This window comes from Trichococcus flocculiformis, assembly GCF_900113645.1.
Taxonomy (GTDB): Bacteria; Bacillota; Bacilli; order Lactobacillales; family Aerococcaceae; genus Trichococcus; species Trichococcus flocculiformis.
This window is the reverse complement of sequence record NZ_FOQC01000009.1, coordinates 1-57,671: the sequence shown is the minus strand read 5'-3', so window position 1 is coordinate 57,671 and position 57,671 is coordinate 1. Positions and strand designations below refer to the sequence as shown.

Genomic DNA, 57,671 nt, shown 5'->3' with positions numbered 1-57,671 from the left:
TGGCCGATATCTTTGCGCGGGATGCCCAAACCTTCATCGGTGATACTGATGACGACACTGTTATGCGTCTCCATCAATTTGCAGGTGATTTTCCCACCGTCCGGAGAATATTTGATGGCATTGTTCATGATATTGTCGATCACCTGGATAAATTTATCCTGATCGATTTCGACCCACAGCGTGCGCTGCGTAAAGTCCCGTTCGATCGTGTATTTTTTATTGCGGTACTGTTCCGACTTCAGCACCATCTCGAAGCGATCGATGATATGTGCAACCAATTCGTTGATGCTGACGAACTCCCGATTGAGATCTTGTTTCCCTTGGTCCATCCGGGATAAGTTCAGCAGATCGGTGATCATCCGGATCATCCGATCTGTCTCCGTTGAAATGACCTTCAGGAATTCGGGAGCGATTTCTTCATCTTCCCAGGCACCGTCAATCAGTGATTCCGTGTAACTTTTCACGCTCGTCAACGGTGTCCGCAGTTCATGGGAAACATTCGAAACGAAGCTGCGGCGTTCCTGTTCGACCTTTTCCTGCTCCGTAATATCGGAAAGCACACACACCAACCCGCTGATGAATCCGGATTCCCGCTGGATGACAGAAAATTCCCCGCGCAGGATTGTGTCCTGATCATCTGTCGGGATGTTCAGGATCAATTCATCCTGTGTCTCCAACAACTGGCGGAAAGTGAATTTCTCGCCCAGTTTCAGCACCTTCATGATCGATTGTCCGATCGCTTTATCTTGTGAAATCGAGAGCAGATCCATCGCCCGGCTGTTGATGATGATGATTTTACCGCGGCGATCGGTGGCCAACACGCCATCCGTCATGTGCCGCAGGACGCTGTCCAACCTTTGACGCTCCGATTCTGTTGTTTCCTGGGCGTCCTTTACTTTATAAGACAGATCATTGATGGTTTCGGCCAATTCGCCCAATTCATCCGCTCCATAGACGGTCACTTTGCCGGAATAATCCCCATCGGCAATGTTCGCCGTCTGCCGGCGCATTTCGGATATCGGACGCGTGATCCCCCGGGAGATGATAACAGCCAACACAATCGTAATGATGATCGCCACGACCGATGCATTCAAAAAGATGCTTACCGTCTGGCTCATCTGCGAATAGACCGATTCGATGTTAGACTCCATCACCAACACGCCGATGAGGGTACCTGTATTGTCCATCGAATAGATCGGACTGATGTTCTTCAGCACACGACTATTCGTGTCTTCCTTCACATATTGATAGGAAGAGGGGGCATCCAGAAGAATGACTTGTTGGACATCCCGATCAGTCGACTTCGTTCCGATCAAGGATTGTAACGTTTGGTCATTGATTCCGAGAATATAACCCTGTTCATCCATGACCTGCGTTTCCAGGATGTTGGCGCCCGTAAAATCGCTGAGGATGGTCTGTACGGACTCTTCCAGCTTTTCCGTATCATCAGCCATCAGGATCGGTTGCAGCGTTTTCTCCAGAAAGCCTGCATTCAAGCTCATCTGGCTATCGAAGTTGCTGATCATTTTCGTTTCCAGTTCACGGATAAAATAAGCCCCGATCAGTTGCAGGGATACCAACAGGAGGAGAATGAACAGCATTGGTATCTTGAAGTGAATGGAGTGAACCAGACGTATCTTTTTGTTCATATATAATTACTCCTGATCCGGATTCTTCAAGAAGTAGCCTACTCCTCTTCGCGTGATCAACCAAGTCGGATGGCTCGGTGTATCTTCAATTTTTTCACGCAGTCTGCGGACTGTCACATCAACAGTGCGGACATCACCGAAATAATCATATCCCCATACGGTCTGCAGCAAATGTTCCCGCGTCATCACTTGGCCGATGCGTTTCGCCAAATAATGCAATAATTCGAATTCACGGTGAGTCAACTCGATCTCTACTCCACGCTTCGACACGATGTACGCATCTTCATGGATGATCAAAGCGCCGATTTTGATTTCATTCGTATCGTCTTCTTCAGGCGGTGCAACGACCGGAGAGGCTTGTCTCCTCAAGTTTGCTTTTACACGTGCGACTAATTCCCGGTTCGAAAATGGCTTCGTGACATAGTCATCCGCACCCAATTCAAGTCCGAGCACTTTGTCGATTTCAGAGTCTTTTGCCGTCAACATGATAATCGGAACATCGCTCGTCTTGCGGATTTCCCGGCAGACTTCCAAACCGTCCATCTTCGGCAGCATCAGATCCAGCAGGATGATATCAGGGCCCACTTTTGCAAACTGCGCCAAGGCTTCTTCACCATCAAATGCAGTGAAGACATCATAACCTTCTTTGGTCAGATTAAACTTGATTATATCTGAAATTGGCTTTTCATCGTCTACCACTAGTACCTTTTTCATCTTCAAACCTCCTTGTTTCTTAAAACTCTCTGTCCCGTTCGGAACGTCTACTCTTTATTATACAATTGCAGCCGGTTATGTGCAAAGCGTTCCTGAATTACTATCCGTCAGAATCCCGGCGGTTGTACCAAAAAGGACAAGCCATCAATCCTTTTGCTGACTGATGGCTTATCCCCCTATTCGACATTATGGCATGCATATATTGATTTATCAGCTGTGGATGACGACCGGAACCCCGATACCGATCATCCCAAACAGTTCAGCCATGACCCCCGGTGGCGTATTGACACAGCCATTCGATCCGGCAGTAAGCCAATATTCACCGCCGTAAGCCGGCTGCCAAGAAGAATCGTGGATACCGATGCCCGTCCAATCGACTGGCATCCAGTATTCGACAGGCGATTCGTAGTCCTTTTCCGTTCTAGGATTGTAGCCTTTCAAAACGGCATCCTCTTCTTTGTTCCAGATGTAGAAGACCCCAGTCGGAGTTGGTGACATCGGATGACCGGAAACGATATCCGTTTCGAGCACAACGGCGCCATCTTTGTAATACCACATATGTTGGCTTGAAAGATCCACTTCGACATAGGTAGTGCCGATGTCCGCGCCATCAGCATGATAGCCGGTACCGTTATAGTTTGGTGTTACCGTAACATCTTCTCCTGCCAAAACATAGTTGACCAGTTTATCCGTTTCGGCTGCGACAGCTAGTGTCCATCCGTAGGTACCGGATGGAACCTGGACCGTTTCGCCGTCGGTTGCCAAGAAATCGCGCGTACGGGAATATGTGCTGTATCTGTCGCTCAGCCCCTGAAGATAGGCTGCAACGCCTTCACGATTGACCGACACATCACCGTTCTCGTCTACGCCCAACCATTCGATGATGGCTGTTTGCGGAACAGTTTCAGTCTGCCCGGAAATGGTATATTGGATGACCGTATCGGTCAAATCATTCAGTTTCTGCAACGTTTCCGTCAAAACTGGATCGTCCGCGGTCAAGGTTGGTTGCTGATAGGCCTGCGCGAGATCGATTTCTGTTTCCCCGGCAATGATCGCTTCCAACATTTCTTGCTTCAACAATTCCAGATCGACTTTGTTCCCGGTAGCTTCAGGTGAAATTTCATAACCTTCCGTTGCTTTGACGACGGTAGCGTTCACGGGAGCTGTGCGTACTTCGTTCTCCAACGGCATAGCCGCCAAAATCTCCGCCAAAGCTGTCTCATCGACAACTACGCCGCTCAGATCGGTTTCTGCCTGCTTTTCTTGAAAAAGCAGGATTGGCCAATTCCAAACGTTTTGTTCTGCCTTCATCGTTTCCAACTTCTCGGTGTTGTCGATGGACACCCCCAAATCAGCGGGTGAGAATGCATAGATATTTTCTCCATTTTCGACAATTTGGATCTGCGATTGTGCGATTGCTGCTGTTGTCTCTGCTTTTGCTTGGGCTACGGTATCATTCGATATATCAATGCCATCCAGCATCGTATTCGGTAAGAATTTATCTTCATAATAACTACCTGCACCAAAATATCCGGCTGCGATCAATAAGACCGCTGTAGCACCAATGATGATGGGTTTCTTTTTCACTTTCAGACCACCTTTTCGTTTCATTACAATCAGATTACGTTTTTGTTACAAATAATCGAAGCTTACTTTTTATTACTTTACCATGTTTTCTTGAAAAATCAACCTATTTTACCTTAATTTTTTGATAATAGGATGGATCTCAGGCATTCATCATAATACCAATACGGAAGAAATGCAAACAGACACACTCCGTTCTCACTAGCTCCGCAATGTTCCAGGCGAGCTGAAATGGGCGGCACCTCAATGTTTTCCTCCGGTGAACGCAGGCTTCGCCGGAGTTTGACTACCTTTTGCGTGCGTTCTCCGATAAAGACCGCTTCCTCGGAGTTGCGGTCGATTGTTACATTGTCTGCTCCGGCGGGCGGCGGCTTACCGGAGTTAGGGCCGTTTTCTTTCACTGGCTCTCCTCCGGCAACCAAGCAGCACGCACATCAAAAAGAGCCTACCTCAATTCGAGGCAAGCCCTAAATTCCTATGCTTGATTCTGTTTCTCTGCTTTGATTTCGTCCAAAATATAGCCGAAATCAAAGTCTTCTTTTTTGACGATCAGCAAGAGGCCATCACCGAGAGGCACGAGAGAGGTTTCCAATGCCGGATGATCCAGTACGGTATCCATCAGCTTGTTCAGACGGCGGTGGATCTTGCGGACCCTTTTGGGAACGTCTTTTTCATCATCCAAGATGGTGCCGCCTTGGAAAACATCATCGATGACCAGCATGCCCTCTTTTTTCAGAAGCCGGATGCAGTGGGGCAAAAATTCATAATATTTGGATTTCGCGCTGTCCATAAAGATGAAATCATACGGTCCTTCCAAAGTAGGCAGGACTTCCGCCGCATCGCCTTCCAAAAGCGTCACTTTGTCAGTGATGCCCAGTTTTTCAAAATTCGCTTTGGCGTGGTTGATCATGACCTCAAAACGATCAATGGTCGTGACATGACCTTCCGCTCCGACGTGCTGCGCCATCAGACTGCCCGAGAAGCCGATTGCCGCTCCGATTTCCAGTATCTGCTTAGGTTTGATCTGTCCCAGCAGCATATTCAGGAAAACCGCTGTTTCATGCGGGATGATCGGCACGCCTCTTTCATTCGCTGTCTTTTCCAGTTCTCCTAATTTTCCAGGGAAACGTTTCAGTCTGTCACGCATAAAAGCGACCAGTTCTTTCTTTACGACCGGTCTGTCCATCATTTCGTTCAATGCCATACTCTTTTCTCCTTATCGCATACTCTATTATTAATGGCAACAAGGCTGGGACGGAATCCCAGCCTTGCGCTTATTCATCGTCTACAACCACTGTTTGGACGGGCTCTCTCGTGACACGGATGCCGCGGATCCGGCCACTTTCGACTTGTGTAGTCGTCAGCAGGTACTCTCCTGTCTGGATCGTCGCATGCTCATCATCTTTCGGAAAATAGCCGAGCTCCTCGATCATGTAGCCGGCGATCGTGTCCACTTCTTCGGAAGCGATCGCCGTCTTGAACAACTGGTTGAACTTGTCCAACGGCATGCGTCCATTGACGACATAATGATTGTCATCGATTTTTTTCGACAGGCGATAAATTTCATCATATTCATCTTCAATGTCCCCCACGATTTCCTCCAGCAGGTCCTCGAGGGTGATGATTCCCTCCACCCCGCCGTATTCATCCTTAATGATGGCCATATGCGTGTGGGTCTTGCGGAATTCGACCAGGAGATCATCGATATAGATAGTGGAAGGGACAAACAAAGGCGTGTTGACCAACTCACGGAAAGAAATCCGCTCGAAACCGACTTCCTTTGATGCCTTCAAAACATTTTTCATATGCAGAACGCCGATGACATTGTCCTTATCTTCCTCATAGACCGGAATCCGTGAGTATTGGCTGTTCAGAACCAGCGCGATATTATATTCCAGATCATCATCCAAATCCATCATCAAAGTGTCGGTACGCGGCACCATCAATTCGCGGGCAAGCTTCGTATCCAACGAAAGGACTCCCTGCATCATCGTAAACTCGGATGGATCGATGACTCCTTCGCCTCGGCTCTGCGCCAGAATGGCCTTCATTTCATCACGGGTGAGCTTTTCTTCCTCATTCGTGAATTCGATCGGCGTCAACTTCTTCAGGATACCGGTCGAGAAAGACAAAAGCCAAACGAACGGCTTAAAAAGTGTCTTGACGACAACAATGGGACCTGCAGTATGACGCGCAATACTTTCGGGCATCTGCAAGGCAATCTGTTTAGGGTACAGCTCACCAAACACGAGCGTTATATAGGAAAGGATGATGGTGATGATGATCATCGCTATCGTTTTACCACCTGCGATGTTTCCCAACAACGGTTCGATATAACCGACAAAATTGGATGAAGCCGACGCACTGCTGAAGAATCCGGCAAAAGTGATGGCAACTTGGATAGTGGCCAAGAAATCATCCGGATTCTCCAGGAGACGCAAAATCTTTTGCGATTTCTTATCGCCGTCTTTGGCCAGCTTCTCGATTTTGGAGCGGTTGATGGAAACAAATGCTAATTCGGCTGATGCAAAGTAAGCATTCAGTAAAGTCAGGGTTAGGATCAAGGCTATTTTTGATAGTAACGACTGGCCTTCGGGGTCTGGGTTCATATGATTTTTTTCTCCTTTTTGATGATGACTCACGCAGTTGGGACAGGCTTGGAATCAAAACACCGCGCAACTGCATAAAAAAATATAGATTCTGTTCAATTATATACTACTAAATATAGTGAACTCTGCTCGAAAAATCAAGAGATTTTTCATGGGCCGCCTGTTTCAGCTGTCCGGTTCTACTTTCTTGCACTTGCCTGGATCGACAAGCATTCTCATCCCAATCTAATTTCCCAGCGCGGTCGGCACAGCGCTGGAAGGGCTTTACTGCTTGATTTATCAAATGTTTAAGAATTTCCAACTATGTATTTTTAACCGTTGCTTTTTTTGATTTTAATGTTATTATCACATTAGACAACCGCGTTTTTAGGAGGATTTTAATAATATGCTTATCCGCTCACTTGCCATCCCAAAAAGGGAGTTGACCATCGTCAAAGAGTCAGCCACGCTTCAGGATGCACTGGATATCCTCGAAGAGTCCGGCTTCCGTTGTGTTCCGATTCTGGACGAAACAGAAACCATTTTTCGTGGAAACATCTACAAGATGCATATCTATCGGCACAAAGCGAACGGCGGCGAAATGAACCTGCCCGTTACGCACTTGCTGAAGAATGCCACAAAATTCATTTCGATAGACAGCTCATTCTTTAAGGTATTTTTCACCATCAAAGAATTGCCCTATATTTCCGTTTTGAATAAGGATATGACCTTTTACGGCATCCTGACCCATAATGCCTTACTGAATATGCTGGCCCAATCATGGAGCATCGATGTCGGAAGCTATGTGCTGACCGTCATCGCGCCCGGTCAAAAAGGCGATCTGTACCATATCACTAAAATCATCAACCGCTATTCCTCCATCGCCAGCTGCATTTCCCTGGACATCAACCGTGAGGACGCTTTGCGCAGGGTATTGGTCACATTACCCGCCGGCACGCCCAAACAGGTGCTGGACTCCATCGTCAAGGCGCTGGAGCGTAAGGATTTCCGCGTGACGGAAATCGAAAACCTGCAAGTGGATTTCTGAAATCCAACCCATCACATTACATTACATTGAGTGCCCGGAGTGGCGTTTTCCCGGCGAGGAGGCCCTCATCGGGAATTCCGCTCAGGCTCCAGGCTCTAGACGCCCGCTCGATCTAAAAACTAATACAAAAAGTCGGACGAAGCCTTGTGCTTGTCCGACTTTTTTGCGCATACCCGGATCAGCGCGTAGCGCCATTCAGATAAGGGTTTGAATAGATTTCTTCCCTCACTGTCGTAGGATCGCCGTGTCCCGGGAACAGGACCGTTTCCCCTGGCAAGGTTACGATATATTTCTGGATGCCCTCGATCAGTGTTTCATGGCTGCCGCCCGGCAAATCGCTGCGGCCTACGCTGCCTTTGAAGATGACATCCCCAACGATCGCGAACCCGTTCTCGCGGAAAATAAAAACAGTACTGCCTGGTGAATGTCCAGGAATATGTTGCATCTCAAAACGGAATTCGCCGATTTCGTAAGGGCCCATCTCCTCGAAGAAGACATCCGCTTCTTTTGCCAATCGGACATCGGGAACGTTCGGATTGCGCGCGGACCCGTTCAGTTGCGGATCCAACAGCCATTCCCGTTCAATCGGATTTTGGTAAACGGGAACGTCGTATTTTTCCCGGATCGTTTCGAGGGCTCCGATATGATCGTAGTGCGCATGGGTCAACACGATCGCTATCGGATGCAACGCATTCTCTTCGATGGCTGCGATGATGTCCTCAGCTTGCTCACCCGGATCAAAGATGATCGTGTCATTTTCATGGTCTCCGATCAAAAAATAACAATTTTCTTGGATAGGACCGACTGTGATTGCGTACATTTCCATATATTATTTCCTCCCTCTTTTTCGATTACCTCTCTATTATAAGAGAATGATGAGAAATATCCTAGCAAAAAAAACAGGAGGATCTGCTGACCATCCAGCAAAAGCCTCCGTTCCCCAGTTTTTCTCATACTAAATGTTAACGGATCAAGCCATTTTCTCGGCAAAACCGATGATTTTGTTCAGGTATTTCATGAGCGGCGCCGACACAACCAGCACGACCGCTTCCCCGAATGCCGCTGTCGCAAAACTGAACCAGAAAGGCAAATCAAGAACGATATAGAGTTCGATCGCGACAAGGACCATCGTCATCGTGAAGACGAACGCGGTCATCATCATGCGCTTCATTTCAGAATCGTTGGGTTTGAACAATTTTTCCAAAATAAGGAAAGAGATCAATGTCTGGCCAAATCCGAACACCAAGTCCCAAGCTCCTAACGTCGAAAAAATCAGATTGGCGATAAAAACACCCGCCAAAACACCGTATTTATAATTTTTGTGGTAGCCCACCAAATGATTCAGCATTTCTGAAACACGGAATTGGACGGCACCGAATGACATAAATACAAAAATCCCTGTCATGGCAACATATAGCGCTGCAATAATTGTATTGATAACCATTTTTCTTGTATTCAACCTAAAAACCTCCTAGTTTTTTTTCGTGGGATGGTAGACGAACCACGCACTCATCTTTGAGCTAGGACAGTTTACCATACATGTTCGCTTTTGAAAACGACTGGCGACGTATTTTCATCTGATTTTCATTACCTAAAGGCGAGAGCGCCAGAGATGCGGATTATGTATGACTCTGTATGATCCTGTATGACTGTTCTCCTCCGGTGAAGCGCTTCTGGACGGAGGTGGAATGCGATCGAGCTGCTCTTCTCCGGCGAGGCAACCCTAGCTGGAGGTGGAACACAGTCCAGCCGCTCTTCTCCGGCGGAACAACTCTTAGCCGGAGTTGGAGCGCCCTCGCCCTCTCTCCCCCACATTCGTTTCTATCACACACACAGCAAAAAAAGCTGTCTGCCCCTAACAGGCAACAGACAGCTTTCCAGATTTATCTTTCCTTCTATTTGTAGATACGCGGAACGCGGGCGTTGATTCCCGTCAAAATTTCATATCCGATCGTATCAATCGTTACGGCCATTTCGGATGGATTGTTGACTAGCCCACCGTTTTCGCCCAAGAGCGTCACCTTCGTCCCAATTGGATATTCTTTCGGCAGACTGATCATGCACTGATCCATGCAGATGACTCCCCGGATTGGGCAGCGCTGCCCATCGACGATAACCGTCTGATGGCGAAGATCCCGCCGCCATCCGTCCGCATAGCCGATTGGGAGCGTAGCGATCCATTCTCCTTCAAAAGCGCGGTAACGGGCGCCATATGCGATTGTGTCGCCTTCATGCATCTGCTTGACATAGCTGATGTGCGTATCCAGCTGTACCGATGGCTTCAATTCATACGGAAGCTCCAATACGGTGTCAGAAGGATTGTATCCGTACATTGCGATACCGACGCGGACCGCATCCGTCTGGAATGCTTCATGCCAAAGGGAAATGGCGGAATTTGCCAGATGCACAATCGGCGGTCGCTGAGCCAATGCGTTCAAGATGTCTTCAAACAAAGCGAGTTGGCGATCAACCAAGGTCGGATCTTCACCATCAGCCGTCGCAAAGTGCGTAAAGATACCTTCGAAAACAAAATCATCTAGTTCAGCAATACGCGCCTCAAAGGCTTTGACCTCCTCGACCGTCCGCAAGCCAATCCGTCCCATCCCCGTATCGATGGCCAAATGCACCCGAATCGGCAGCTCCGTTTTCCGTCTGTTCAGATACGGTAAGGCGTCATCCAACCATTCCTTTGCCGTTACGGCAACGCTGATTCCGTTATCAGCTATGAGCGCAGCGTCTTCTGACTCAGTTGGGCCCACGACCATAATGAAGTCATCGGACAGTCCGTTTTCCCGCAATTCCATTGCCTCATCCAACAGCGCGACACAAAAACCGTCCACGCCTGCTTCCTTTGCCTTTTTCGCGACCGGGACAGCGCCCAGTCCGTAGGCGTCCGCTTTGACGACCGCAAAAAATTTCTTTTCAGGAGACAGACTCTTCCTGATTTGTTGGATGTTCCACGAAATAGCTTCCAAATCGATGGTTTCCACTGTGGGACGGTGCTTTCCTACTACCATGTTGTAAGACCCCTTTACTTTTCTAGTACCACTTGCGCGGCAATGATGTTCCCCGAATGGGTGATGGAAACGAACCCTTTCCCTTCGAACGGAGATTTGGTTATTTCAGGCTTCCGGTACTCTCCGGGCAAAATTTCGATATCTTGGAAAGACAGCTTGCCGATGCCTGTTCCGTAAGCCTTCGAAAAAGCTTCTTTCGCGGCATAGCGTCCGGCCAGAAACTCCATTTGGCGTGACCCGCTCAAAACCAGAAACAATTTCAGTTCCGCTTCGGTCAAAACCCTTTCCGCAAAACCTGACCGCCGCTCATAGGCACTTGTGATGCGATCCAGCTCGGTTACGTCCAATCCTATTCCATAAATCATTCCGTTCACCGCCTCTTTTTCATGCATTGTTCTCATTTTACCAAAAACAAAAAAAAATTCCAGCATAAGAAAAACCTCTTCTCCTGGCGGAAGCCAATTGGAGAAGAGGTTTTATCACTGATTAGTCGTTGTTGTTACGGATAGTGAAGCTATGGCTGCTTTTTTTAGGTGCGCTGGCACTGCTGCCGCCACCACGTTTGTCATCATAGCGTTTGCCGCCGGAGCGTGGTTTGCTGTCGCTTGAGCGATTTTTGTTGAAACTGCGCTCACCGCCGCGTTCTCCGCCGCCACGTCTGTCTGATGAACTACGGTTACCTTTGTAGCCGCCGCCACCTTTACCTTTGTAACCACCGCCGCCTTTACCTTTTCTTGAAGGCAATGGACGTTCTGGTGTGATTTTAACAGGAACATCAGTAGCATCTTTAGAAAGACTCTTCAAGAATGCTGCCACCAAATCTTCAGCAGTGTGTTCTTCAAGCAAGCGAACAGCTGCACGTTTGTATTTGTCTGTTTCTGTTTCTTTAACCAATGTTTCCACTTCATCCATAGCTGTTTTCACTTGGCCACGGAAAGCTTCTTCATCACTCGGTGGTTGTAATGGAGTGATCGGTTTTTTAGTCAGGTTTTCGATGGTACGCAAGTAGTCCATTTCGTTTGGTGTAACGAAAGTCACTGACATACCTTCTTTACCGGCACGACCAGTACGGCCGATACGGTGAACATAGCTCTCTGGATCTTGCGGGATATCGTAGTTGTATACGTGTGTAACACCTGAAATATCCAATCCACGAGCAGCAACGTCAGTCGCTACCAAGATATCCAAATTGCCTGTTTTGAATGCGTTCAATACGCTCATACGTTTTTGTTGCGTCAAGTCGCCGTGGATGCCTTCCGCACGGTAACCGCGTAATTCCAAACCTTTTGACAATTCGTCAACACGACGTTTTGTACGGCCGAATACGATAGCCAATTCAGGATTTTGCACATCGAACAAACGAGTCATTGTATCGAATTTTTCAAAGTCTTTACATTTAACGAAATACTGATCGATTAAGTTAGCTGCAGTGTGTGACGCTTTGATTTTGACATGCTCTGGAGCGTGCATGAATTTGACACCGATTTTTTTGATTGAGTCAGGCATTGTAGCTGAGAACAACAATGTTTGACGTTCAGCCGGTGTTTCGCTCAAGATTGCTTCGATGTCTTCCAAGAAGCCCATGTTCAGCATTTCATCTGCTTCATCCAGAACTAATGTTTCGATGTGATCCAGACGGATTGTTTTGCGTTTGATGTGGTCCAAAAGACGACCTGGTGTTCCGACAATAATTTGCGGTTTGTTTTTCAAAGCACGGATTTGACGGTTGATGTCAGCTCCACCATAGACAACCTGCACGGATACTTTTTTGTCGCGGCTCAAACGGTATAATTCTTCTTGCGTTTGGATAGCCAACTCACGTGTAGGTGCAATAACGATACCTTGAATAACTTTGTTGTTGTTATCGATTTTTTGCAGCATAGGCAATCCGAAAGCAGCTGTTTTACCAGTACCTGTTTGTGCTTGCCCAATAACGTCCAACCCTTGCAATGCCAAAGGAATGGTTTGTTCTTGGATCGGTGTTGCTTCCTCAAATCCCATTTGCTCAATCGACTTCAATAACTCCGCGTTTAACCCTAATTCTGAAAATTTCATGTTTCCTCCTAATTTTGAGAAACTAAAATTTAGAGAGTCTTTTCTTTTACCCACATATCTCATGCGGTTCATAATCTTATAAATAAAAGATAAACCTTTTTTACTTAATCCCTTGAATAGAAAGCTTGATAAATCAAACATTCTGCACTTCGCAGAAAAAACCCTCTTATTTCTCTATTCTTACCAACAGCAATAATAACACGTTCCGTAGATTATTACAAATCATTTCCTCTTAAAATAATGAAGTTCCTTACAAAAAAACCTTGTTGTAAGTATATTTTCAATGAAAATGACAAGTAATTCTACAATTTACCGACATTTGACATATGCGTTCCAGATTGGCTTTAAAAGGGGTCTGTTTGCTTTCGCGACGACGTAGCCCATCCAAATCCTTTATATTTCCTATTATACACGCAACGCTGCTACAACAGCCAATAAATCAGTGCCGAAACTGGATTTAATCAGCACTTGGTCGGCTTTTTGAAGCTCTGACTTCAACTTTTCGACCAGTGGTGTTTTCTCCCCAACATAATGATAAAGCGTGCCTTCCGGGAAGACAGTCCTTAAATTTTCATAAAGGGCGCCCATTTCCGGGCCGTAAAGATAGACCTGATCAAACTCTTCAGGGGAAATTTCGGCTGCCAATCCTGCATGCAGCTCAGCTGAACGTTCGCCCAGTTCACGGATATCGCCGAGCACTGCAATTTTCTTTCCCTCCCGCGGGAGCTTCGCGAATGAGCGCAGCACAGCCGTCATCGAAGTAGGGCTAGCATTATACGCATCATTCAACAACTGCGAGCCATTTACGCCATCCAGCCACTGCGTACGGTTGGCGGTCAGCTGGAAGGTCGCCAAAGCTTCTTTCACTTCAGCAAGCGGCATGTCCAATACCTGCGCAGCGGCTAAGGCTGCCAAAGCATTCCGGACATTGTACACACCCAGTACAGGGATCTCCAGATCGACGCTCGGATCCAGATTCACGTGAAATGTTGTTCTGGTTTTGCCTGGAACGATGTCATAGGCATACACGGCCGCCGTTTCATCTGTACCGAAAGTCAGTTGACGGAAGTGGGATTCCTCAGCCAGCTCGTCGGCAATCAACGGCTCGTCGCCAGGATAGATGAATGTCCCTTCCGGTTTCAATCCTTCCAAGATTTCCATTTTGGCTTTGGCGATGCCAAGGCGGCTCCCGAGGAACTCCAGATGACTGTCCCCGATCAAGGTGATGATGGCGATATCGGGTTTTGCCAATCGGCTCAACAAACTGATTTCGCCAAAATTGCTCATGCCCATCTCAAGCACCAGCACTTGGGTGTCTTCCGGCATCTCCAGAATGGTCATCGGCATACCGATTTCATTATTGTAATTGCCTTCCGTCTTGTGGACACGAAAACGCGCGGACAGGATGGCAGCCGTCATGTCCTTAGTGGTCGTTTTCCCGTTGCTGCCGGTGATCGCGACCACTTTTGGTTGGATCATATTCAGATAGGCTTCCGCCAGTTTTTGCAAAGCTTCCAGCGTATCATCCACCAGAATGACGGCAATCTCTTCTGGCGCTTCTCCTGCTGGACGACTCCATAAAGTTGCCGTCGCCCCGTTTTTGATTGCCGATTGGACATAATCATGCCCATCCGTTTCCCCCTGCAAAGGCACAAACAAACTATCGGACGTTGCTTTTCGGGAGTCGAAGACTACGGAATTTATTTCAGCGAAGCGGTTGGCCGACGTATAGTCGATCGCTCCGACAGCTTTCACAACATCAATGATGCGTAATGGTTTCATACTTAGTTCCTCATTTCCGTTTTTTTCGGCAGTTCCTTCGGCCGCTCTCAAAAAAAGCCGTCCTTTCCCGGGTTTGCAGCAAGCAGTACATGCTTTCAGTGCTGCTGACGTTCAGGAAAATCACGGCCTTTTGTTCATCATTCTACAAATTGATAGGATAATTTTTCTTCATGGCGCTTCAAGGACAACTGGATCAGCTCTTCCACCAAGTCGCTGTATTTCAATCCCGTTTCTTCCCAAAGTAACGGATACATGCTGCGGGAAGTGAAGCCAGGCAAAGTATTGACTTCGTTTATGTAGATTTCATAGTTTTTGGTCACAAAGAAATCGCATCGGCTCAACCCGCTGCCGTCAAGCGCTCGGAAAGCGATTGTTGCATAATGCTGCAACTTGGCGGTGATTTCTTCCGGTAATTCGGCAGGGATCTGCAGCAAAACTTCTTCATTGCCGTATTTCTCTTCGTAGTCGTAGAAATCTTTGGTTTTAACGATTTCACCAGGTACGGATGTATGGACATCGTCATTTCCCAATACAGCGATTTCGATTTCACGGGCTTCGATGCCTTGTTCCACGACCACGCGACGGTCATAGCGGAAAGCCGTCTCGATTGCAGCGGTCAACTCTTCAAGATCCGTAGCTTTGGAAATTCCGACACTTGAGCCCATATTGGCTGGCTTTACATACATCGGGTAAATCAGGCTACCTTCACATTGAATGAAAATCTTCTCGCGGTCATTTTTCCAGTCATTACGGGTAACGGCAACATATGGTACTTGCGGCAACCCTACCTGTTGGAAAAGATGTTTGCTGACGATTTTATCCATCCCGCTGGCGCTGGCAAGAACACCACAACCAACATAAGGCATATTCAACACTTCAAATAGCCCTTGCACTGTACCATCTTCACCGTTCGGTCCATGCAATACCGGGAAAATGACAGCATCTTCAGACTGGATATCTGCAGGTGAAATCACTTCGCCGTATGATTGCCCCTCCTGCGAATCGGCAAAGCGCTTCTCGGAACCCGGCTCCAAATAAAGATTCTCAGAGAATGCTACTGGTTCAGAAAGGGATTGCCCCTGGATCCATGCGCCTGCCTTGGTGATATAAACGGGCACAACTTCATAATAGTTGAAATAGATCGCTTTTATGATCGAATGTGCTGTCAGGATCGAAATATCGTGCTCAGCGCTCTTTCCGCCATAAATCAAATAAATTTTCATCGAGAAATCCTCCGAATTTTTTGATAACTGCTTTAACTCAAGGAACATTGTACCACATTTATTTTTTAGCTAAAACGATTTTTGTGAAAAATGGAGTAGGCTTGCTATTACCTAGAATGAACCAACTGATTTCGGTTCAATGAAAACAGAAAAAGCCTAAGTTTCGGCTTAGGCTCATTCGAAGTCTATGTCTATTTTCCATTCACTGCGTTCCATATCATAACAGATGGTGCCTACCGAATCCTTTTCGTTGAAACGGCCGCCGATGCTGGCGTAACGGTCTTCCGCGATGAACAATGGGATGCAGTATGTGCTCCCTTCGATGCTCATCTGTCTGAAAGAGATCACGGCACCTTCTTTGAAGATCGGAATGAATTCCTTTACGCGTTCAATCGGGAATGGCGCAATTTCTTTGCTTTTCTGATAGAAACGCTTCTTTTCATTCACTTTCTCTTTTAACTTGACGGTGATTGCTTCGGCGAACAACTCATGGAATTGCTCCAGATAGCGGTAATACATCTTAATGAAGCCATTCGGCAACGTGAGATAGATATAGTTATTTTGTAATTTATAGTAGAAAGGTGAGTGCAAGTGTGTGTGCGCATGGGCGATATAAAGGATCTCGGATATTTCTATCGGTGTGAGGAGATGCAACATGTCTACATTCACAAAATCAATCCACTTCCCCATAGCGGCTTGATTGTCCGTCCCTTTTTGGAAGAAAGCTTTTACGTTTTCTTGGCCTTTGATTACCTGAAAACCGGTATGATTATCATATGTTCCAATACTTTTTCTTCCGTCCACCAACAACAAGTTTTCTGGAAGCTTCCGGGCTAACTTTGTGTAATCTTTCACCGCTATCCCTTTGCTCAAAACATAATTGCTGACTGTTTCATAATGAACATATAACATATCTTCGCTCATGAACGATCCCCCCTTCCCATAATATCCCTTATTATCATTCTACTACTTGCCGAACCGATTAAGGTATCAGTACCATGTTAATATTATTACAAATCCGTATCTTTTACAAAGATAATTTGCCTTTTTCTCCTATTTTTTTTCACAGCAACAAATTGAAAGGGTTTTCAAATCAAAACCCGAACTATATTGGTTCAATTTGATTGAAACGTCCGAAAAAAAGAAGCTATTTACATAGCTTCTAATCGTTTGATTCGGTTTGCCGTTGAGGGGTGTGTCGAAAACAGACCGTCACTTTCTGCTTCACCTTCCCTCATCCGTTTGAAGGGATTCACAATGTAGAGCGAGGCGCTGGCAGCATTCGCCGCCTCCATCGGTTCGCTTGTCGCTATTTTGATTAAAGCGGATTTCAGCCCTTCCGGATTGCGCGTGAACTCGACAGCACTCGCATCCGCCAAATATTCCCGGTTGCGGGACAGCGCCAGACGGATGATCGTGGCTACAAAAGGCGACAAGACAAGAATCAGCAAGGAAAGGATCAGCAATATGATGCCCGCTCCTCCGCTGTTATCGCTTTTGCGTCGTCGGCCGCCGCCACCCCAGAACATCATCCGGGTGCTGAATTGGGCCAAAAATGCGATCAACCCCGCAATCGCCAAAGCGACAGTGGATAGGCGGATGTCGTAGTTGCGGATATGCGCAAACTCATGCGCCAACACACCTGTCAGTTCTTCCCGGTTCAGTTTTTTCAATAAGCCGGTCGTCACAGCAACCGATGCCTTTTCCGGCGAATTTCCGGCAGCAAAAGCATTCGGACTTTCATCCTCGATGATGAAGATTCTCGGGAACGGCAACCGTGTCACAATCGTCAGTTCTTCCACAATATTCCAAAGCATCGGGAATTGCGCTTTATCGGTTATTTCCCGGGCATTGTTCAAGCTCATGACCACTTGGGTGGATTGTGCCACCATGATGGCGACGTAGGCCACTCCGATAGTCAGCGCAAGCGCAAGCCCGGACAAGGCATTATCCCAATTCAGATAGCCGATGGCCGCCCCCAGTGCCGCAAACAGGAGAAAGAATAAGAAGACAATCAGTACGGTGCGCCGTTTATTCTGCTCAATTTGTTGATGGAGCAAGGGTACTCACCAACTTTCCATCAAAATCATATTTTCTCAGAACGATACTTTCGGTACATTCTTTTCTTCTTCCGGAGTAGCCAGAACGACTTCCGGACGGAAACCATGGACATTTGCCACAATATTGCTCGGGAATGTGCCTAGTTTGATGTTGTATTGTGTGACACTGGAATTGTACAGTTGGCGCGCATACGCGATTTTATTTTCAGTAGCGGACAATTCTTCCTGTAAAGCCAAGAAATTCTGGTTCGCCTTCAGATCAGGGTATGCTTCCGCCAAAGCAAATACGGTCCGCAATTGATTCGAAAGCTGATTGGACAATTCCATCTTCTTGGCCGGATCTTCCGTTCCCATATCCGAAATCAGATTGCGCAAATTGATGACTTTCGTCAAAGTTTCTTGCTCATACTTCGCATAACCTTTGACTGTTTCAACGATGTTCGGGATCAGGTCGTTCCTGCGTTTCAGTTGGACATCGATTTGACTCCAAGCCTCTGTTACCCATAATCTATTTTTCACAAGACTGTTATACAACGAAACCCATACTGCCCCGATGATCGCTGCCACTACAATGATTCCTATTAACCATTCCATTTTGCTCACAACTCCCTTTCTCTCGCGCCGCCTCTGCAGCTGACCTAGACAACTTTCCGTCTACACCTTCCATTATAGAAGAATCTATTCGTTTTGTAAAAAAATAGACGAACGATTTCTGCGCCGAAAAGTTCCGGCATCTGTGCTATCATGAAGGAAAGAAAAATAGATGAGGTGTACTTATGTATTTTATCCCGCAACATACTTTTAAAAATCTGCCCATCCTCTTCAAAACTGATCTTTTGTACAAAGGTGTCACTGCAGTTCATCTGCCACAGGTTTATCTTGACCTGCTGGCAGAACAGAATGGCGGCTATCTGTTGTGCTCCCGCATCCCGACCAAAGAGCCGACATCGGATGGCCTCGATTATGCAGCAGTCCATGAAATTTTGGGTCTTCACGACAATCGCCCGAACAGCCTGTATGCCCAGCAAGCAGTTATCCGTTCAGCAGGACTGCCGGATTATTTCGTGCTTTTCAGTATCAACGGAAGCCAACTCTTTGCCTTCGACTATTCAAAATTATCCCTGACCGGCGAACCCAGCATCCGCTACATCGATATCGAAACGGAAAATTGGCAGACAGTCGCTGCAGATTTCGATCAATTTCTGCAGCTCTTGAATCCCGCGCCCATTGCCGTTCCTGAAGAGATCCGGCTTACGCACACGGAAGGCGCGCACGCCTTTTTGCTGGCCGACGCCGCAGGATTGCCGGAACTGTTTCTGCATTTCGAGGATGACCCGGACAAACAATGGTATCTCCAATGGATTGCTTATTTTTCTGACCATCCCGATCCGGCTTGCCGAAGCATCGCCTGCGAAGCTTTGGAAACGCAGATACTCTACTTCCGGAACGAACTGCCGGATAACGTTACGGACGTACTGGCGAATTTCCTTGCCGATTCTGATCCTGCGATCCAAAAGCTGGCTCGAACGCTGGAAAAAGAACTGGCGGGTTAGTGAACGCAGAAGTGCAGAATCAGTCACTGCTCCGGCGAGGACTCGCTCGCCGGAGCTGGGGCCGCGAAAACATCGGCACTTCCGATGAGGAAAGGCTCACCGTAGAAGAATCTGCGAAAGCTGTCGGAACTCCGGCGAAGCCTCCGTTCATCGGAGAAGCGACATTCTTAAAAAAAACTACTTCCAAAAACAGGGGACAGCCGCATGCGGCCGCCCCCTGTTTTTGTGCTTATTCTTGTTCCCTCAGCCATTGCTGATAAAGGTTCTTTGTCTTGTGGCCTTTGCCGAGGATATCCAGCATTTCCGTCTTGCGTTTTTCCTGCGTAGCGGGCTGTTTGGCGCTGTAAATGTAGCGGGCCCAATCCCGCTGATAGCCCGGTGTCAGTTCTGCATAAAACTTCGCAGTCTTCGGATGCTCCGCATCCAGATATTCCTTCACATCCGGAATAAATTTCTCATAGTCGGCCACATTGCCGCTGCTCGCTTTGGTCGCTTTACCTTTGCCTTTGACAGCATTTTTCAGCCCGACGAGCGTGAACGTATCATCTAGCTTGACCATCCGCGCAAATTTCAAGGTACTGTCGCCGACATAACCGTTGCCGTCGTCCACACCCAGACTCGGAAAGATAGCATCGCGATGTACCGATGTGTCATAGGTTTTGTTCCCGATTTTCGGATAAGCGATATAAAGGTAGCCTTCCGGATTCAGGCGATCGTGGGTGATCGTATCCCGGACGCGTGCCTTCAGTTCCTCCAGTGTCAGGACGTAGGAAAAAATCAGATCGTATTTTCCTGCATCCACATCCGTATCATAGGAATCCAACTCCGCAAAATCATCCGCCACGGCGCGCTCTTTCCCCAGGACGGCACGCTTTTGGAATTTTTCGAATCCCAACCGCTTCGCAACGGAAGCAGCAGCCGGAAGTGTTTTGTCAGCTGCCTCTCCTCCGTAAAGCTGCTTCGCATGAGCGATGTCTTCCCGGATCATCTCCTTCAGCACAGCTGTATCAATGTCGGAAAGCTTGTTGACGTACACGCAGCCCTTTCCGGTTTTGTGTTTGCCGAGCTTCGCAAGTAACTCCTTCCGCCTTTCGTCGGGCAGCATAAAATAAAGCGTCAGTGCGGTCTTGCGCGGCGAAAAGGCGGCCAGAGGCGCATCGCCTTCATGACCGGCCGCATACCGGTAGTGGTACTTCCCGAATCCGATGATGCTCGGTCCCCACATCTTGGCTTCCTCTCCGGTCACTTCCGCAAACAACGACAACAGCGCATAAGCATCCTCTTTCTTTTGAGGCTGTTGGATTTCCTCGATGAACTCCTCCACGGACACTTCCGTGGGCTTGGTTTTAGGTTCGTATGCCATCTTCGCTTCCCCTCTCGTTCCTTGTTAAAGCTATCATAGCAAACCCACCGATTCCCCGCAAAATCTAAGCCCAGCTGACGGCTGGTTGACCGGAAATACAGCGTTCCTCCGGTGAACGCAGGCTTCGCCGGAGTTCGGCCCACATTTTTAGCCTTCAGTTTCGATGGGGTCGGGCTCATCGGAACTGGGCCCATCAAATTACCGGCGTACTCCGGGGAGCGGTCCCTCCCCGGAGCTGACGCACCTACCCAGAAAAACCGGTAGAAAATCGAGTAGGAGGAGCCAACAGGCTCCGACCTCTCAGTCGAGTAGCACTTAGGAATTTCACCTAAATGCTCTCACAGAACCGTACGTGAACCTCTCGATTCATACGGCTCATATCACTCACCTTACTTATGGCATTAAATTGAGAGTCCAATGTGGAAACATGTTGGGCTCTCTCTTTGCCACCTCTATTAACCATTCTCTTGCTCTCTTTGGATGTCCTCTAAATCTTTTATATTTTCGAGTAGCCCACTTAACTAATCTTCTATTTAGTACATCTAACGAACTCTTGAGTTGGCTTCTATTGTATCTTCCGAAGTAGTTAATCCATCCTCTTACTATGGGATTTATTATTTGAGATATTATTTGAATAGTACTTCCCGTCATTTTATGTATTTGTAGATTTTTCAATTTAGTTCTGAAAGCTTTCTCCGACTGTTTGCTTACGGCTGGAAGAAAATTGAATTGCAGTCTCCCTGTTCTATCTTTGATAAACCTCTTCTTGAAAGTGTATCCCAGAAAGTCAAAAGAGGTAACAGGATACGTGCACTTTCTGTCTTTATCACTACAATATACAATTTTCGTTTTATCAGGATGAAGTTCAAGCCCACATTGTTTTAGACGTCTATCAAGTGATTCAAGAATATTCCGGCATTCTATTTCTGATTTACAGTGGATTATTGCATCATCTGCATATCTTTCAAAAGGAGATTTTGGGAAATAAATGTCCATCCACTTATCAAAAGCATAATGCATAAATAAATTTGCTAGAACGGGACTTACTACACCACCTTGTGGTGTTCCGCTTTCTCTCTTGACCTCTTCACCATTTCTATTTACAAAAGGTGTTTTCAACCACCTCTCTATATAGAGAATTAGCCAGTCTTCCTTTATGTGCTTGTGAACAGCTACCATGAGCAGATCATGAGGAATATTGTCAAATAAACCCTTGATATCAAATTCCAAAACATAATCGTATTTCCAACATCTCGTTCTGGCTTGTCCTACTGCATCTAAAGCGGACCTATTTGACCTATATCCGTAAGAGTCTTTATGAAAAATAGGCTCCAATGATGATTCCAGATAGTATTTCACTACGGTTTGCGCTATTCTGTCGGATACCGTAGGTATTCCTAGTGTCCTTGTACCGCCATTTTTCTTCGGTATTTCAACCATTTTTACTGGAGGCGGAAAATAGGTACCCGAACTCATCCGATTCCATATTTTATATAGGTTAGCCGATAGATTTTCATCGAATGCTTCAAAATCTTGCCCATCTATTCCAGCACTGCCTTTATTGGCTTTTGCTTTCTTATAGGCCTCAAATACTGTCCTTTTGGGAATAATGTAAGGTTTGCTGTTGTTCATCTGTTCCTCCTGCTTTCTAACAGTTGACTTTTTACTTTCAGCTAAATGATATAACCCCTTCACTCCACTATCATTACAATAGCTTCTTCATTACTACGGGTTATTCCGCCCCTATACAGCACATCACTACTTTCGGTCTTATCTTTCTGTGACTTGTACCTTTTCGTTTATCATTGCTGTCTAGGTTCCTGTGTTTCACATCGAAGCCTGTTATGCATTCATGCCGCCTTAATACCGGATGCCGAGTAGCCAACAGGCAGTTTGGTCGCTACTCTTGTCCTTGATGAGTGGTGAAGTTCAAGTTTTGACATCGTTTTACGCTATCGATACTTCATCAGCGGTTCACTTGCGTTCATCTCTACATAACCTACATGACCATTATTTATGGCCTTTTCCATAGTTGCTCACTACCATAGCTCTTTACTACAGCAGCACTAGGTTGTTTAATAAGTCTGCCTGCCACAGCCCTTATTGGAGGGCCTTCCTCCATCTTCGATGTGCCTTTGCACAGCACACCACCACCGTGCGTACGGTTCCGTACACGGCGGTTCAATAACTTAAGTATCTGTGCTGGTAAAGTTGATTAAGGTCTTTCAGACCCCAACTTGCCAGCCTTTTGTTGTTAATGGCCCGGTGAATGGTCTGGTTCTTAGACATTCTCCAGTAGCCTTTACGGGAATTCGCAACTTTCCAAGCTTCTTCCCTGTCGATGCCATAACGCATCAATCTGTAGAAGCGGGTAGAGACTCTTTTCCATCTCTTCCAAATGAGTTGTCTTAGTCGGTGTTTCAGCCATTGGGCTGTCTCCCTAATAAAGTTTTTCATATCCCCAATGCCATAGTAGTTTATCCAACCATGTGTATACTGATTGATTTCTTTTACTATGTCCAGAAAAGTTCCTGGTCGTTTCCGACTGGTCAGATGTCTTAATCGTTTGCGGAATTTTTGTTTAGCCGTCTTATGTGGACGGCTTCTGACTTTCCCATCGTTTTCCAAATAGTGAACCCGAGGAATTTAGCACTACCTGGGGTAGTGACTTTACTCTTATCGGTATTTACCATCAGCTTCAATTTCTTTTCCAGGAAGGTCGTGACACTAGCTAGCACTCGTTCTCCCGCACGAGGAGTCTTCACGTATATGCAGAAATCATCTGCATAACGGACGAAGCGATGGCCTCGTTTTTCCAATTCCCTGTCCAGTTGATTGAGATAGATATTGGCTAAGAGCGGGGAGAATACCCCTCCTTGCGGAGTGCCCTTGTAGGATTGGATAAATACATCCTGCTCCATGATGCCTGAACGAAGAAAACTCCAGATTAACTTCAAAACAATCTCATCTTGTATGAATTCCCTCAGGTACACCATCAGTTTTTGATGGTTCACCATATCGAAGTAATTCTTCAAGTCACAATCGACGATAGTTTTGTATCCATCTTCAATGTATTTCTCGGCTTGTTTGATTGCATCATGTGCGCTTCTTCCTTTTCGGAAGCCGAAACTGTACTTGGAAAAGTGTGGGTCAATCAGCGGTTCGATTATCTGTAGGATGGCCTGTTGTACGACTCTATCTCTCACAACAGGAATTCCTAGATTACGCATACTGCCATTTTCCTTGGGTATAGATACCCGCTTAACCGGTTGTGGCTCATAGGTTCCATCCAATAATTTCGCAATGATCGCCTTTTGGTATTTGGCCATATGTTCATCTATTTCAAAAACCGTTATGCCGTCTATACCTGCAGCGCCTTTATTTTTGTAGACTTTCTCGCAAGCAACCATTAGGTTGCTTGGTGTTGCGATTTTCTCGATTAACGTGATACCATCTTGTTTCTTCATATCCATGCTGTATCTCTCTACGCTTCTCCATATCTCTTTCGTTTCCAACTTATCCCTTCTGGAGACAGCCGTCATTTGGTCTATACCACGACGTTTTCTGTAGTACCGAGATACATTCACCTCCTTGTTTCTATCAAGATTATTATTGTTCAGCCCTTCGTAACCCTTAGGTCACTACTATGGCTTCTGCTGACTTCTTATGGCAAGCTTTACTCCATGATTCCTCATGTCCATAAGACCTCCCCGGGTAAGAATGATAACCTTCCACTCATGTCACCGCCTCATCTACTGTAGGAGATTCGTGCAGTATAGGACTTTACTTTGTTTGGCAAGCTCGTCCGTCTCCATTCAGCCTCATATGAGATTTCTGTCCGTCAGTGCGAGTGTTTGCGTCCGACTTCCTTCAGATTCCACCTCACGGTGGACACCCTTGTCATTCACTAACAGTTCCTACTGCCAAGTCTGTAGTGGACTTTCACCACCAAGTTATCACCCATGCCGGGCACACCAAAAAAAGAGCTCTCCCGAAACCGGGAAAGCTCTCTTCAAAAAGATTATGCTTGTTCTTCGTTGTTTTTGAAACCGTATTTCTTGTTGAAGCGGTCCACACGGCCATCGGCTTGCGTGAATTTTTGACGTCCAGTATAGAATGGGTGTGAATCAGAAGAAATTTCTACACGGATCATTGGGTAAGTGTTGCCATCTTCCCATTCAACCTTTTCGCTTGAACCTTTTGTTGAACCTGATAAAAATTTGAATCCTGTAGTTGTATCCATGAATACAACTGGTTGGTAATTTGGATGGATTTCTTGTTTCATGTCTCTTTCGCTCCTTTTGCCCTGGATTATTTACTAAGCCAGAGTTGTCATTTTGTAATAAAAGGCCTACCGCAGGGTAATCCTTTTTAACGTTAAAATGATACCACGCAAACAGCAAGAATGCAATGATAAATTTTAAAAACGCGCTCCCGCTCTTGTAGTCAGTGCCCTGAAAAACACATTTGCTACGGTTTAGTATTGTCTAGCTTCACGGGTCAGCTTTTCTTATCCAGAATTGCCGTAATCTCTTCTTCCGAAAGGCTGCTGTCGGCATTCAGATTCGTAAATTGGCCCGGACCATCGATCGTCACAAGCGCAGGCACCGTACGGACACCCATTCTGTCGCGCAGACTTTGGATTGCAGGGTCTGTCGGTGTGTTCAGGCTGTCCAGATAATGGATCGTCAAGTTCTTTTCTTTGCGGACTTTGTCTAATTTAGGGACAAATTTCCGGCAATAGGGGCAAACGGCTTTCCCGAGATAAACGATCGTTTTTTCGCCGGCAGCCAATTTTTCTTCAAACTCTTCAGCCGTGATCTCTATGAACTCTTTTGTGTCTTCTTCGTAATTTCCTTTATTGAAAAGCATTTGAAAACCTCCAGTTTTGCGTTTTGATAGTCCCACTATACCGGGAAGCTAAAAAAAATGCTCATAATTTGCTCGCGCGCCTTGAGGGACGCCTCGCTATTTCATCAACGCAATCCGCTTCAGCAGAGCTTCGTTGTTTTCGGTCGTGTTCATTTGTTTCAAGAAACTCTCAGTGTATTCCAAAGTATCCCCGCGCATGCTGCGGCGGACTTTGTAGATACTTTCCATCGTTTTCGCATCCAGCAGGAGGTCTTCTCTGCGGGTGCCCGATTTTTTGATATCAATGGCTGGGAAGATGCGTCGTTCCGACAATTCACGGGAAAGCACAAGTTCCATGTTCCCTGTTCCCTTGAATTCTTCGTAGATGACTTCATCCATCCGGCTGCCGGTGTCGACAAGCGCCGTTGCGATAATCGTCAGACTGCCGCCATCCTCAATATTCCGGGCTGCACCAAAGAAACGTTTTGGACGATAAAAGGCTGCCGGATCGATCCCACCACTCAACGTACGGCCGCTTGGCGGAATAACCAAGTTATAGGCACGGGCCAAACGCGTTAGGCTATCCATCAAGATGACCACATCCCGTTTGTCTTCAACAAGGCGCATGGCTCTTTCCAGGACAAGTTCCGCCACCCGGACATGATTTGCCGGTTGCTGGTCAAAGGTCGAGGAGACAACATCCCCCTTCACACTGCGCTCGATATCCGTCACTTCTTCGGGACGCTCATCGATGAGCAGCATGATCAGTTCGACATCAGGATGATTGGTGGTGATGCCATTCGCGATTTCTTTCAACAGCGTCGTTTTCCCTGCTTTAGGAGGCGCAACAATCATCCCACGTTGTCCGAAACCGATGGGCGAGAACAAATCGATCATCCGAGCAGTAACGTTTGTACGTGCGGTCTCTAACTTCATCTGCTGATTCGGATAAATCGGTGTCAGCCCCGGAAAGTGCGAGCGTTCTTTGGCTTGCTCAGGCCGTTTCCCATTGACGGTGCTGACTTGCATCAGGCCGTAATAACGTTCGGATGCTTTTGGAGGTCTGGCCTTTCCGGCTACTTTATCTCCATTGCGCAGATCGAAGCGTCTGATTTGCGAAGTCGATATGTAAATGTCTTCTTGGCTCGGCGAATAGTTGATCGGCCTTAAAAAGCCGAACCCTTCCTGAGCGACGATATCCAAAACACCCTCGGTCATGAAGAATCCTTGTTTTTCCTCTTGAGCACGGATAACGGCCAAGGACAATTCTTTTTTGTTCATTTGGCTGTAGTAGGGAATCTTCAGTTCTCTGGCATAGGTGTATATTTCTTTCAGTGTCTTACTTTCCAACTCATGCAAGGTAAGCATATCTTCCAAACAATTCCACCTTCCTCTCTTATCATTCTGATGATGCTTATCTTAGGCAAGTGTACACTATAAGATATTCAAAGCACCTTCAAAGTCGGTTGCTGCTTTGAAGGTGCTTTGCATATCGTGTAGCGCTGAGAAGTTTATTCTTCGTCTTCGATCATTTTGATGTCTGCGCCCAAAGCGGTCAGTTTTTCGACGATATGATCATATCCGCGCAGGATATTCTCGATACCGGAAATCGTGGTTGTACCCTCCGCCATCAAGCCGGCGATGACCAAGCAGGCTCCTGCACGCAAATCGCTGGCCGTGACTTCTGCACCGGTCAGTTTGTTGGGACCTTGCATGAAGATCATGTCACTTTCCACCTTAGCATTCGCACCCATTCTGCGGAGTTCCGGGATATGGTTGACGCGTTTCGGATAGATCGTATCGATGATGGTACCGTCACCGCTCGCTTTCAATAAGAGCGGCGTCAGTGGTTGCTGCAAATCAGTCGCAAAACCAGGATAAGGCAACGTTTTGATATGGACCATCTTCAGATTATCGGATTTCTTGACCAGAATACTATCCTCACCGATTTCCATATCCACCCCCATCTCTTCCATTTTTGCGATCAGGCTTTCGATATGCTCAACAATCACATTCTTCACAAGTACCCGCTCACCCACTGCAGCCGCAGCAGCAAGATAAGTCCCCGCTTCGATGCGGTCAGGGATCACGGTGTGTCTGCAGCCATGCAGGTTTTCCACACCTTCGATACGGATAATATCGGTACCGGCTCCGCGGATTTTTGCTCCCATGTTGTTCAATAAGATACAGACATCGATGATTTCCGGCTCTTTGGCCACATTCTCGATAATTGTTTTACCTTTCGCTTTGACAGCTGCCAAGATCGTGTTGATTGTCGCCCCGATCGAAACAACGTCAAGATAAATACGCTCGCCTTTCAGACCCTCTTCCGGAGTCGTCAGGTAGATGGCGCCCATTTCATTGCGCGCTGTCGCGCCCAACGCCTCGAATCCTTTGATGTGCTGGTCGATCGGTCTCGGGCCCAAGAAGCAGCCTCCAGGCAGTCCAATGACACCTTCACCGAATTTTGAAAGAATAGCTCCCATAAAATAATACGAAGCACGCAAGCTTTTGATCTTTCCGGTAGGCATGGGAATGGAAATCATGTTGGTCGGATCGATTGTGATGATGCCCTCATCCTCATCAAAAGACACCTCGACGTTGAAATCCTCAAGGATATCTATCAGAGAGTGCACATCCTGAATGTTTGGGATGCCTTCCAAGATGACGGGGGAGTCCGCCAAAATGGCAGCCGGAATCAGCGCGACCGTACTGTTTTTCGCTCCACTGATCGTGATTTCACCGTTCAACGGTTTATTCCCCTCTATAACTAATTTTTTCATAAAAAAGCCTCACTTCATGTTTAGTTGTCGAACGAAAAAGCGTCCGGAAATAAATGGAATCGCTCACACGTCTTGCGTAGTGCAGAAAAACGTTGCTACGATACCTGCATACCATTATTTTTAAGTTCATTTGATTCATTGTGTATCATCTCTAATTTTAACAAAAATATAGGGGCGATTACTAGTTTTTTGTGCAGACGTTCGTTTTCCGCTACATTTCTCAATTTGATAAGATCCAGCAGCGTAAAAAGAAAATTCTTGAGCAATCATTATGCTTCAAGTGAATACAGTTGTACCTACTTTATGACCTTATGGTAACACAAACTCAGGAATATATGGAAACCGGGGCCGCTGATGCACATGCTTTTTTGGGGAAATAAAAACAAAAAAAGGAGGTCCGGAACATAGGTCCCAGACCTCCTCGAAGATCGTTTGATTAAATTAAGCTTTGTTGCTTGAACCGAAAACTTGCATTCTTTCTTTAACAACTGCAACGATAGCTTCTTTACCAGGTCCGATAACTTTACGTGGATCGTAAACGTTAGCGTCTGTAGCTAATTTTTCTCTTACAGCAGCTGTAAAGACTTGTTGACATTCAGTGTTTACGTTGATTTTTGAATGTCCGAACTCGATAGCTTTTTTGATTTGGTGTTCTGGAATTCCTGAACCACCGTGCAATACTAATGGTTTGTGAGTCAATTCAGAAATTTCTTTCATTTCGTCGAAACCAAGTACAGGTTCGCCAGAGTAAGGTCCGTGTACAGAACCTAAAGCAGCAGCCAATGCATCGATAGCTGTTTCAGTAGTCAAACGTAGGCATTCAGCTGGATCAGCGTATTGGATTCCGCCAGTGATTCCGTCTTCAGTACCGCCGACAGTTCCGATTTCAGCTTCTACAGAAGCGCCTTTAGAGTGTGCGTACTCAACTACTAATTTAGTTTGTGCAATGTTTTCATCGATAGGGTAATGTGATTTGTCGATCATTACAGATGAGTAACCAGCATCGATAGCGGATTTGCAGCTTTCAAAGCTTGTACCGTGGTCAAGATGTAATGCTACAGGAACAGTGATGTCCATAGTTTCTAATAAAGCATTAGTCATAGCTGCAACAACTAAGTGTCCGCCCATGTATTTTGCTGCGCCTTCAGAAACACCCAAAATAACTGGAGATTTTTCTTCTTGTGCAGCTTGCAATACAGCTTGTGTCCACTCAAGGTTGTTGATGTTGAATTGTCCTACGGCATACTTTCCTTCTAACGCTTTGTTTAACATATCTGTCATACTTACTAAACGACTCATTCTTGTTGCCTCCTTGGAATCCATTGGTCTATATTTCTTACAACACACCTATTTTAGCAGAAAATGAAAATATTTACTACCTTTTCAGTCAAACATGATCATTAAAATACAATATCAGTCAAATCGGGAGCTTAACGTCCCGCTTATTTGCCTGCATTTTCCAAAGAAGCAGCGATGAACCCGTCAAAGATCGGTTGCGGTCTGTTCGGACGGGAGATGAATTCCGGGTGGAACTGGGCAGCAATATAGAACGGATGGTTTTTCAATTCCACGATTTCCACTAACCGTTGATCAGGTGATACGCCTGAGAAAACCATGCCTTTTTCAGCCAAAGCTTCACGGTATGCATTGTTGAATTCATAACGATGACGATGACGCTCTTGGACCATATCGGCATTATGGTAAAGTTTCTTGGCCAATGTTCCTTCTTTCAACTCGCAAGGGTACAGACCCAACCGTAGCGTTCCGCCCATTTCATCGATGTTTTCTTGGTCCGGCATCAGATCGATGATGTTATTTTTGCATGCCGGATTCGTTTCCGCTGAATCCGCATCTTCCAAACCGACAACGTTACGGGCAAACTCGACACAAGCCAATTGCATCCCTAAGCAAATACCGAAGAACGGCACATTATTTTCGCGTGCGTATTGGATAGCAGCAATTTTACCTTCGATGCCGCGGTCTCCGAATCCGCCGGGAACAAGGATTCCATCAGCACTGGCCAAATGCTCTTGCGCATTCGCAGTAGTCACTTCTTCTGCATTGATCCATTGGATGTCGATTTCCGTATTGTGGGCATAACCGGCATGTTTCAACGCTTCAGCCACAGACAAGTAAGCATCCTGCAGTTCCACATATTTTCCGACTAAAGCGATTTTGGTAGTCTTTTCAAGACTTTGGACTTTTTCAACCAACGCTTTCCAGTCGGTCATGTCAGCTTGCGGCTGATCGGTCAGACCAAGATAATCGCAAACGATCTGGTCCATGTTCTGTTCCTGAAGCATCAAAGGAATTTCATACAACGTTTCCACGTCCCGAGATTCGATGACCGCTTCGGCTTTCACATCACAGAAGGAGGCCAGTTTGTTTTTGATGTGTTGCGGCAATGGCATTTCTGTACGCACTACCAGAATATTCGGTTGAATCCCTAAGCTACGCAATTCTTTGACGCTGTGTTGTGTTGGCTTTGTTTTCAATTCGCCGGCTGCGCGCAAATAAGGGATCAATGTCGTGTGGATGTACAATACATTTTCAGCACCGGCTTCCATACGCATTTGGCGCAATGCTTCCAGGAACGGCAAAGATTCGATATCCCCAACGGTTCCGCCGACTTCGGTGATGACGATGTCCGAATCTGTTGTTTCGCCGGCACGCATAATTTTTTCTTTGATTTCATTCGTGATATGCGGGATGACTTGGACAGTTGCCCCTAAATAATCCCCTTTGCGTTCTTTACGGATGACTTCAGAATAAACTTTACCGGTCGTCACATTTGAATATTGATTGAGGTTGATATCTATGAAACGCTCATAGTGGCCTAAGTCCAAATCGGTTTCCGTACCGTCATCAGTGACGAAAACTTCTCCGTGTTGGTAAGGACTCATCGTACCCGGATCCACATTGATGTAAGGGTCGAATTTTTGGATCGTGATTTTCAATCCACGGTTCTTCAGCAAACGCCCCAAAGACGCCGCAACAATACCTTTCCCGATTGAAGATACTACCCCGCCTGTTACAAAAATATACTTTGTCATTTTTTCTTCCCCCTATTTTTAAATGTGCATCATTATATCTGAAGGAATCTCCAACGCTGCAATAAAAAAATAAAGCTCCCTGTTCTTAAAAGAACAGGGAGCTGTAAAAATTCAACGTATGCTTTCCAAAAAGAATTTCTTTTTGGGAGCCCAAGGAAGATAATACATCCAATTACATAAGGTGTCAAGAAAGAATTAGATACCGGAAAAGGACTATTCCTCGTCGTCCGTTTCTTCCGCCACGAACTCTTCTTCCTCTTCCAACTCTTCTTCACCCTCAAACTCTTCATCTTCGATGATCAAGGTCAAGTCTTCTTCGATGCCACTTGTGATGTCGTCGTCGTCATCTGTGATATCCACAGCATCAACATCATCCACTTCATCCTCATCCACATCGATTTCTTCATCTTCATCAGCAACATCGATGTCTTCCGGATCATCATCGTTGTAGTCAATCACATCGTCATCATCTTCTGATGTAGCGAAGGCGTTCAACTTCTTGCGTTTCTTGCGGCGGACTTTCACTTCGTCCTCATCGATGCTGGAAAGAATCTCTTCATCAATTGAATCAATCGGATACCACGAACGCAATCCCCAACGATTTTCTCCTAAAGAAATAAAGCTGCCATCAATGTTCAAATCCGTGTAGAAACGTGTCATCTTGCCTTCCAATTCTTCTTCCGACATTTCAAGATAGTCCTGTATCTGAACCAATAATTGGTTAAAGTCCAGTACGTCACCGTTTTCTTCGAAAATTGCGTGTGCAACTTCTATCATTGACAATTCGTTTTTGCTAGTACCATCTAATTGCTTCAATTTCAATGGTGTCACGTCCTTTCAAAAGTTTACTCTTAATCATACAATACTCAGGTAGTAAATTGCAATTCAATTCGATAATCTCCCAATTTTTGTTCATTCATTTGGAGTTCATAATGCAAGGATACTTTCCCGGCAAACGGTTTTTCCTTGAACTCCAGCAGCATTTTATGGGTGATCGTCTCGATTTCCATCAGTCCGGCCGGCGTCGGAACCATAGCCATGCCTTTTCCTTCTGCATCGAAGGTCATGCGGCTTGTCTGCTCCATTCTGCGGATGATCGTCATTTTCCCTTCGCGGGACAGTTTGAATGTGACCGGGATAGCCGTTTCGGCTTCGATATAGCGCAGATAGAGCCAATCACCCATTTCCACGATTTGGCCCATCCCTTCATATAGGAAGCTTTCCTGTTCCCCTTCTTGCTTCACCAACGTTTCCAATTGGAACTCGATGGGCATTCCTTTTTTTAAAGACACGCTTTTCCACCTCATTGACCATCGTGCGGAAGCTTCGCGGCCGCACGTGTTTTTCAAGTACAGTATAGCGGTACAAATAAGCGCTGGTCAATCATTTACGGGCTGATTTTCCAAAATGCGAAGAAATCCTGCCTTCCGCTGCAATTCACACTCAAATCTTGCCTGAACTTTGCTATAATGGGAGCAGAAACAACCCAAAAGATAAGGAAGCGCCTATGACAAACTATTTAAAAAACAACATTTATCATATCTACGATACTTCAAATACAGCATTCGGCGCCGATCCTCTCGCGCACTTCGCGATGGGCGATGCGTTGATCCGCTTGGTGGGAAACGCTGAAGCTCCGGCTGCCTTGCATTTTTGGCCGATGGAAAAGCTGGTCATCCTGGGCATGATGGACACGCGCCTGCCCCATCTGGAAGACGGCCTGCGCTACTTGAAGAACGTTCCGACGGATATCGTCGTCCGCAATGCCGGCGGATTGGCAGTCGTAGCCGACGAGGGTATCCTGAACTTCTCCCTGGTGCTTCCGGAAACCGAAAAGGCCAAACTCACCATCCATGACGGTTATGTGCTGATGAAAGAATTGGTTGAGCAGGCTTTTTCTGATTCCGAACAGGTGATTGAAGCCTTCGAAATCAGCAACTCCTATTGTCCGGGTGACTTCGACCTGAGCATCAACGGCAAGAAATTCGCCGGCATCGCGCAGCGCCGTTTCAAAAACGGTGTGGCCATCATGATCTACATGAGCGTAAACGGCAAGCAAGAGCAGCGCGGAGAAATGATCCGCCGCTTCTACGAAGAAAGTCTGCAAGGCGAAGAGACCCGCTGGCATTTCCCGGCCGTCGATCCCGGATCCATGGCGAACCTGGCGGAATTGCTGGACAAACCGTTGACCGTAGCCGAGGTGAAAGCACGGATCCTGTCCGTCTTCACCAAGTACGGCAACACGCTCCTGCCCGGAGCATTCAACCAGCGTTTGATGGAAGAGTATGAAAAAGCCTATACAAAAATGAAGAAACGCAATGAAAAAATCAATCAGGACCACTATCCGGAAGCGGATTGACAGAAAGAGGCGATGGGATTTGAGCACACACTATACCGCGGAATTATTGCCGAAAGAAAAAGTATTCCGGGACCCGGTCCATGATTACATCCACATCCAGTACCGCATCATCATGGACCTGATCAATGCACCCGAATTCCAGCGTTTGCGTCGGATCAAGCAACTGGGGACTTCTTCCTATACTTTCCACGGCGCCGAGCACTCCCGCTTCAACCATTCATTGGGCGTCTATGAAATCGCCCGCCGGATTTGCGATAAGTTCGTCCGGAACTATCCCAGCAAAGCGCATGGGGATGGCCTTTGGGACGATGGTGAGCGGCTCGTGACGCTGTGCGCAGCTTTGTTGCATGACATCGGCCATGGCCCGTTCTCGCATACCTTCGAAAAGATATTCGATACAGACCATGAAGCCATCACAATCGAGATCATCACCTCACCGGATACCGAAATCAATCGGATTCTCCAACGGGTCGGTCCGGATTTCCCGAATCAGGTTGCCGCTGTCATCGCCAAGACCTACGACAATCCGCAGGTGGTGCAACTGATCTCCAGCCAGATCGATGCCGACAGGATGGATTACTTGCTGCGCGACGCCTATTATTCGGGCGTCACTTACGGCAATTTTGACCTGACGAGGATTTTGCGCGTCATCCGTCCTTATGAGCATGGTATCGCCTTTGATATTTCCGGCATGCATGCGGTGGAGGATTATATCGTCAGCCGCTATCAGATGTATATGCAGATTTACTTTCATCCGGTTTCCCGCGGCATGGAGGTCGTTCTCAGCCATCTGTTGAAACGGGCGAAGGATGTCTATTTGGATGAACAGGCCGAATTCCGGCATACCGCCACTTTCCTGACGCCGTTCTTCAAACAGACTTGGACACTGAAGGATTACTTGCGTTTGGATGATGGCGTCCTGACGACCTACTTCAACCATTGGCTTGACGAAAAGGATCCGATTCTGAACGACTTGGCCTATCGCTTCGTCAATCGTCATCCTTTCAAATCGGTCCGCTACACAAAAGGACGCGATGATGCTACACTGGAACGCATGAGCGCCATCATTGAGCGCATGGGCTTCAATCCGGATTACTATACGGCTGTCAACAACAGCTATGACCTGCCTTATGATCTTTACCGGCCGCATCAGGCCACAACCAAGACCCAGATTGAACTTGTCCAGAAAAACGGCAGTTTCCTGGAGCTTTCGCAGGCAAGTTCGATCGTTTCGGCTTTGACGGGCAAGGTCCGCGGGGATGAACGTTTCTACTTCCCGCGCGAAATTACCCACGGCGACGAGGAAGCTGGCATCAATCTTTTCGAGTCGCTATCGAAGGAGTTTTCAACTTTTTTTGAGAATGATGAAATTTTACCAACCCAACAAACAGGAGGTACACTATGAGCATCAAATTAATCGCCATCGACATCGATGGCACATTGGTCGACAAGGAGTTCAAAATCACCCCGGAAGTAAAAGCAGCCATTACGGAAGCGCGCGAACAAGGCGTAAAAATCGTACTTTGCACCGGCAGACCACTTCCGGGCGTCAAACGCTACATCAAAGAATTGGAATTGGATCAGGACGAAGATTACGTCATCACTTACAACGGCTCTTTGGTGCTGTCCACCGCAACAAACGAAGTACTCGTTTCACATACACTGGATTACAGCGACTTCGTCCGGATCAACGAATTGGCCGATAAGTTCCATGTGCACACGCACGGAATCGACAGCGAAGCCATCTATACCGCGAACAAAAACATCAGCATCTTCACAACACGCGAGTCCTTCATTACGACGATGCCGATCCGTTATCGCTCATTGGCTGAATTGCCTGAAGATAAACTGTTCACAAAAATCATGTTCATCGACCAGCCCGAACTGTTGGATATCCTGATTCCGGCAATTCCAGCGCAGTTCCACGAGGATTATGTGATTGTCCGCAGCGAACCGCATTTCCTGGAAGTGCTGAACAAAGATGCCGGTAAAGCCAGCGCCTTGGCCGAATTGGCTGCGTTGCTGAATATTGATTCCGAAAATATCATGGCCATCGGCGATAACGAGAACGACCTGAGCATGATCGAATACGCAGGCGTCGGCGTCGCGATGGGCAACGCAGTCGATAAAGTGAAGGAAGCTGCGGATTTCATCACCAAATCCAACGCCGAAAGCGGCGTGGCGCACGCAATCCGGACCTACTTGAATAAATAAGTTTGGCAGGGAATTCCGCAGCGAATTCGAACCTCACAGGCCCGAAAATAATACCACCCAACCACAACCAGGGCTGTCTCATCGAGACAGCCCCATTATTTTAATCACGCGTGAAGCAGGTGCATGATATGGACAATCATTCTGCGGGGTTCGGCAAGACCCTCCTAAGGATAAGAAAAAACAAACAGTATTCCCAACAATACATGGCCGAAAATAAGATCCATCAATCTACCTATTCCAAGATGGAAAGGGATCTGATCGAGCCGACGCTGGGAAATTATCGGCATCTTTTGAGCAGGTTGGACATGTCCGATGAAGAGCTCCAGTACATCATGAACGATTACAATCATTCCGAAAAGGAACAACTGCTGACGGCTTTCATGAATCTGTCCTTCAACGATGTCCCTCTCTTGCAAGAAATTCAGGAGAAAGCCCTGAAGTATCTGGACGTGCATACTGATTACATCATCACCGACATCGTTCATCTGACGGATGCGCTGATCATTCTGGCAATAACCGGAGATATTGCAGACGCCCGTAAACATGTTCGCCCTGTTTGGAAAAGGCTCGAGAAGCTTGATGGCTGGTATCTGGTGGAATTAAGGATGATCAACGCAATGCTGTTCCTGTTCCCTATCGACGAAGCCATTCTGATTTCCGGGACCGCATTGGCTCAGATTCAAAAATACGTCAATCATCCCTTCGCAGGCAAAATCGCCGTCTCGTTGCGCCACAACTTGTGCTTATTGCTGTTGAAGAATGGGCGTTACGCAGAGACGATCATGCGCATCGATGAACTGATCCCGGCGGCAAAGGAAGCAGGCTCCTACCGACACTTGTCCGTCTGCTATCTCAGGAAAGGTCTTGCCTTAGCAAAGACGGGCAATCCCGAAGGCCAGCTGCTGATCGACCAAGCATTCCGCTTGATCGAAGCAGCGGATGATCAGGATTTCAAAGCCAACCTCGAAAATGAATATAATCTTTTGAAAGAGCAATCAACTGTTTGATTGCTCTTTTATGCGTATAGGAATATTTCGTAAAGAGGTGAACCATCTGTATTAAAATGAAAGCACTTATGGGAAGACTGTCGTGATAATTCCCAAAATGACCATTTCTTGGAAGGGAGGCAGGTAAAGTCCATGAATCCAAAACGATGCAATCTATGCGCTTATGTACTAGGCTGTGCCTGTCTGATCGGAAGAGCACGGTATCCTGAAGTACCAGAATCCTGGTGGCTCACAATCAGTATATGCAGCGGCTTGTTGTTTGTTTCCAGCAACTGCATGGAATCCGCGCAGCATTGGACCTTCCTTGGCATCGATGCCCTGAACCTGATTGTGCTCGCCTTGCTTATCCAAGTCCTTCCACCAAGTTTGGGGTTGGCTTTGAATATCGTTGTCCTTTTGGCCATCTTTCTTCTTCTTTATGTCAAAAGTACCTTTCACGAAAAATAGCTGTTTTGTAGTCATTGTACTCGGTCGCAAGGTTGCCTGTACTGTGAAAGGAGGCCTCCCCCATGAATTGGATCCGTCTGATCATCGGCGATATATGGTTTCTATAGCAAATCAATTACGATCAAAAAATAAGCCAAGGCCGGATATTTTATCCCGGCCTTGGCTTATTTTACGGTATCCTTAAGCTTTTTCGCCTATGAATTCGCCGTTTTTGGTCAAATGTTGTTTTGAGATCTCATTCAGGATCACGTGTACGCTTTCTTTCGATACATTGGCGTTTTTTACGACGGCATCCACGACATCGCGCATCAAGCCTTGTTTCTGCTCGTCGGTTCTGCCTTCCAGCAATTCGATGTGAACATATGGCATCTGCATTTCCCTCTTTTCGCTTTATGGTTTCAACTCAGTTATATTTTAGCAATTATTCTTATCGATTGCACCTCTATTTGGAGGCGATGTAGGTCTTCAGGCGCTCAGCCGCCTCAGCGACCATCTCCGTGCTCAGCGCGTAGCTCATGCGGACATAGCCCTCTCCGCCGGGTCCGAAGATCGATCCCGGCAGCATGCCCACTTTGGCGTTCATGCCGATTTCGCGGCAGAAGGCCTTATCATCCGTACCGAACTTCGCCGGAATCTTCGCAAAAGCATAGAAGGCCCCTTTCAGTGCGGGAACCTCAAAGCCTGCCTCCTGTAAAGCGGGAACGAGGATGTTTCTTCTCTTTTCATATTCGGAACGCATCTTTTCGACATCCGGTGCGCTGTTGCGGAATGCCTCCTCGGCAGCCCGGTTGGAAACCGTTACGCCGGTCGTCACCAATTGCTGATGGGCCAAGAACAGGGTCTTCATCCATTTCGCATCCGCTGCGAGCACACCGACACGCCAGCCTGTCATCGCAAAAGCTTTCGAAGCCCCTTGGAACAAAATCGTGCGGTCGCGCAGCAGGGTTGCGATCGACGTATGCTTTTCCCCGTAAGTGATTTCGCTGTAGATTTCATCGCTCAGCACAAAGATGTCGTACTGCTTGATTGCATCGGCCAAAGCGATCAGTTCATCTTTTGTATAGGTGGCGCCTGTCGGATTGCTCGGGTAGTTCAAAAAGAGCGCTTTGACATTTTTGTTTTCGGCCATCGTTTTGTGCAGCAGCTCCGGTGTCATCAAAAAGCCGGTGTCGGAAGTATCGACGAGGATGCATTCGCCTCGGTTCAGTTCCACCGCATAGCTGTATAAGGGAAAGTACGGCGACGGGATGATGACCTGATCGCCCGGGTTCAACAAGCCGAAAGCCGCGGCGAAGAGACCTTCAGTGGCACCCACCGTCATTACGATCTCCGTTTCGGGATCATAGTGCAGATTGTATTGCTTTTCCAAGAATTCACTGACGGCTTTGCGGACACCGATTTCGCCGGAAGTGTGGGCATAATGGGAGGCGTTGTCCTCGATCGCCTTGATGGCGGCTCGCTTGACGTTTTCGGGCATATCAAAATCCGGTTCGCCGATCGTCATCGGAATGCAGCCTTCCACGCTGCGGAATAATTCATCAAATTCGCGGATTTGCGAAGGTTTGATGCGGGAAAATAGTTCATTCGTTGTCAAAGCCATGTAGTACATCCTCCATCCAAGTGTGCATCACCGCCGGAATCCCCTCGGATCATGCTTTTTTATTGGTTCATATCCTTTTTCTCACATAATTTTAATATTAATCAGAATACGACTATTCTGCCCATAAGTCAAGCGCACCATGGCATCACCCATTTAAAGAGAGCGTTTTCTATCTAGCAAAATGAGAATCTCTGAAAATTTTCTGTTTTTTTCTAATCTTATCTGTTGACAAAGAAAGCGAGATTGGGTATATTAATCACATCAAAAACACAGCGAAGAGAAGAGTAAATCATTCCACTCCTTCATTAGAGAGCTTGGTCAGGTGAAAGCAAGCAAGGAAGTGTTGGTTGAAGATGGTCTCAGAGTGGCTTGTCCGAAGAGTAATTTCTTAAGACAGGACGGGAACGCCCGTTACAGTGTCACAGTCTGACTTGCAGCAATTTGCAGGCGCACTGGCTAAGGCGGATGCAGCGATGCTTTCGTGAACTAAGGTGGTAACACGAGATCGAACTTTGACCTCTCGTCCTTATCTTGCGCATAAAAAGTGCAACAGATAAGGCGGGAGTTTTTTGATTTTTATGATAGAATAGAAACGCATGGAAGAGGAAAGTAAACACCGCAACGTATCACAGCGAGCCTGGTTGGATGAGAACAGGCATACGGAACGGTGTTGAAGATGGCCTCGGAGCGGGAAGGATGAGCTGCACAAGCGGTGAGTTCCTCAAGGGAGCACCCTTTATCGTGCACGAGTGAAGCAAGTCTTCACTCATGGAGGAATCCTGCCGTGAGGGGGATTCGAACAAAGGTGGTAACACGAAGCGTCCGCATTCGTCCTTAACGTCATAATTTTTTGATGTAGGATGGATGCTTTTTTTATTAGAGGAGGAAAGATACATGATCAGTCTACAGGATATCTCAGTGACATTTAAAGCTGACAAAAACAAAGCCATCCATGCCGTGCAGCATGTTTCGCTGGAAGTCGACAAAGGCGACGTCTACGGCATCGTCGGATACAGTGGTGCCGGCAAAAGTACATTAGTAAGGACCATCAATCTCCTGCAGCGTCCGACTGAAGGAAAAGTCATCGTGAGCGGGAAAGACATGATGGCATTGAACGACAAGGACCTGCGCGAGTCGCGCAAAAAAATCGGGATGATTTTCCAGCACTTCAACCTGATGCGCTCCCGCACCATTTACGACAACGTCGCATTTCCCTTGAAGAATTCTTCCTTAAGCAAACAGGAAATCCACGACAAGGTAACGGACCTCCTTTCATTAGTAGGATTGTCCGAAAAAGCCAAAGCATACCCTTCCCAATTGTCAGGCGGGCAAAAGCAACGTGTGGCCATCGCCCGCGCTTTGGCGAACGACCCGGAAGTGCTGCTTTGCGACGAAGCGACCAGCGCGCTGGATCCGAAAACGACTTCTTCGATACTTGCCTTATTGAAAGAGCTGAACAAGAGATTGAACCTGACGATCGTCATCATCACTCATGAGATGCAGGTAGTGAAGGAAATCTGCAACAAAGTGGCTGTGATGGAAAACGGCGGCGTGATCGAATACGGATCAATCCTGGATATCTTCACGAAGCCGCAGAATCAATTGACGAAGGACTTCATCGATACAGCGACGCATGTCGAACACGGCATCGAAACGGTCATCACCCACCCGACGATCCTGAACCTGAACGAACATGATGTGCTGACAAAGCTTTCATTCGTCGGCGGTTCCACAGGCGAGCCACTCATCGCCAAACTGGCCAATACATTCAACGTCCAAGGCAACATCCTCTTCGGAAACGTTGAGATATTGCAGGACACCCCAGTCGGCACCCTGCTCCTTGTCCTGAGCGGGGCACCGGAATCGATCGCGGAAGCCGTCCGCTATCTGCAGGATAATGGCGTAACGGTGGAGATCATCACCGAGGAAATCATCGCCGAAAAGAAAAATAAAGGAGGCGACGAAGAATGAACACATTCATCACAACATTTCTGCCTAACGTCTCTGAGATCTGGGATGAAGTGCTCCAAAGCACATGGGAAACCTTATACATGACGCTCGTTTCCGGACTGGTCGCAGGTGTGCTGGGAGTCATCCTAGGCGTAATTCTGGTTGTCACCGAAGATGGGGGCATCCTCGAGAACAGACACCTGTACAATGTTCTCGACAAGCTCGTCAATATCTTCCGCTCACTGCCCTTCATCATCCTGATGGCGCTGATTGTACCGTTCACGCGTTTCGTGGTCGGCACTTCGATCGGAACGACCGCATCGATTGTGCCGCTGGTTGTAGCGACGGTTCCCTTCTATGCCCGTCAGATCCAAAATGCATTGGTTGAAGTCGATCCCGGCGTAATCGAGGCAGCCCAGTCAATGGGTGCTAGCCCTGGAGAAATCATCTTCCGCGTCTACCTGAAGGAAGGCTTGGCCGGCATCATCCGCGTATCATCCGTAACGATCATCAACCTGATCGGTTTGACGGCAATGGCTGGAGCCATCGGCGGAGGCGGCTTGGGTAACCTGGCCATCACCCGCGGATACAACCGATTCCAGAACGACGTGACCTTGGTCGCAACCATCATCATCCTGATCATCGTATTCATCAGCCAAGCCATCGGAAATGCCTTGGTAAAAAAAGTAAGTCATTAATATAAAAAAACATAAATCGGAGGAAACAAATCATGAAAAAGAAAAACGTATTATTCTCAGGTGTTGCAGCACTTACTTTATTTTTAGCCGCTTGCGGAAGCAGCGACTCGAACACAGACTCAGCAGCGGACACGACAGCTTCAGATGCTGAAGCAGTGAAAATCGGCGTAGTCAGCGAAGTTGAAGTTGAAGTCTGGGAAGATGTTGCCAGCCGTTTGGAAGCCAAAGGAATCGAATTGGAAATCGTTCAGTTCAGCGACTACGTACAGCCTAACGTCGCCTTGGAAAATGGTGCCATCGACCTGAACGCGTTCCAGCATGTGGCTTATCTTGAAGATTTCAACGCCAACAACGAGTCTGATCTGACTCCAATCGGCTTCACGTATGTTTCTCCACTTGGTCTGTACTCCGAAAAAGTGACCGACTATGCCGACATTGCCGAGGATGCCAGCATCGCCATCCCTAACGACGTTACCAACGGCGGACGCGCACTTCTGTTATTGCAAGCAATCGGCTTAATCAAAGTCGATGAAGCAAAAGGAACGACACCGACAGTAAATGATATCATCGAAAATCCGAAGAACATCAGCTTCGAAGAATTGGATGCAGCGCAAATCGCACGCTCCCTTCAGGATGTTGATGCAGCGATCATCAACACAAACTATGCTACCGATTCCGGCCTGAATCCTAAAGAAGACGCGCTATTCTTGGATACTGACAACATCGCAAGCGTTGCGGACGTCTACAAAAACATCGTAGCTGCACGTTCTGAAGATGTCGACAACGAAACCTACAAGCAAGTCGTTGCGGAATACCAAACATCCGAAACAGCAGCACTTCTGGATGATGTGACTGAAGGCAATGACGTACCCGCTTGGGAACAGTAAGACCCATTCACTTGTTTACAAAAATCACGTTTGCAGACGTGATATAAAAATATAAAAAACAAATCGGAGGAAATTCATATGAAAAAGAGTAAATTATTTGGTGGCCTAGTCCTTACAGCTTCACTATTCCTGGCAGCATGCGGAAACGGCGGCACAACCGCTGACTCGTCCGCTGCAGAGTCAAGCAGCACAGTTTCAGCAGAACCAACTACAGTCAAAATCGGTCTGGTCAGCGAATCCGCAGTCGAAATCTGGGAAGCTGTCGCAGAGCGTCTGGAAGATGAGAACATCGACCTTGAAATCGTCAAATTCACTGATTACAACCAACCGAACATCGCTTTGGACAACGGCGAACTCGACTTGAACGCCTTCCAACACGTAGCTTTCCTGGAAAACTACAACGCAAACAACGACGCAGACTTGACACCAATCGGATTCACTTTTGTGTCTCCACTGGGGATCTACTCTGACAAATATGCAGATTACAGTGAAATTCAAGACGGCGATACGATCGCTATCCCGAATGACGTAACCAACGGCGGACGCGCTTTGTTGCTGTTGCAAGCCATTGACTTGATCACTTTGGACAATGCAGCAGGCACAGCACCAACCGTTAACGACATCATCGAAAATCCTAAGAACCTGAACATCGAAGAATTGGATGCCGCTCAATTGCCGCGTTCACTTGAAGATGCAGGCGCTGCGGTCATCAACACCAACTTCGCGGTCGATGCTGGGCTTGTACCAACAGAAGATGCCCTTTACTTGGATACAGACAACATCCAGGAAGTCTTGGACATCTACAAAAACGTTGTGGCTGCCCGTGCAGAAGACGTCGACAATGAAGTCTACAAAAAAGTTGTAGCGGCATACCAAACAGAAGAAACAAAAGCTTTGATCGCAGAAACAACTGCTAACACAGATATCCCTGCTTGGGACTAAGCGAAAGACTTTCTTCATCTTCACTAGCCTGAAAACATACTAAATTTACGAGTAGCATCAAGCCGGTGCGTTTCTTTCGCGCCGCTCTTGATGCTATTTTCATATACAAAGGAGCCCTTTACTAATGAAAAATAAGACATTTTTAGCAGCCATGACCCTTTCAGCCAGCCTTTTCCTTGCCGCTTGCGGCAACGCAGCCTCCGATTCCGCCAGCGATTCTTCCACTGCGGACGCGACCGAGCCCGTCAAAGTAACGCTGGGCGTCGTCGGAGAAGTCAATGAGCCTTGGGATTACGTCATCGAAGAGCTGAAATAAAAAGAGAACATCGAAGTCGAACTGGTCAAATTCACCGACTACACAACTCCTAACAATGCTTTGGCCGAAGGTGAAATCGACTTGAGTTCTTTCCAGACAGAGATCTTCATGGACAACTACAACAGAGATCATGGAACGGAATTGACGACCATCGGCTATACTGTAATGGCTCCTTTGGGACTTTATTCCGAAAAAATCACAAGCATCAATGAACTGAAGGACGGCGACACCATCGCCATCCCGAATGACGTCTCCAACGAAGGACGCGCTTTGATCCTACTGCAGACAGCTGGCCTGATCAAGCTTGATACTGCGGCCGGTTTGGTCCCGACAACCGAAGATGTCGTCGAAAACAGATTGAACCTGCAGTTCCAGACACTTGAATCCAATCAAACTGCCCGCGCTTTGCAGGACGTAACCGCTTCTGTCATCAACAGCGGCATGGCCGTGGATGCCGGCTTCATCCCGAGTGAAGATGCCGTCTTCCTTGAACCGGTTACCGAAGACTCAAAACCTTATTACAACGTCATTGCGGCACTCTCCGAAGATGTCGACAACGAAGTCTTCCAAACGATCGTAGCTTACTATCAATCCGAAGGAACGGCCAAAGTCATCGAAGAATCTTCAAAAGGCTCGCAGTTCCCGGTTTGGGACGAAGCAAAATAATATAGATAATCAAACCATTACTAGGGGCTTGGGCCATTTGCCCAAAGCCCCTTTCCTATAAAGATTCAAGGAGGAATCATCCATGACCACCAACCAACAACAGATCCGCGAACAAGTTACCGCTATTTACGACTACATCATCGCCCTGCGCCGCCATTTCCACCGTCATCCGGAGCCGAGCCTGAAGGAATTCGAAACGATCCAACGCATCAAGGAAGAGGTCGAAGAAATCGGCGTGCCTTACATCAATGTCGGCAAGACCGGCATCTTGGCCACCTTGGAGGGAGGAAAAGGAGCAGGCAAGACCATTCTGCTGCGCGCCGATATCGATGCGCTGCCGCTGCCGGATGAAACCGGCAAACCCTACGCTTCCGTCAATCCCGGTTTCAACCATGCTTGTGGCCACGACGGGCATACCGCTTCCTTGTTGGGCGCGCTGAAAATACTGAAGGAACATCAGGATGAATTTGCCGGGACAATCCAGTTCGTCTTCCAACCTGCAGAAGAAATCGGCGCCGGGGCGCGCCAATTCGTGCGTGGCGGCTATATCGACGGCATCGACCATGTCTTCGGCATCCATCTGCAATCCGGCACGCAAGTCGGCAAAATCGTCGCTACACCGGGACCTTCCAATGCGTCTTGCGATATCTTCAAGATCAAAGTTTTCGGCAAGAGCGGACACGTCTCGCGTCCGGATCTGGGGCGCGACGCTTTGGTCAGCGCAGCCGCCATCGTTACGGAACTGCAGACCATCGTTGCCAGGGAAGTCCGTCCTACCGACGAAGTCGTTGTCGGCATAGGAGTGTTGCGTGCCGGAACGAACTACAACATCATCGCCAACGAAGCCGAAATCGAAGGGACCGTGCGTACCTTCAGTCATGAAGTACGCGCACAAGTTCTGGATGCCGTGGAAAGGATCGCCAAGAACGTTTCGGATGCGCACCGCACAACCATCGAATTCTCCAACTACGATGCCGCGGCACCGCTGATCAACGACATCCAGGCAGCCAACCATGCCATCAAGGTCGCCTCGGACATCGTTGGCTTTGATAACGTCATCACTGATAATCCGAAAAGCATGGGCGCCGATGACTTCGCGGATTACCTGGCGGTCGCGCCCGGAGTCTACTGCTTCGTCGGCACACAAAGCAGCGAAGAGACAGCCTATGGTCATCATCACGAAAAATTCGATATCGATGAAAAAGGCTTGGCGATTGCGACGGAACTGCATATTTCTTATGCACTGTCATACTTGAAAGAGCCTTTCTAATACAAGAAAAGCTGAACGGGTTCGTTCAGCCCTGAAAGAAATTTAGGAAATCGCGCCACGCAACGTTCCCTACGTTCACCTTGTACTGGGGCTCTAAGGGATGAATCCCTTAGAGTCCCATGCAACTGAGCATCGAAGAGCGCAATAGGACAGATTTATCTAATTTCCGAAGGGCTAACCCGTGAAGCTGGACATCATTTTAGGTGCATGAAACATTTTGCAAACTTGTGAAACACCTACGGTGATGCACTTTTCACTCTGGAAAATTTTATAAATTCCTATATGTCAAAAAAAATGCGCCGTTCCTTGGGACTTCCCAAAAGAGCGACGCATTTTTATATATTTCGGAAAATCTTGTCAGAACTGAATCGTGCCTTCCGCGTTGTAGAATTCGCGCCAATCGACGAAACCGGCATCCAGTCCGCGGAGCAGCACTTCGGCTGTACCGATATTGGTTGCCAACGGAATTTCATAGACATCGCTCAGACGGATCAAAGCGGTTACATCCGGTTCATGCGGCATAGCAGCCAACGGATCCCTCAGGAAGATGACCACATCCATCTCGTTTTGCGAAATCATGGCTCCGATCTGTTGATCCCCGCCGAGTGGACCTGACTTGAAGCGGTGCACATCCAGCCCAGTCGCTTCCATGATACGGGTTCCGGTTGTTCCTGTCGCGAACAATTCGTGTTCTTGCAGAATTGCTTTATAGGCGGTACATAACTGGATCATCAAATCTTTTTTACGGTCATGCGCAATTAATGCTACTTTCATCTGATTTCCTCCCTACCATTTTATAAGAACAGTATATCATTTCATGTGTTTTATGGTCGAACCGGTCGCAATATTTTTCTTTTTATTGCTAAAACAACCAAAATAAAGTAGGATTTCTTCATATTTTCTTCACAATTCAGGACTATTATACAGATAGGCCAATCACAACAATCTTTTTACTCTTCTTTACTCCTCCAAAGTAAAGAACAACTCCTTTATGCCACCGCTTAATGAGCGGTGGTTTTTTTGTTCATTCTGCGTAGACCGAATGCGGCAAGCTCCAGAAAAAACGCTCAACATCTGACAAATCGCTCTTCTGTCGGGCGTTCGCCCAGGACACTATCACGAATACCCGAGAGTTCACGCAACTGTCGACTGTTCGATCATCGGAAAACGTACAACACCTGACAAATCGCTCCCATGTCGGGCGTTCGCCCAGGACACTATCACGAATACCCGAGAGTTCGCGCAGCTGTCGACTGTTCGATCACAAAAAAAACTCACAATACCTGACAGCTCGCTCTTCTGTCGGGCTTTAGTCCAGGACCCTATCACGAATACCCGAGAGTTCGCGCAGCTGTCGGCTGTTCTGCATCCACAGCCTTTTGAAACATCGACAACCAGAGTTTTATTTGGCTACAAAAAAGGAGCCGTCTCATTTGTGTTTGAGACGGCTCCTGCCATATAATTTAAGCTAACTCTTCCCCATTGGAAGCGATAACCTGCTTGTACCAGTCGAAGGAATCTTTTTTGCTTCTTTCCAGTGTTCCGTTGCCTTCGTTGTCGCGGTCGACATAGATGAAGCCGTAGCGCTTCTTCATTTCGCCGGTCGTGAACGAGACGCAGTCGATGCATCCCCATGGTGTGTAGCCCATCAGATCGACGCCATCCTCTTCGACAGCTTTTTTCATTTCTTCGATATGCGATCTCAGGTAGTCGATGCGGTAAGGGTCATGGCAGCTGCCATCCTCTTCCTTGACATCGATGGCGCCAAAGCCGTTTTCGACGATGAACAATGGTTTTTCAAAGCGTTCATAGAACTGGTTCAAGGTGTAGCGCAAGCCTTCCGGATCGATCGCCCAGCCCCAGTCGGACTCTTCGATGAATGGATTTTTCACAGAATGTGCGCTGGAACCGTCCAGAGATTTCGATACATCCTTATTGACGGTCGAATCGACAGTGTTGCTCATGTAGTACGAGAAGCCGATATAATCCACTGTGCCTTCAGCCAAGGCTTTTTTGTCTGCTTCGGTGATGTCCAGATTGAAGCCTTTGCGTTCGAACATCTTCAAGGCGTAAGCCGGATAATGGCCGCGGCATTGCACATCGCAGAAGAACCAGCGATCGTGCATCATCTGGTTCGACAACACCATATCCGCTGGGCGGCAAGAATACGGATAGATCGGAACCATCGCAATCATGTTCCCGATTTGGAAATCCGGGTTGATCTCTTTGCCGATTTTGACTGCCAAAGCGCTGGCTACCAATTCATAGTGCCCACATTGGTACATCGCTTCTTCCGGATTCGGATAATCGCCAAAGTGCGCACCGGAGTTGGTCCAGCCGAAGATGTCGTTTTTGTAGTTCATTTGGTTATTGATTTCATTGAAAGTCATCCAATATTTCACTTTATCTTTGTAGCGCTTAAAGCAGACCTCCGCGAAGTTGACGAAGAAATCGATCGTCTTGCGGTTCATGAAACCGCCGTATTCCTTAGCCAAGTGGTATGGCATCTCAAAGTGGGAAAGCGTGATGACCGGTTCGATTCCGTATTTCAATAACTCATCGAAAACATCATCATAGAACTGCAGGCCTTCTTCATTCGGCTCTGCTTCATTGCCATTCGGAAAGATGCGCGACCAAGCGATCGAGGTGCGGAAGCACTTGAAGCCCATTTCTGCGAACAAAGCGATATCCTCTTTGTAGCGGCCATAGAAGTCGATGCCGATGTGGTTCGGGTAATAATTGCCTTCGACCACACCGTCCGTAATAACACGGGGAACGCCGTGCGCTCCGGCTGTCATGACGTCCGCCACGCTCAAGCCTTTGGAAGTATTCAGGACCCCTCCTTCAAACTGATGCGCCGCTAATGCGCCGCCCCATAAAAAATCTTTATCCAATGCCATAATGATCTCTCCTCTTATTTATATTTGATTTTATAAACCAAGATAATTGAAGCCAGTACCAAGGTGATGCCGTTCGCTGAAATGACGGCATAATCCTGGATGTTCCATCCGTGGATCAACCACAAAAATACGCCGACCACAAACATGGCGTACATACCCAACGAGATGCCGGAAGTATCCTTTGTTTTGATGATCTGCCACGCCTGCGGAACGAAGGACAACGTTGTTAAAACAGCTGCGATGAACCCTATCATTATATTCTCCCCCTACCGATATAGATGCGCGACTCAAATGACAAGTGAGACTGCTACATTCTTTTACAACTCGATTATAATGGATAGCGGACCAAAGACAATAACTTCTGGACACTCGGTAACACCGTTTACAAATTTTCCGTTTTTTTGATCCGGATTATCAAATAACATTCACAAATATGATAGGATAATAGTGAGGTTCAGAAGAAACACGTGAGGGGGATGCGGATGCTCATAAGAGAACGGCTGGAGAATTTTGATTTCTCGAACAGCGAACAAAAGATAGTAACTTATATACTGGAGAAGAAAGCGGCCATCGAGGAAATGACAACCAAAGAGATTGCCGAGGCAACTTACACTTCTCCTTCCACATTGGTAAGGATTGCCCACAAGATGAACTTCAGCGGCTGGAGCGATTTGAAGGAAGCCTTCTTGAAAGAAGAAGAATATTTGCAGAAACACTTCAGTGAAATAAACGCCAACCTGCCTTTTCACCGTAATGATACCATCATGTCGATTGCAAGTAAAATTGCTGCCTTGGAAAAGGAATCCATCGACGATACCTTGTCGCTGATCACCCATGACGACCTGCAAAAGGCCATCCAGATCATCAGGAAGTCTTCCTATACCAGTCTTTTTGCAGTCAGCAACAACCTTTTGATCACGCAAGAATTCCAACACAACATGTCGCGGATCAAAAAACGGGTGGAAATCTGCTTGCTGCAGGGTGAAACGATCTTCAAGGCGCACCTGGCTGATCCGTCCTCCTGCGCAATCATCGTTTCCTATTCCGGGGAAACTTCAATATTGAACGAAACGATCCAATATTTGAAGGCGAACAAAATCCCCATCATCGCCATCACCAACATCGGTGACAACACGACCGCCCGGCTTGCGGATTGCGTGCTCCGGATCTGCACAAGGGAGAAGCTCTATTCAAAAATCGCCACTTTCTCCACCGACAGCGCCATCGTTTACCTGCTGGACGTGCTTTATTCCTGCATCTTCGCGCTCGATTACGACGCCAACCTGCAGCTGCGGATCAGCACTTCCAAGATGATCGAAGCCGGCCGATCCTCAACGGTGGATATCATCAAGGAAGAGGACCACGTTTCTAGATGATAAAATATCAATTGTGTCCGTAAAAACAGCAAAAATAAGTTAGATTTTCTTCACGCTTTTTTCACACGTGGGGCCTATTATAAAGACAAGCCAATTAAACAATCTTTTTACCCTTTTCTCTTCTTTACTCCTCCAATGTAAAGAGCAACCGCAAAAAACCATCGCCCCTACCCGGTGATGGTTTTTTGTGTGCTGGTCAGCCCAGCTTCTTCGTCATGATGAAATCGGTCTGTTCATCTTCGCCCATAAAGAACGAATGCGAGCCGGTACGGACGAAGCCCATTTTTTCATAAAAAGCGATGGCATTCACATTGTGTTCCCAGACGCCCAGCCAAATCAGTTGCTTGCCCTGCGCGCGGGCGATTTCAATCGCTTTATCGATCAGATATTTCCCGAGCCCTCTGCGCTTGAAGGCCGGTCGGATATAGATCCGCTCCACTTCCAATGAATCGGCACCCATCTCTTCCGTCAAGGCTGCATCGACATTGAACTTCATATAGCCCGCAAGTTCCTCTCCGTCATACAGAAAATAGAAGGTCGAACCTGCAGTCGAAAGCTCCTCCTTCAGCTTTTCCGGATCATAGGCCTTATCCAGGTAAGCCTGCAGGTCTTCCGGCGTGTTGTGGGCCGCGAAAGTGTCCGTGAACGTTTCGATGCCGATTGCTTGAAGATCCGCCAAATCTTCGCTTCCGCATTTTTTCAGTGTGATTGCCATATATGATGCACTCCTTATCTTTGCTTCAGTAGTTTCGTTTGTTGCCTTTTTTCACGTATTCCCAGTCGCCTTCGACGTTTTTTCGGACCGTTTGGAGCAGTCCGCTGAGAACCGTCGCTTCCTCTTCCGATAATCCCTGCAGCGCCACCCGTTCCGAGTGCTCATTTTCCCTGCTGATGTTCGGGGAGATCGCTTTGCCTTTTTCCGTCGGGAAGATCCGTTTGATTTTTCTGTTAGCGGCATCGGCTCTCTTCTCGATGAACCCGTTCGCTTCCAGTTTTTTGATGGCGCGCGAAGCCGTCGTGCGGTCAACTTTGATCATTTCCGCCAACTTTTCCTGGATGATGCCCGGATTTTCGCAGATCCGGATGAGATACAAGTACTGCCCTCTCGTCAGGTCGTATTCCTTGAACTCGATGTTCGCGATCGAATCCAAAGCCCTGGCTATCATGCCGATTTCGCGGAGAATTTCCGCCATACAACTCACCTGCCTTCTTCAGGAAATTTAGATTAATCATAACGGTTTTTTGTTGCATTTGCAATAAAAAGACCTAAAGAAATAGAGAGGTCGCGCTCCAGATGTCGGATATTCCCAAGTTATCCGACAATGCGCGGCACGTTCTCTCTCAACTTGTCGGATATTCCAATGCATCCGACAATTATGATCATATTTGCTCTCTGTTTGTCGGATTTTCCCAGTTTATCCGACAACGCTCGCTGTCCCAGCGGATAACAAGGTTCCCAGGATGAAACTGGCACAAAAAAAAGAGCTGGAACAAAAGCCCCAACCCTATCCTTTAAGCATCCCATTATAATGATCTACTTTCCCTTTCATTTTTGCCAAGGTCTCCTGCAGTCCGAGAATTTTCTCTTCCAACAGGTCGCACTCGTCGACCCACAGATCCCGCCTGGCCGGAACGGTATGGAGACCTTCTCCACACAGCCGTACATAATCGATCAACGGTTCAATCGATACCCCCGCCGATCGCACCTCCATCATGAAATCCAGCCATTGCAGATCCTCATCCGAATACTCCCGGATGCCGCCTTTGACCCGTTTCACAGGAGGAACCAGCCCGATCCGTTCATAATACCGCAAGCTATCAATCGACACATGCTTCTCTTTGCTGACTTGAGCGATTTTCATCTTTATCCCCTGCGCTTTCAGCTTTCTTCCGGAGCGACTTCATTCAGACAATTCAACGCCGTTAACGTCCGCGGATACCCGATGAATGGCAGCAATACTGTGATCGTATCCAGCAGCTTTTGCTTGTCATTGCCGACGCGGAGGTTGTTGCGGATATGCCCCTTCATTTGCGGCTCAGCTCCGCCCATCGAAACTAGCATAGTAAAGATCAGCAGTTCTCGTTCCTGGATCGATAACCCGTTGCGCGTAAAGAAATCGCCGAAACAGTTATCCGCCAGAAAAGTGGCGAAATGCTTCTGGTTCTGCGGCATCGTGTTCAACATGTTGTCCACTGTATCCCCCGCAGCCTCGCGGACGATTTCCAAGCCCTTCTCATAACGGTTTTCGACAGTCGTGGCGGATTGTCCCTCCAAAGGCAGCACGATCCCTCTTTCCTCCAACACCTCATTTGTCGCATGCAGGAAATCGAACACTTTCCCCAAGCCGGCATAAGGGACGGCCTGATAGACGATCTCCTTCAGCTCAACCGGCGTGACGCCTACATTCAAAGCACCCTTCGCCATCGCTTTGAACTCGTTCACGCACTGCATGGCGATCAAAGCAGCCAACAGCACTTTCTGCCTTTCCTTCACATCCAAACTGGAGTATTGCAGCACTTCATCAAACGCGAAATTATCAAAAACTTCAATAAATTCCGGATCCTTTTCAGCCAATATCGACACGTGCCCAGGAAACAGTTCGTCATGGTTCTTTTTTGCAGTTTCGCTCATTTTCATCTTCCATTCCTCCTATTTCATATTTTTGTTACCCTCAGTTTAAATCCTGAAGTGGACTCCAAGTCAACCGTTACAGCAGCTATTGAATAATATTTTTTTATTAGGCAGAAAACACTTGTCTTGGAGTTAACTCCAACAGTTACAATAGGGGTATAATAAAAACAAATCTTTTGGAGGCGCTATCATGGAATATGTAAAATTAGGGAATACTGGTATGGAAGTCTCAAAACTCTGTCTGGGTTGCATGGGATTCGGGGAACCGGAACGCGGTCGCGAAAAATGGTCGATAGGTGAAGCGGAAAGCCGCGAAGTCATCAAAAAAGCTTTGGACTCCGGAATCAATTTCTTCGATACTGCAAACTTGTACTCAGCTGGATCCAGCGAAGAGATCGTCGGGAAGGCATTGAAGGATTTCGCCAACCGCGATGAAATCGTCCTGGCTTCCAAATTGTATTTCCCGATGTTCGACGGACCGAACGCGAAAGGTTTGTCCCGCAAAAGCATCTTCGCCGAAATCGATCACTCTTTGAAAAGATTGCAGACGGATTATCTGGACCTGTACATCATCCACCGCTGGGATTACGGCACGCCTATCGAAGAGACGATGGAAGCCCTGCACGACTTGGTGAAAATGGGGAAAGTGCGTTATATCGGAGCTTCTTCCATGCATGCTTGGCAATTTGCGAAAGCCCAATTCATCGCCGAGAAAAATGGCTGGACGAAATTTGTTTCCATGCAGAACCTGTACAATCTGCTTTACCGGGAAGAAGAACGCGAAATGATCCCTTTACTGCAGGACCAAAAAGTGGCGATGACGCCTTGGAGCCCGTTGGCGGGAGGAAGATTGACGAGGGATATCGGCGCCATCACAGCCCGCGCCAGCCAAGCCGTACAAGCCGATCTGCCTGCATACATTGTGGCTTCCGACAATGAGGTCATTTCAAGGGTCCATAAATTAGCCGATGAGCGCGGCATCACCCGCGGACAAGTCGCGACTGCCTGGATGCTGAGCAAAGACTACGTCACCGCCCCACTGATCGGCGCGACAAAAGTGAAATATCTGGATGATGCCCTAGGCGCATTCGAGGTCGCATTGAGCGCTGAAGAAATCAAGTACTTGGAAGAAGCTTATGTTCCAAGGAATATCACGGGATACAGATAGAAACGATGAGAGTCTGCGGATGGATGACTCGAGACAGTTTAGGCTGGGGGCGGCCATTACCTCCGATGAGGCGAGCTTCGCCGGAGGTAAGGAATCAATCCAGGCGCTCAGTTCCGGTTAAGAGGCGCTCACCGGAACTGATTGAAAAAAGACATCTGAGCTCCTGCGAACACTCGCTTCGCCGGAGTTCAGATGTTCTATGGTGAGAAGTAAGCTTGCCGCAAGCAGCCGTTGTCTTTTGGTATGGACGCCCTCTTAACCGCTTGAGTTTTACAGGTACCCTATGATCCATAAAAATGATTGAATAATTCTTATTTCCAAGTGGATTTTATAGAATGGATCTCAAGCGAATTTATTGTGACTTCACCATCTTCGACATAAAAATCCAACCCTCTGCTATCGTCTCGCGGAAAAATTAAATCTGTTATTGCATATTCTCCATTTTGTAAAAAAACTTCAACAGAATTTTTGTCGACCAAAATTTTTAGGTTGATCACTTTACTGTCATTGATTGAAACTGCGTGACGCCCATTAAAATAAGGACTGAAATACAATTCTTCTGACTGACTACGTTCAACAAACAGTTCATTTTTTGACTCAGAAAAGCCGATCACCGTTTCATCCTGATTTTCTTCAGACATTCTGACTTTGATTCCAAAATCTACCGGTTGATCTAGTTGAATTTCAGCATTCAGTTCAAATACATCGGCTTCAATCCCATCTAATAAATCAGCAGCTTTTATGGAATCAACTATCTGATTTTCAACCCTGAATAATTCCTTATCTCTAAGTGCGGTTAACTCTTCGACTGGATGCTGAAATAACTTTATGCTTCCGTCATCTGTAGTTTTTAATTCTAGCGACCTTGGAACGGACATTGAACCACGCCATTCCTCTGTAGGCACCCGGTTGGCATACAGCCAATTACTCATCCACGCGATCATGATTCTACGCCCATCTTTATCAGGAATATCCGAAAAAGATTGTCCTGCATAAAAGTCTGCGCCATAATCGAGCCAGTTGATATGGTCTGGTTCATCTATGCTTTTAAATGTTGTTCCATCAAAGTCACCTATGAAATATTGCGCACCGGAACCACCAGCAATGGCACCATCACCTATATCCACTTGTAATACCCACTTTGTATCATCAGAATCGCCATCAACCGGCAGTTCAAATAAATCAGGGCACTCCCATACGCCGCCTTGCGCACCTGCGCCCTCTCCAAACTCACTCATGAAATTCCAGTCAATTAAATTTGGGGAATCATAAAACATTACTTTTTTTCCTGCTGCGAGTGACATCACCCATTTTTCTGTTCCCTCATGCCAAAACACTTTTGGATCCCGAAAATCCTTTATCTCTGGATCGACAGGTATCACTGGATTTCCATCGTATTTCTCCCAGCTGCGACCCTTATCTTTGCTGTAAGCAATACTTTGCTTTTGTCCTTCACCGTTTTGTGTGTAAATCGCAACCAAACCTTCTCCACCGTCGAAAAATCCAGATGTGTCATTCCAGTCAACTACCGTACTACCTGAAAAAATCATTCCTAAATCATCGGGTTCTAAAGCAATGGGCTTATGGTCCCAATTGATCATATCTTTACTTATCGCGTGGCCCCAATACATTGGTCCCCATTCATTGCCACCTGGATTATGCTGATAAAACAGATGATATTCACCATCATAATAAACCATGCCATTCGGATCATTCAGCCAATTTTCTTCGGGTGAAAAATGAAACTGAGGGCGATATTCTTCAGCATAATAGTTTCTTGAAGTTATCAAATTAAAGATGACAAGTACTAAACTGGCTAATGCTATTAAACCGGAAAATAGAACAACGTGTTTTCTTTTCATTTTGATCTCTCCTATATTCTCTTATGATTCTATCTTTAATTGCCCTTCAATAGCCATGATTGCCCAATCACTATCCTTAGCTTGGTACATCCGATTTGAGAGAACAATTTCATCATCCAGATAGAGAACAACAATATCATCTTCTAAGACCAGTTTAATAGTTACACTTGATCGACCAGCAAAGTCAAAAGGCATTTCAGTTTGTGGAGCATAATTTTCCAGCCTATCTAAAGAATAATTATAGTATGCGACTGTATTTAGTTCTGTATCAAAAATAACATTTAGATCCGATTTGTTTTCTTTGCTGTTAAATTGAAAGGCCCATTTTTTTGTTTGTTCATCTAACACGACTTTTCCAGAATACAGAATGGTTTCCTCGTTAGCATCAAAAGTGATGGATTGGCCTTCAGGAATTGTCTGATTTGTGAAAGCTACCGTATTCACCTGTTCTTTAACACTTTCAGGCAACGTCGGCAATAGTTGATCATCCTTAGCTATCAATTCATGGACAGCAAGATTACCTGCCCAATTATAGTTTTGATTGTCACGATGTTGTTCTTTGGTTGGAATCCAACCCATTACATAAAGTTTCTCTCCATCTGTTTCTAATCTTCCAGCATAAAATCCAGAACCATCCCAATGATCTAAGTTGGTTGGTTTGACGAAAGGTCCATTGACACTATCCGCAATACGATAATGAACGACACGTTTATCCCATTGATCCGAAAAAGCCAAATACCATTTTCCTTCAAAATAAACAAGTGATGGACATTCCAAGTTGGAATCGTTTCCAAAATCATTTACAAAAAAAGTACCCTGATCTTCCCAGGTTATTAAATCCGTTGAAGTATATCTAGCAATAACGCCTGTTCCATTCTGACGTGCTGTAATGAGCATCCAATACTCCTGAGAATCTTCTTCGTAAAACACAAAGGGATCTCTGAAGTCATCCGCTTCATACTGTGCACTAGCGAAAAACGTGTGCTCGGGCTGTTTACTCCACTTGACTCCATCTTTACTGGTGGCATGCATAATTGCTTCCTTGGGTGACAATGATCCATTATGGCCGGTATAAAATGCATGATACAATCCATCTGAATCAATTATGACAGAACCAGTCCCTAAAGCTAACTCCTGATGGTTCTGATCATTTACAAATGGAATCACTTCACCATGATCTGTGTAATTAATAAAGTCAGTCGTCGTCATTAAACTGATCGGATGAAAACCAGTCTGATCATCTCGTAAGTCTTCTAAATAATAAATCATAAATTCTTCACCATTAAAATAAGGCATCGGATCCCCAACAAAGCTCTCATTTGAGCGTGGATAAACTTGTTGGATCGTCGTCTTATTAGAGAAAATATCTGTTTTGATTGTCAAAATCAACCCTCCAATGAAGATAGTGCCTAGACCAATACTTAGCCATTTTTTCAATTTAGCCCCTCCTACTATTTTTTGGAAACGTTTCCGTTTTTAAATATAACATTTTAAAGTTAAATTGACAAGATTAATTCATTTGTTTTTACTATAATATTTTTTATCTTATTATTATATAAGCTGAATACTGACACCTAGATAGCCACAAAAGCGCAAATTATACTATTCTCAACAAAACGAATATGGTGATGTGAACTACTCCCGCAAGTTATCACTCCATACCAGGCACGCCAAAAAACAAGCCCAGAAAGATGGAAACCATCTCTCTGGGCTTGTTTCTTTTGTGATACCGGCGGCCGGGGTCGAACCGGCACGCCCTCGCGGGCACTGGATTTTGAGTCCAGCGCGTCTGCCAATTCCGCCACGCCGGCATGATTATGAAGAATGCAATGTTCCATTTTGTTGTTATGGAAAGGCGGTAACCGGATTTGAACCGGTGATAGAGGTTTTGCAGACCTGTGCCTTACCACTTGGCTATACCGCCGAGATGTTGCTATTTGAAAAAACTGGGCTAGCTGGATTCGAACCAACGAATGACAGAGTCAAAGTCTGTTGCCTTACCGCTTGGCGATAGCCCAATAAGAGGGCGACTGATGGGAATTGAACCCACGAAT

At 46.8% G+C, this 57,671-nt stretch carries 53 protein-coding genes, 3 tRNA genes, 1 pseudogene, 1 riboswitch and 1 other annotated feature (1 of these 59 running past the window's edge); of the genes and pseudogenes, 14 read left to right on the top strand and 43 right to left on the bottom strand.

Annotated features, from left to right (window positions below; genetic code table 11):
* The 6 genes from walK to BMZ71_RS05525 form a co-directional block, all read right to left on the bottom strand.
* Positions 1 to 1,649, bottom strand: partial view of a cell wall metabolism sensor histidine kinase WalK gene (gene walK, locus BMZ71_RS05550; RefSeq protein ID WP_068560273.1) — the 5' portion only. The gene continues 199 nt to the left of window position 1, outside the view; the window shows 1,649 of its 1,848 coding nt (coding positions 1-1,649); it begins with the start codon at positions 1,647 to 1,649; its stop codon lies beyond the left edge, outside the window.
* A 6-nt stretch (positions 1,650 to 1,655) separates the two neighbouring features.
* Positions 1,656 to 2,363, bottom strand: coding sequence for a response regulator YycF (gene yycF, locus BMZ71_RS05545; RefSeq protein WP_086988896.1), 708 nt, complete (start codon positions 2,361 to 2,363; stop codon positions 1,656 to 1,658).
* Positions 2,364 to 2,573: 210 nt separating this feature from the next.
* Positions 2,574 to 3,950: a L,D-transpeptidase family protein gene (locus BMZ71_RS05540; RefSeq protein WP_177187506.1), complete on the bottom strand. Its 1,377-nt coding sequence runs from the start codon at positions 3,948 to 3,950 to the stop codon at positions 2,574 to 2,576.
* Between the two features lie 113 nt (positions 3,951 to 4,063).
* A complete protein-coding gene (locus BMZ71_RS05535; RefSeq protein ID WP_086988894.1) occupies positions 4,064 to 4,348 on the bottom strand; it encodes a hypothetical protein in 285 nt (94 codons plus the stop codon).
* A 74-nt stretch (positions 4,349 to 4,422) separates the two neighbouring features.
* Positions 4,423 to 5,151: an O-methyltransferase gene (locus tag BMZ71_RS05530; protein WP_086988893.1), complete on the bottom strand. Its 729-nt coding sequence runs from the start codon at positions 5,149 to 5,151 to the stop codon at positions 4,423 to 4,425.
* A gap of 70 nt (positions 5,152 to 5,221) precedes the next feature.
* Positions 5,222 to 6,556, bottom strand: coding sequence for a hemolysin family protein (locus tag BMZ71_RS05525; protein ID WP_086988892.1), 1,335 nt, complete (start codon positions 6,554 to 6,556; stop codon positions 5,222 to 5,224).
* Positions 6,557 to 6,941: 385 nt separating this feature from the next.
* Here BMZ71_RS05525 and cbpA point away from each other — a divergent pair, with 385 nt between their 5' ends.
* Positions 6,942 to 7,583 carry a cyclic di-AMP binding protein CbpA gene (gene cbpA / locus BMZ71_RS05520; protein ID WP_068560259.1) on the top strand — a complete coding sequence of 214 codons (642 nt, stop codon included), beginning with the start codon at positions 6,942 to 6,944 and terminating at the stop codon, positions 7,581 to 7,583.
* A gap of 178 nt (positions 7,584 to 7,761) precedes the next feature.
* Here cbpA and BMZ71_RS05515 read toward each other — a convergent pair whose 3' ends face one another.
* The 10 genes from BMZ71_RS05515 to BMZ71_RS05470 form a co-directional block, all read right to left on the bottom strand.
* Positions 7,762 to 8,409: an MBL fold metallo-hydrolase gene (locus BMZ71_RS05515; RefSeq protein ID WP_086988891.1), complete on the bottom strand. Its 648-nt coding sequence runs from the start codon at positions 8,407 to 8,409 to the stop codon at positions 7,762 to 7,764.
* Positions 8,410 to 8,553: 144 nt separating this feature from the next.
* Positions 8,554 to 9,042, bottom strand: a complete 489-nt coding sequence (locus BMZ71_RS05510; protein ID WP_245734391.1) for a QueT transporter family protein — start codon at positions 9,040 to 9,042, stop codon at positions 8,554 to 8,556.
* A gap of 6 nt (positions 9,043 to 9,048) precedes the next feature.
* Positions 9,049 to 9,094: riboswitch (PreQ1 riboswitch) on the bottom strand.
* Between the two features lie 384 nt (positions 9,095 to 9,478).
* Positions 9,479 to 10,600, bottom strand: coding sequence for an alanine racemase (gene alr, locus BMZ71_RS05505; protein WP_086988890.1), 1,122 nt, complete (start codon positions 10,598 to 10,600; stop codon positions 9,479 to 9,481).
* 14 nt (positions 10,601 to 10,614) lie between these two features.
* Complete coding sequence (acpS, locus tag BMZ71_RS05500) at positions 10,615 to 10,965, bottom strand: holo-ACP synthase (RefSeq protein ID WP_086988907.1); 351 nt, start codon at positions 10,963 to 10,965, stop codon at positions 10,615 to 10,617.
* A gap of 121 nt (positions 10,966 to 11,086) precedes the next feature.
* Complete coding sequence (gene cshA, locus BMZ71_RS05495) at positions 11,087 to 12,655, bottom strand: degradosome RNA helicase CshA (RefSeq protein ID WP_086988889.1); 1,569 nt, start codon at positions 12,653 to 12,655, stop codon at positions 11,087 to 11,089.
* 405 nt (positions 12,656 to 13,060) lie between these two features.
* Positions 13,061 to 14,437 (bottom strand): UDP-N-acetylmuramoyl-tripeptide--D-alanyl-D-alanine ligase, encoded by a 1,377-nt coding sequence (locus tag BMZ71_RS05490; protein ID WP_068560245.1) that lies wholly within the window; start codon positions 14,435 to 14,437, stop codon positions 13,061 to 13,063.
* A 137-nt stretch (positions 14,438 to 14,574) separates the two neighbouring features.
* Positions 14,575 to 15,660, bottom strand: a complete 1,086-nt coding sequence (locus BMZ71_RS05485; RefSeq protein ID WP_086988888.1) for a D-alanine--D-alanine ligase — start codon at positions 15,658 to 15,660, stop codon at positions 14,575 to 14,577.
* A gap of 174 nt (positions 15,661 to 15,834) precedes the next feature.
* Positions 15,835 to 16,584, bottom strand: a complete 750-nt coding sequence (locus tag BMZ71_RS05480; protein WP_068560239.1) for a hypothetical protein — start codon at positions 16,582 to 16,584, stop codon at positions 15,835 to 15,837.
* A gap of 227 nt (positions 16,585 to 16,811) precedes the next feature.
* Positions 16,812 to 17,720, bottom strand: coding sequence for a zinc metalloprotease HtpX (htpX, locus tag BMZ71_RS05475; protein WP_068560236.1), 909 nt, complete (start codon positions 17,718 to 17,720; stop codon positions 16,812 to 16,814).
* A 36-nt stretch (positions 17,721 to 17,756) separates the two neighbouring features.
* A complete protein-coding gene (locus BMZ71_RS05470) occupies positions 17,757 to 18,314 on the bottom strand; it encodes a LemA family protein (RefSeq protein ID WP_086988887.1) in 558 nt (185 codons plus the stop codon).
* Positions 18,315 to 18,496: 182 nt separating this feature from the next.
* On the opposite strand from BMZ71_RS05470, the gene BMZ71_RS05465 reads away from it, so the two are divergent.
* Positions 18,497 to 19,273 carry an SMI1/KNR4 family protein gene (locus tag BMZ71_RS05465; RefSeq protein WP_086988886.1) on the top strand — a complete coding sequence of 259 codons (777 nt, stop codon included), beginning with the start codon at positions 18,497 to 18,499 and terminating at the stop codon, positions 19,271 to 19,273.
* A gap of 229 nt (positions 19,274 to 19,502) precedes the next feature.
* Here BMZ71_RS05465 and BMZ71_RS15280 read toward each other — a convergent pair whose 3' ends face one another.
* The 12 genes from BMZ71_RS15280 to BMZ71_RS05410 form a co-directional block, all read right to left on the bottom strand.
* Complete coding sequence (locus tag BMZ71_RS15280) at positions 19,503 to 20,636, bottom strand: YdeI/OmpD-associated family protein (protein ID WP_177187505.1); 1,134 nt, start codon at positions 20,634 to 20,636, stop codon at positions 19,503 to 19,505.
* Positions 20,637 to 21,029: 393 nt separating this feature from the next.
* Positions 21,030 to 22,268 carry a group II intron reverse transcriptase/maturase gene (gene ltrA, locus BMZ71_RS05455; protein WP_086988885.1) on the bottom strand — a complete coding sequence of 413 codons (1,239 nt, stop codon included), beginning with the start codon at positions 22,266 to 22,268 and terminating at the stop codon, positions 21,030 to 21,032.
* 549 nt (positions 22,269 to 22,817) lie between these two features.
* Positions 22,818 to 23,264: a group II intron maturase-specific domain-containing protein gene (locus tag BMZ71_RS15275; RefSeq protein ID WP_245734390.1), complete on the bottom strand. Its 447-nt coding sequence runs from the start codon at positions 23,262 to 23,264 to the stop codon at positions 22,818 to 22,820.
* Entirely contained in the window at positions 23,195 to 24,109 is a 915-nt protein-coding gene (ltrA, locus tag BMZ71_RS05450; RefSeq protein WP_245734389.1) for a group II intron reverse transcriptase/maturase, read from the bottom strand. Before ltrA (BMZ71_RS05450) ends, BMZ71_RS15275 begins: the two co-directional genes overlap by 70 nt.
* Before the next feature lie 548 nt (positions 24,110 to 24,657).
* A complete protein-coding gene (locus tag BMZ71_RS05445; RefSeq protein WP_068562339.1) occupies positions 24,658 to 24,921 on the bottom strand; it encodes a type B 50S ribosomal protein L31 in 264 nt (87 codons plus the stop codon).
* Positions 24,922 to 25,136: 215 nt separating this feature from the next.
* Positions 25,137 to 25,508 (bottom strand): DUF6568 family protein, encoded by a 372-nt coding sequence (locus BMZ71_RS05440; protein WP_068562338.1) that lies wholly within the window; start codon positions 25,506 to 25,508, stop codon positions 25,137 to 25,139.
* Positions 25,509 to 25,604: 96 nt separating this feature from the next.
* Complete coding sequence (gene rho, locus BMZ71_RS05435; RefSeq protein ID WP_086988884.1) at positions 25,605 to 26,864, bottom strand: transcription termination factor Rho; 1,260 nt, start codon at positions 26,862 to 26,864, stop codon at positions 25,605 to 25,607.
* 134 nt (positions 26,865 to 26,998) lie between these two features.
* Positions 26,999 to 28,270, bottom strand: a complete 1,272-nt coding sequence (locus BMZ71_RS05430; RefSeq protein ID WP_068562336.1) for a UDP-N-acetylglucosamine 1-carboxyvinyltransferase — start codon at positions 28,268 to 28,270, stop codon at positions 26,999 to 27,001.
* Positions 28,271 to 28,711: 441 nt separating this feature from the next.
* Positions 28,712 to 29,569, bottom strand: coding sequence for a class II fructose-1,6-bisphosphate aldolase (gene fba, locus BMZ71_RS05425; protein WP_086943769.1), 858 nt, complete (start codon positions 29,567 to 29,569; stop codon positions 28,712 to 28,714).
* Between the two features lie 143 nt (positions 29,570 to 29,712).
* Positions 29,713 to 31,323 (bottom strand): CTP synthase, encoded by a 1,611-nt coding sequence (locus BMZ71_RS05420; protein WP_086988883.1) that lies wholly within the window; start codon positions 31,321 to 31,323, stop codon positions 29,713 to 29,715.
* 213 nt (positions 31,324 to 31,536) lie between these two features.
* A complete protein-coding gene (gene rpoE / locus BMZ71_RS05415; protein WP_086988882.1) occupies positions 31,537 to 32,145 on the bottom strand; it encodes a DNA-directed RNA polymerase subunit delta in 609 nt (202 codons plus the stop codon).
* 44 nt (positions 32,146 to 32,189) lie between these two features.
* Entirely contained in the window at positions 32,190 to 32,615 is a 426-nt protein-coding gene (locus tag BMZ71_RS05410) for a YwiB family protein (RefSeq protein ID WP_177187504.1), read from the bottom strand.
* A 215-nt stretch (positions 32,616 to 32,830) separates the two neighbouring features.
* On the opposite strand from BMZ71_RS05410, the gene BMZ71_RS05405 reads away from it, so the two are divergent.
* The 4 genes from BMZ71_RS05405 to BMZ71_RS05390 all read left to right on the top strand — a co-directional run bounded on the left by BMZ71_RS05405 (position 32,831) and on the right by BMZ71_RS05390 (position 36,903).
* A complete protein-coding gene (locus tag BMZ71_RS05405) occupies positions 32,831 to 33,682 on the top strand; it encodes a lipoate--protein ligase family protein (RefSeq protein ID WP_086988880.1) in 852 nt (283 codons plus the stop codon).
* Positions 33,683 to 33,701: 19 nt separating this feature from the next.
* Positions 33,702 to 35,087, top strand: coding sequence for an HD domain-containing protein (locus tag BMZ71_RS05400; RefSeq protein WP_245734388.1), 1,386 nt, complete (start codon positions 33,702 to 33,704; stop codon positions 35,085 to 35,087).
* On the top strand, positions 35,084 to 35,896 hold the full coding sequence (gene yidA / locus BMZ71_RS05395) for a sugar-phosphatase (RefSeq protein WP_086988878.1): 813 nt from the start codon (positions 35,084 to 35,086) through the stop codon (positions 35,894 to 35,896). Before BMZ71_RS05400 ends, yidA begins: the two co-directional genes overlap by 4 nt.
* 128 nt (positions 35,897 to 36,024) lie before the next feature.
* On the top strand, positions 36,025 to 36,903 hold the full coding sequence (locus tag BMZ71_RS05390) for a helix-turn-helix domain-containing protein (protein ID WP_086988877.1): 879 nt from the start codon (positions 36,025 to 36,027) through the stop codon (positions 36,901 to 36,903).
* A gap of 168 nt (positions 36,904 to 37,071) precedes the next feature.
* Here BMZ71_RS05390 and BMZ71_RS05385 read toward each other — a convergent pair whose 3' ends face one another.
* The 3 genes from BMZ71_RS05385 to BMZ71_RS05375 all read right to left on the bottom strand — a co-directional run bounded on the left by BMZ71_RS05385 (position 37,072) and on the right by BMZ71_RS05375 (position 38,950).
* A complete protein-coding gene (locus BMZ71_RS05385) occupies positions 37,072 to 37,365 on the bottom strand; it encodes a hypothetical protein (protein WP_143071393.1) in 294 nt (97 codons plus the stop codon).
* 165 nt (positions 37,366 to 37,530) lie between these two features.
* Positions 37,531 to 37,725: a 2-hydroxymuconate tautomerase gene (locus BMZ71_RS05380; RefSeq protein WP_256957858.1), complete on the bottom strand. Its 195-nt coding sequence runs from the start codon at positions 37,723 to 37,725 to the stop codon at positions 37,531 to 37,533.
* A gap of 67 nt (positions 37,726 to 37,792) precedes the next feature.
* Positions 37,793 to 38,950, bottom strand: coding sequence for an aminotransferase class I/II-fold pyridoxal phosphate-dependent enzyme (locus BMZ71_RS05375; protein WP_177187503.1), 1,158 nt, complete (start codon positions 38,948 to 38,950; stop codon positions 37,793 to 37,795).
* A gap of 263 nt (positions 38,951 to 39,213) precedes the next feature.
* Positions 39,214 to 39,481, top strand: a binding site (T-box leader).
* A gap of 363 nt (positions 39,482 to 39,844) precedes the next feature.
* Here BMZ71_RS05375 and BMZ71_RS05370 point away from each other — a divergent pair.
* The 6 genes and pseudogenes from BMZ71_RS05370 to BMZ71_RS05345 all read left to right on the top strand — a co-directional run bounded on the left by BMZ71_RS05370 (position 39,845) and on the right by BMZ71_RS05345 (position 45,679).
* Positions 39,845 to 40,921: a methionine ABC transporter ATP-binding protein gene (locus BMZ71_RS05370; protein ID WP_086988874.1), complete on the top strand. Its 1,077-nt coding sequence runs from the start codon at positions 39,845 to 39,847 to the stop codon at positions 40,919 to 40,921.
* Positions 40,918 to 41,598: a methionine ABC transporter permease gene (locus BMZ71_RS05365; protein WP_086988873.1), complete on the top strand. Its 681-nt coding sequence runs from the start codon at positions 40,918 to 40,920 to the stop codon at positions 41,596 to 41,598. Before BMZ71_RS05370 ends, BMZ71_RS05365 begins: the two co-directional genes overlap by 4 nt.
* Before the next feature lie 32 nt (positions 41,599 to 41,630).
* Complete coding sequence (locus tag BMZ71_RS05360) at positions 41,631 to 42,485, top strand: MetQ/NlpA family ABC transporter substrate-binding protein (RefSeq protein ID WP_086988872.1); 855 nt, start codon at positions 41,631 to 41,633, stop codon at positions 42,483 to 42,485.
* A gap of 78 nt (positions 42,486 to 42,563) precedes the next feature.
* Positions 42,564 to 43,427: a MetQ/NlpA family ABC transporter substrate-binding protein gene (locus BMZ71_RS05355; protein ID WP_068562321.1), complete on the top strand. Its 864-nt coding sequence runs from the start codon at positions 42,564 to 42,566 to the stop codon at positions 43,425 to 43,427.
* Between the two features lie 124 nt (positions 43,428 to 43,551).
* A pseudogene (locus tag BMZ71_RS05350) lies at positions 43,552 to 44,409 on the top strand (MetQ/NlpA family ABC transporter substrate-binding protein).
* 82 nt (positions 44,410 to 44,491) lie between these two features.
* Positions 44,492 to 45,679, top strand: a complete 1,188-nt coding sequence (locus tag BMZ71_RS05345) for an amidohydrolase (RefSeq protein WP_086988871.1) — start codon at positions 44,492 to 44,494, stop codon at positions 45,677 to 45,679.
* A 357-nt stretch (positions 45,680 to 46,036) separates the two neighbouring features.
* Here the strand turns inward: BMZ71_RS05345 and BMZ71_RS05340 are convergent, their stop codons facing one another.
* The 3 genes from BMZ71_RS05340 to BMZ71_RS05330 form a co-directional block, all read right to left on the bottom strand.
* On the bottom strand, positions 46,037 to 46,453 hold the full coding sequence (locus BMZ71_RS05340; RefSeq protein ID WP_068562318.1) for a methylglyoxal synthase: 417 nt from the start codon (positions 46,451 to 46,453) through the stop codon (positions 46,037 to 46,039).
* 689 nt (positions 46,454 to 47,142) lie between these two features.
* The gene (locus BMZ71_RS05335; RefSeq protein ID WP_086988870.1) at positions 47,143 to 48,579 is read right to left on the bottom strand and encodes a 6-phospho-beta-glucosidase; all 1,437 of its coding nucleotides are present in this window, start codon (positions 48,577 to 48,579) and stop codon (positions 47,143 to 47,145) included.
* A 14-nt stretch (positions 48,580 to 48,593) separates the two neighbouring features.
* Positions 48,594 to 48,833, bottom strand: coding sequence for a SemiSWEET transporter (locus tag BMZ71_RS05330; protein WP_086986978.1), 240 nt, complete (start codon positions 48,831 to 48,833; stop codon positions 48,594 to 48,596).
* A 228-nt stretch (positions 48,834 to 49,061) separates the two neighbouring features.
* On the opposite strand from BMZ71_RS05330, the gene BMZ71_RS05325 reads away from it, so the two are divergent.
* Positions 49,062 to 49,955 (top strand): MurR/RpiR family transcriptional regulator, encoded by an 894-nt coding sequence (locus tag BMZ71_RS05325; protein ID WP_086988869.1) that lies wholly within the window; start codon positions 49,062 to 49,064, stop codon positions 49,953 to 49,955.
* Between the two features lie 196 nt (positions 49,956 to 50,151).
* Here BMZ71_RS05325 and paiA read toward each other — a convergent pair whose 3' ends face one another.
* From paiA to BMZ71_RS05305, 4 genes are all read right to left on the bottom strand, one after another.
* Entirely contained in the window at positions 50,152 to 50,670 is a 519-nt protein-coding gene (gene paiA, locus BMZ71_RS05320) for a spermidine/spermine N(1)-acetyltransferase (protein ID WP_086943746.1), read from the bottom strand.
* Positions 50,671 to 50,695: 25 nt separating this feature from the next.
* Positions 50,696 to 51,148 (bottom strand): MarR family winged helix-turn-helix transcriptional regulator, encoded by a 453-nt coding sequence (locus tag BMZ71_RS05315; protein WP_086943745.1) that lies wholly within the window; start codon positions 51,146 to 51,148, stop codon positions 50,696 to 50,698.
* Between the two features lie 312 nt (positions 51,149 to 51,460).
* Positions 51,461 to 51,817: a MerR family transcriptional regulator gene (locus BMZ71_RS05310; protein ID WP_086988868.1), complete on the bottom strand. Its 357-nt coding sequence runs from the start codon at positions 51,815 to 51,817 to the stop codon at positions 51,461 to 51,463.
* Between the two features lie 17 nt (positions 51,818 to 51,834).
* Complete coding sequence (locus BMZ71_RS05305) at positions 51,835 to 52,593, bottom strand: carboxymuconolactone decarboxylase family protein (protein WP_086988867.1); 759 nt, start codon at positions 52,591 to 52,593, stop codon at positions 51,835 to 51,837.
* A gap of 184 nt (positions 52,594 to 52,777) precedes the next feature.
* Between BMZ71_RS05305 and BMZ71_RS05300 the strand changes: the two genes are divergently transcribed.
* Positions 52,778 to 53,755 (top strand): aldo/keto reductase, encoded by a 978-nt coding sequence (locus tag BMZ71_RS05300; RefSeq protein WP_086988866.1) that lies wholly within the window; start codon positions 52,778 to 52,780, stop codon positions 53,753 to 53,755.
* A gap of 311 nt (positions 53,756 to 54,066) precedes the next feature.
* Here the strand turns inward: BMZ71_RS05300 and BMZ71_RS05295 are convergent, their stop codons facing one another.
* The 5 genes from BMZ71_RS05295 to BMZ71_RS05275 all read right to left on the bottom strand — a co-directional run bounded on the left by BMZ71_RS05295 (position 54,067) and on the right by BMZ71_RS05275 (position 57,635).
* The gene (locus tag BMZ71_RS05295) at positions 54,067 to 55,617 is read right to left on the bottom strand and encodes a glycoside hydrolase family 32 protein (protein ID WP_086988865.1); all 1,551 of its coding nucleotides are present in this window, start codon (positions 55,615 to 55,617) and stop codon (positions 54,067 to 54,069) included.
* Positions 55,618 to 55,638: 21 nt separating this feature from the next.
* The gene (locus BMZ71_RS05290; protein ID WP_086988864.1) at positions 55,639 to 57,054 is read right to left on the bottom strand and encodes a family 43 glycosylhydrolase; all 1,416 of its coding nucleotides are present in this window, start codon (positions 57,052 to 57,054) and stop codon (positions 55,639 to 55,641) included.
* A 290-nt stretch (positions 57,055 to 57,344) separates the two neighbouring features.
* Positions 57,345 to 57,428: transfer RNA gene (locus BMZ71_RS05285), tRNA-Leu, on the bottom strand.
* Between the two features lie 42 nt (positions 57,429 to 57,470).
* A tRNA-Cys gene (locus tag BMZ71_RS05280) sits at positions 57,471 to 57,541 on the bottom strand.
* A gap of 22 nt (positions 57,542 to 57,563) precedes the next feature.
* Positions 57,564 to 57,635, bottom strand: a tRNA-Gln gene (locus tag BMZ71_RS05275).
* Positions 57,636 to 57,671: the final 36 nt, after the last annotated feature.

Bases quoted from the DNA above. Each gene is read 5' to 3' on its own strand.
- BMZ71_RS05380 (WP_256957858.1), bottom strand. From the start codon at position 37,725: ATGCAGATGCCATATGTTCACATCGAATTGCTGGAAGGCAGAACCGAC.
- yycF (WP_086988896.1), bottom strand. From the start codon at position 2,363: ATGAAAAAGGTACTAGTGGTAGACGATGAAAAGCCAATTTCAGATATA.
- BMZ71_RS05335 (WP_086988870.1), bottom strand. From the start codon at position 48,579: ATGGCATTGGATAAAGATTTTTTATGGGGCGGCGCATTAGCGGCGCAT.
- yidA (WP_086988878.1), top strand. From the start codon at position 35,084: ATGAGCATCAAATTAATCGCCATCGACATCGATGGCACATTGGTCGAC.
- BMZ71_RS05325 (WP_086988869.1), top strand. From the start codon at position 49,062: ATGCTCATAAGAGAACGGCTGGAGAATTTTGATTTCTCGAACAGCGAA.
- cbpA (WP_068560259.1), top strand. From the start codon at position 6,942: ATGCTTATCCGCTCACTTGCCATCCCAAAAAGGGAGTTGACCATCGTC.
- BMZ71_RS05360 (WP_086988872.1), top strand. From the start codon at position 41,631: ATGAAAAAGAAAAACGTATTATTCTCAGGTGTTGCAGCACTTACTTTA.
- BMZ71_RS05370 (WP_086988874.1), top strand. From the start codon at position 39,845: ATGATCAGTCTACAGGATATCTCAGTGACATTTAAAGCTGACAAAAAC.
- BMZ71_RS05375 (WP_177187503.1), bottom strand. From the start codon at position 38,950: ATGGCTTTGACAACGAATGAACTATTTTCCCGCATCAAACCTTCGCAA.
- BMZ71_RS05365 (WP_086988873.1), top strand. From the start codon at position 40,918: ATGAACACATTCATCACAACATTTCTGCCTAACGTCTCTGAGATCTGG.
- BMZ71_RS05355 (WP_068562321.1), top strand. From the start codon at position 42,564: ATGAAAAAGAGTAAATTATTTGGTGGCCTAGTCCTTACAGCTTCACTA.
- BMZ71_RS05490 (WP_068560245.1), bottom strand. From the start codon at position 14,437: ATGAAACCATTACGCATCATTGATGTTGTGAAAGCTGTCGGAGCGATC.
- ltrA (WP_086988885.1), bottom strand. From the start codon at position 22,268: ATGAACAACAGCAAACCTTACATTATTCCCAAAAGGACAGTATTTGAG.
- BMZ71_RS05440 (WP_068562338.1), bottom strand. From the start codon at position 25,508: ATGCTTTTCAATAAAGGAAATTACGAAGAAGACACAAAAGAGTTCATA.
- BMZ71_RS05330 (WP_086986978.1), bottom strand. From the start codon at position 48,833: ATGATAGGGTTCATCGCAGCTGTTTTAACAACGTTGTCCTTCGTTCCG.
- BMZ71_RS05530 (WP_086988893.1), bottom strand. From the start codon at position 5,151: ATGGCATTGAACGAAATGATGGACAGACCGGTCGTAAAGAAAGAACTG.
- BMZ71_RS05525 (WP_086988892.1), bottom strand. From the start codon at position 6,556: ATGAACCCAGACCCCGAAGGCCAGTCGTTACTATCAAAAATAGCCTTG.
- BMZ71_RS05340 (WP_068562318.1), bottom strand. From the start codon at position 46,453: ATGAAAGTAGCATTAATTGCGCATGACCGTAAAAAAGATTTGATGATC.
- BMZ71_RS05405 (WP_086988880.1), top strand. From the start codon at position 32,831: ATGACAAACTATTTAAAAAACAACATTTATCATATCTACGATACTTCA.
- acpS (WP_086988907.1), bottom strand. From the start codon at position 10,965: ATGATTTATGGAATAGGATTGGACGTAACCGAGCTGGATCGCATCACA.
- BMZ71_RS05465 (WP_086988886.1), top strand. From the start codon at position 18,497: ATGTATTTTATCCCGCAACATACTTTTAAAAATCTGCCCATCCTCTTC.
- BMZ71_RS05310 (WP_086988868.1), bottom strand. From the start codon at position 51,817: ATGAAAATCGCTCAAGTCAGCAAAGAGAAGCATGTGTCGATTGATAGC.
- BMZ71_RS05300 (WP_086988866.1), top strand. From the start codon at position 52,778: ATGGAATATGTAAAATTAGGGAATACTGGTATGGAAGTCTCAAAACTC.
- BMZ71_RS05480 (WP_068560239.1), bottom strand. From the start codon at position 16,584: ATGAGCGAAGATATGTTATATGTTCATTATGAAACAGTCAGCAATTAT.
- BMZ71_RS05345 (WP_086988871.1), top strand. From the start codon at position 44,492: ATGACCACCAACCAACAACAGATCCGCGAACAAGTTACCGCTATTTAC.
- BMZ71_RS05390 (WP_086988877.1), top strand. From the start codon at position 36,025: ATGGACAATCATTCTGCGGGGTTCGGCAAGACCCTCCTAAGGATAAGA.
- fba (WP_086943769.1), bottom strand. From the start codon at position 29,569: ATGAGTCGTTTAGTAAGTATGACAGATATGTTAAACAAAGCGTTAGAA.
- BMZ71_RS05420 (WP_086988883.1), bottom strand. From the start codon at position 31,323: ATGACAAAGTATATTTTTGTAACAGGCGGGGTAGTATCTTCAATCGGG.
- BMZ71_RS05295 (WP_086988865.1), bottom strand. From the start codon at position 55,617: ATGAAAAGAAAACACGTTGTTCTATTTTCCGGTTTAATAGCATTAGCC.
- BMZ71_RS05430 (WP_068562336.1), bottom strand. From the start codon at position 28,270: ATGAAAAAATTAGTTATAGAGGGGAATAAACCGTTGAACGGTGAAATC.
- BMZ71_RS05445 (WP_068562339.1), bottom strand. From the start codon at position 24,921: ATGAAACAAGAAATCCATCCAAATTACCAACCAGTTGTATTCATGGAT.
- BMZ71_RS05515 (WP_086988891.1), bottom strand. From the start codon at position 8,409: ATGGAAATGTACGCAATCACAGTCGGTCCTATCCAAGAAAATTGTTAT.
- paiA (WP_086943746.1), bottom strand. From the start codon at position 50,670: ATGGCAATCACACTGAAAAAATGCGGAAGCGAAGATTTGGCGGATCTT.
- BMZ71_RS05315 (WP_086943745.1), bottom strand. From the start codon at position 51,148: ATGGCGGAAATTCTCCGCGAAATCGGCATGATAGCCAGGGCTTTGGAT.
- alr (WP_086988890.1), bottom strand. From the start codon at position 10,600: ATGGTAGTAGGAAAGCACCGTCCCACAGTGGAAACCATCGATTTGGAA.
- ltrA (WP_245734389.1), bottom strand. From the start codon at position 24,109: ATGGATATGAAGAAACAAGATGGTATCACGTTAATCGAGAAAATCGCA.
- BMZ71_RS15280 (WP_177187505.1), bottom strand. From the start codon at position 20,636: ATGGCATACGAACCTAAAACCAAGCCCACGGAAGTGTCCGTGGAGGAG.
- BMZ71_RS05385 (WP_143071393.1), bottom strand. From the start codon at position 37,365: ATGACTACAAAACAGCTATTTTTCGTGAAAGGTACTTTTGACATAAAG.
- cshA (WP_086988889.1), bottom strand. From the start codon at position 12,655: ATGAAATTTTCAGAATTAGGGTTAAACGCGGAGTTATTGAAGTCGATT.
- BMZ71_RS05305 (WP_086988867.1), bottom strand. From the start codon at position 52,593: ATGAAAATGAGCGAAACTGCAAAAAAGAACCATGACGAACTGTTTCCT.
- BMZ71_RS05485 (WP_086988888.1), bottom strand. From the start codon at position 15,660: ATGAAAATTTATTTGATTTATGGCGGAAAGAGCGCTGAGCACGATATT.
- BMZ71_RS05470 (WP_086988887.1), bottom strand. From the start codon at position 18,314: ATGGAATGGTTAATAGGAATCATTGTAGTGGCAGCGATCATCGGGGCA.